General features: G+C 71.4%; 53 protein-coding genes, 2 pseudogenes and 1 riboswitch (1 of these 56 only partly in view). Of the genes and pseudogenes, 25 read left to right on the top strand and 30 right to left on the bottom strand.

Annotated elements, in window-relative coordinates; all coding sequences use genetic code 11:
- Positions 1–72: the start of a hypothetical protein gene (locus AB8A24_RS25195; protein ID WP_030727679.1), read on the bottom strand. It extends 108 nt beyond the left edge of the window; the window shows 72 of its 180 coding nt (coding positions 1–72); the start codon lies at positions 70–72; the stop codon falls past the left edge of the window.
- A gap of 228 nt (positions 73–300) precedes the next feature.
- Here AB8A24_RS25195 and AB8A24_RS25190 point away from each other — a divergent pair, with 228 nt between their 5' ends.
- Together AB8A24_RS25190 and AB8A24_RS25185 are read left to right on the top strand one after the other, a co-directional pair.
- The gene (locus AB8A24_RS25190) at positions 301–969 is read left to right on the top strand and encodes a hypothetical protein (RefSeq protein WP_369477728.1); all 669 of its coding nucleotides are present in this window, start codon (positions 301–303) and stop codon (positions 967–969) included.
- Positions 970–1,271: 302 nt separating this feature from the next.
- A complete protein-coding gene (locus tag AB8A24_RS25185; RefSeq protein ID WP_328965933.1) occupies positions 1,272–3,248 on the top strand; it encodes an AAA family ATPase in 1,977 nt (658 codons plus the stop codon).
- 174 nt (positions 3,249–3,422) lie between these two features.
- On the opposite strand, the gene AB8A24_RS25180 is transcribed toward AB8A24_RS25185, so the two are convergent.
- A complete protein-coding gene (locus AB8A24_RS25180) occupies positions 3,423–4,109 on the bottom strand; it encodes a copper homeostasis protein CutC (protein WP_328962787.1) in 687 nt (228 codons plus the stop codon).
- 139 nt (positions 4,110–4,248) lie between these two features.
- On the opposite strand from AB8A24_RS25180, the gene AB8A24_RS25175 reads away from it, so the two are divergent.
- The 3 genes from AB8A24_RS25175 to AB8A24_RS25165 all read left to right on the top strand — a co-directional run bounded on the left by AB8A24_RS25175 (position 4,249) and on the right by AB8A24_RS25165 (position 7,551).
- Positions 4,249–4,920 carry a hypothetical protein gene (locus AB8A24_RS25175; protein ID WP_328962786.1) on the top strand — a complete coding sequence of 224 codons (672 nt, stop codon included), beginning with the start codon at positions 4,249–4,251 and terminating at the stop codon, positions 4,918–4,920.
- 63 nt (positions 4,921–4,983) lie between these two features.
- Positions 4,984–6,204: a Cmx/CmrA family chloramphenicol efflux MFS transporter gene (locus AB8A24_RS25170; RefSeq protein ID WP_328965932.1), complete on the top strand. Its 1,221-nt coding sequence runs from the start codon at positions 4,984–4,986 to the stop codon at positions 6,202–6,204.
- A gap of 90 nt (positions 6,205–6,294) precedes the next feature.
- Positions 6,295–7,551 carry a serine hydrolase domain-containing protein gene (locus AB8A24_RS25165; RefSeq protein ID WP_369477727.1) on the top strand — a complete coding sequence of 419 codons (1,257 nt, stop codon included), beginning with the start codon at positions 6,295–6,297 and terminating at the stop codon, positions 7,549–7,551.
- On the opposite strand, the gene AB8A24_RS25160 is transcribed toward AB8A24_RS25165, so the two are convergent.
- From AB8A24_RS25160 to AB8A24_RS25150, 3 genes are all read right to left on the bottom strand, one after another.
- A complete protein-coding gene (locus tag AB8A24_RS25160; RefSeq protein ID WP_369477726.1) occupies positions 7,548–8,426 on the bottom strand; it encodes a helix-turn-helix domain-containing protein in 879 nt (292 codons plus the stop codon). The two genes, AB8A24_RS25165 and AB8A24_RS25160, sit on opposite strands and share 4 nt — an antisense overlap.
- A gap of 424 nt (positions 8,427–8,850) precedes the next feature.
- Positions 8,851–9,120, bottom strand: coding sequence for a DUF4031 domain-containing protein (locus AB8A24_RS25155; RefSeq protein WP_030387344.1), 270 nt, complete (start codon positions 9,118–9,120; stop codon positions 8,851–8,853).
- Between the two features lie 7 nt (positions 9,121–9,127).
- Positions 9,128–9,502, bottom strand: coding sequence for a hypothetical protein (locus AB8A24_RS25150; RefSeq protein ID WP_030727652.1), 375 nt, complete (start codon positions 9,500–9,502; stop codon positions 9,128–9,130).
- A 139-nt stretch (positions 9,503–9,641) separates the two neighbouring features.
- On the opposite strand from AB8A24_RS25150, the gene AB8A24_RS25145 reads away from it, so the two are divergent.
- From AB8A24_RS25145 to AB8A24_RS25135, 3 genes are all read left to right on the top strand, one after another.
- Positions 9,642–10,562 (top strand): MurR/RpiR family transcriptional regulator, encoded by a 921-nt coding sequence (locus AB8A24_RS25145; protein WP_328965931.1) that lies wholly within the window; start codon positions 9,642–9,644, stop codon positions 10,560–10,562.
- Between the two features lie 248 nt (positions 10,563–10,810).
- Positions 10,811–11,746, top strand: coding sequence for an N-acetylmuramic acid 6-phosphate etherase (gene murQ, locus AB8A24_RS25140; protein WP_369477725.1), 936 nt, complete (start codon positions 10,811–10,813; stop codon positions 11,744–11,746).
- Positions 11,747–11,789: 43 nt separating this feature from the next.
- Complete coding sequence (locus AB8A24_RS25135; protein ID WP_369477724.1) at positions 11,790–13,313, top strand: PTS transporter subunit EIIC; 1,524 nt, start codon at positions 11,790–11,792, stop codon at positions 13,311–13,313.
- 57 nt (positions 13,314–13,370) lie between these two features.
- On the opposite strand, the gene AB8A24_RS25130 is transcribed toward AB8A24_RS25135, so the two are convergent.
- From AB8A24_RS25130 to AB8A24_RS25120, 3 genes are all read right to left on the bottom strand, one after another.
- Complete coding sequence (locus tag AB8A24_RS25130) at positions 13,371–14,165, bottom strand: SMI1/KNR4 family protein (protein WP_369477723.1); 795 nt, start codon at positions 14,163–14,165, stop codon at positions 13,371–13,373.
- Positions 14,166–14,174: 9 nt separating this feature from the next.
- Complete coding sequence (locus AB8A24_RS25125; protein WP_328962781.1) at positions 14,175–16,415, bottom strand: site-specific integrase; 2,241 nt, start codon at positions 16,413–16,415, stop codon at positions 14,175–14,177.
- A gap of 253 nt (positions 16,416–16,668) precedes the next feature.
- Complete coding sequence (locus AB8A24_RS25120) at positions 16,669–17,871, bottom strand: site-specific integrase (RefSeq protein WP_328962780.1); 1,203 nt, start codon at positions 17,869–17,871, stop codon at positions 16,669–16,671.
- Between the two features lie 171 nt (positions 17,872–18,042).
- Between AB8A24_RS25120 and AB8A24_RS25115 the strand changes: the two genes are divergently transcribed.
- A complete protein-coding gene (locus AB8A24_RS25115) occupies positions 18,043–18,429 on the top strand; it encodes a hypothetical protein (RefSeq protein ID WP_369477722.1) in 387 nt (128 codons plus the stop codon).
- A gap of 24 nt (positions 18,430–18,453) precedes the next feature.
- Positions 18,454–19,044, top strand: coding sequence for a GNAT family N-acetyltransferase (locus AB8A24_RS25110; protein WP_369477721.1), 591 nt, complete (start codon positions 18,454–18,456; stop codon positions 19,042–19,044).
- 7 nt (positions 19,045–19,051) lie between these two features.
- On the opposite strand, the gene AB8A24_RS25105 is transcribed toward AB8A24_RS25110, so the two are convergent.
- Positions 19,052–20,560: a hypothetical protein gene (locus AB8A24_RS25105; protein ID WP_369477720.1), complete on the bottom strand. Its 1,509-nt coding sequence runs from the start codon at positions 20,558–20,560 to the stop codon at positions 19,052–19,054.
- Between the two features lie 137 nt (positions 20,561–20,697).
- On the opposite strand from AB8A24_RS25105, the gene AB8A24_RS25100 reads away from it, so the two are divergent.
- Positions 20,698–20,898: a hypothetical protein gene (locus AB8A24_RS25100; RefSeq protein ID WP_328962776.1), complete on the top strand. Its 201-nt coding sequence runs from the start codon at positions 20,698–20,700 to the stop codon at positions 20,896–20,898.
- Positions 20,899–20,905: 7 nt separating this feature from the next.
- Here the strand turns inward: AB8A24_RS25100 and AB8A24_RS25095 are convergent, their stop codons facing one another.
- The gene (locus AB8A24_RS25095) at positions 20,906–21,550 is read right to left on the bottom strand and encodes a hypothetical protein (RefSeq protein ID WP_328962775.1); all 645 of its coding nucleotides are present in this window, start codon (positions 21,548–21,550) and stop codon (positions 20,906–20,908) included.
- Positions 21,547–21,768: a hypothetical protein gene (locus AB8A24_RS25090; RefSeq protein ID WP_033223642.1), complete on the bottom strand. Its 222-nt coding sequence runs from the start codon at positions 21,766–21,768 to the stop codon at positions 21,547–21,549. The genes AB8A24_RS25095 and AB8A24_RS25090 overlap by 4 nt, the downstream gene beginning before the upstream one ends.
- 116 nt (positions 21,769–21,884) lie before the next feature.
- On the opposite strand from AB8A24_RS25090, the gene AB8A24_RS25085 reads away from it, so the two are divergent.
- Both AB8A24_RS25085 and AB8A24_RS25080 read left to right on the top strand, forming a co-directional pair.
- On the top strand, positions 21,885–22,721 hold the full coding sequence (locus AB8A24_RS25085; RefSeq protein WP_369477719.1) for a Scr1 family TA system antitoxin-like transcriptional regulator: 837 nt from the start codon (positions 21,885–21,887) through the stop codon (positions 22,719–22,721).
- Positions 22,705–22,902: a DUF397 domain-containing protein gene (locus AB8A24_RS25080; protein ID WP_328962773.1), complete on the top strand. Its 198-nt coding sequence runs from the start codon at positions 22,705–22,707 to the stop codon at positions 22,900–22,902. Before AB8A24_RS25085 ends, AB8A24_RS25080 begins: the two co-directional genes overlap by 17 nt.
- A gap of 4 nt (positions 22,903–22,906) precedes the next feature.
- Here the strand turns inward: AB8A24_RS25080 and AB8A24_RS25075 are convergent, their stop codons facing one another.
- A complete protein-coding gene (locus AB8A24_RS25075; protein WP_328962772.1) occupies positions 22,907–24,088 on the bottom strand; it encodes a S8 family peptidase in 1,182 nt (393 codons plus the stop codon).
- A gap of 280 nt (positions 24,089–24,368) precedes the next feature.
- The gene (locus AB8A24_RS25070; RefSeq protein WP_328962771.1) at positions 24,369–25,586 is read right to left on the bottom strand and encodes a S8 family peptidase; all 1,218 of its coding nucleotides are present in this window, start codon (positions 25,584–25,586) and stop codon (positions 24,369–24,371) included.
- Between the two features lie 366 nt (positions 25,587–25,952).
- Here AB8A24_RS25070 and AB8A24_RS25065 point away from each other — a divergent pair, with 366 nt between their 5' ends.
- Positions 25,953–26,330, top strand: a complete 378-nt coding sequence (locus AB8A24_RS25065) for a protease inhibitor I9 family protein (RefSeq protein ID WP_328962770.1) — start codon at positions 25,953–25,955, stop codon at positions 26,328–26,330.
- A gap of 154 nt (positions 26,331–26,484) precedes the next feature.
- On the opposite strand, the gene AB8A24_RS25060 is transcribed toward AB8A24_RS25065, so the two are convergent.
- The 7 genes from AB8A24_RS25060 to thrC all read right to left on the bottom strand — a co-directional run bounded on the left by AB8A24_RS25060 (position 26,485) and on the right by thrC (position 33,926).
- Entirely contained in the window at positions 26,485–27,915 is a 1,431-nt protein-coding gene (locus AB8A24_RS25060) for a PQQ-binding-like beta-propeller repeat protein (protein WP_369477718.1), read from the bottom strand.
- 38 nt (positions 27,916–27,953) lie between these two features.
- Positions 27,954–28,694, bottom strand: coding sequence for an SDR family oxidoreductase (locus AB8A24_RS25055; protein WP_328962768.1), 741 nt, complete (start codon positions 28,692–28,694; stop codon positions 27,954–27,956).
- 276 nt (positions 28,695–28,970) lie between these two features.
- Positions 28,971–29,582 (bottom strand): phosphoribosylanthranilate isomerase, encoded by a 612-nt coding sequence (locus tag AB8A24_RS25050; protein WP_369477717.1) that lies wholly within the window; start codon positions 29,580–29,582, stop codon positions 28,971–28,973.
- 174 nt (positions 29,583–29,756) lie between these two features.
- Positions 29,757–31,379 (bottom strand): chaperonin GroEL, encoded by a 1,623-nt coding sequence (gene groL / locus AB8A24_RS25045; RefSeq protein WP_033223630.1) that lies wholly within the window; start codon positions 31,377–31,379, stop codon positions 29,757–29,759.
- Positions 31,380–31,704: 325 nt separating this feature from the next.
- The gene (locus AB8A24_RS25040) at positions 31,705–31,911 is read right to left on the bottom strand and encodes a cold-shock protein (RefSeq protein WP_030009783.1); all 207 of its coding nucleotides are present in this window, start codon (positions 31,909–31,911) and stop codon (positions 31,705–31,707) included.
- Positions 31,912–32,334: 423 nt separating this feature from the next.
- Positions 32,335–32,613, bottom strand: coding sequence for a MoaD/ThiS family protein (locus tag AB8A24_RS25035; protein ID WP_030727568.1), 279 nt, complete (start codon positions 32,611–32,613; stop codon positions 32,335–32,337).
- Between the two features lie 38 nt (positions 32,614–32,651).
- A complete protein-coding gene (gene thrC, locus AB8A24_RS25030) occupies positions 32,652–33,926 on the bottom strand; it encodes a threonine synthase (protein WP_328962766.1) in 1,275 nt (424 codons plus the stop codon).
- A 17-nt stretch (positions 33,927–33,943) separates the two neighbouring features.
- Positions 33,944–34,101: riboswitch (SAM riboswitch) on the bottom strand.
- Positions 34,102–34,285: 184 nt separating this feature from the next.
- Here thrC and AB8A24_RS25025 point away from each other — a divergent pair.
- Both AB8A24_RS25025 and AB8A24_RS25020 read left to right on the top strand, forming a co-directional pair.
- The gene (locus AB8A24_RS25025) at positions 34,286–35,263 is read left to right on the top strand and encodes a glucosyl-3-phosphoglycerate synthase (RefSeq protein ID WP_328965930.1); all 978 of its coding nucleotides are present in this window, start codon (positions 34,286–34,288) and stop codon (positions 35,261–35,263) included.
- Positions 35,264–35,310: 47 nt separating this feature from the next.
- Positions 35,311–36,768 (top strand): trehalose-6-phosphate synthase, encoded by a 1,458-nt coding sequence (locus AB8A24_RS25020; protein ID WP_369477716.1) that lies wholly within the window; start codon positions 35,311–35,313, stop codon positions 36,766–36,768.
- A gap of 199 nt (positions 36,769–36,967) precedes the next feature.
- On the opposite strand, the gene otsB is transcribed toward AB8A24_RS25020, so the two are convergent.
- The 3 genes from otsB to AB8A24_RS25005 are packed head-to-tail and all read right to left on the bottom strand — an operon-like array spanning position 36,968 to position 39,438.
- Complete coding sequence (gene otsB / locus AB8A24_RS25015; RefSeq protein WP_369477715.1) at positions 36,968–37,816, bottom strand: trehalose-phosphatase; 849 nt, start codon at positions 37,814–37,816, stop codon at positions 36,968–36,970.
- A 39-nt stretch (positions 37,817–37,855) separates the two neighbouring features.
- Positions 37,856–38,092 (bottom strand): DUF3263 domain-containing protein, encoded by a 237-nt coding sequence (locus tag AB8A24_RS25010; RefSeq protein ID WP_266383807.1) that lies wholly within the window; start codon positions 38,090–38,092, stop codon positions 37,856–37,858.
- A 47-nt stretch (positions 38,093–38,139) separates the two neighbouring features.
- Complete coding sequence (locus tag AB8A24_RS25005; protein WP_328962762.1) at positions 38,140–39,438, bottom strand: extracellular solute-binding protein; 1,299 nt, start codon at positions 39,436–39,438, stop codon at positions 38,140–38,142.
- A gap of 176 nt (positions 39,439–39,614) precedes the next feature.
- On the opposite strand from AB8A24_RS25005, the gene AB8A24_RS25000 reads away from it, so the two are divergent.
- The 3 genes from AB8A24_RS25000 to AB8A24_RS24990 all read left to right on the top strand — a co-directional run bounded on the left by AB8A24_RS25000 (position 39,615) and on the right by AB8A24_RS24990 (position 42,731).
- Positions 39,615–40,547 carry an ROK family protein gene (locus tag AB8A24_RS25000; protein WP_328965929.1) on the top strand — a complete coding sequence of 311 codons (933 nt, stop codon included), beginning with the start codon at positions 39,615–39,617 and terminating at the stop codon, positions 40,545–40,547.
- A complete protein-coding gene (gene nagA / locus AB8A24_RS24995; RefSeq protein WP_328962761.1) occupies positions 40,547–41,698 on the top strand; it encodes an N-acetylglucosamine-6-phosphate deacetylase in 1,152 nt (383 codons plus the stop codon). Before AB8A24_RS25000 ends, nagA begins: the two co-directional genes overlap by 1 nt.
- A 112-nt stretch (positions 41,699–41,810) precedes the next feature.
- Positions 41,811–42,731, top strand: a complete 921-nt coding sequence (locus tag AB8A24_RS24990) for a 1-phosphofructokinase family hexose kinase (RefSeq protein ID WP_369477714.1) — start codon at positions 41,811–41,813, stop codon at positions 42,729–42,731.
- Positions 42,732–42,905: 174 nt separating this feature from the next.
- On the opposite strand, the gene AB8A24_RS24985 is transcribed toward AB8A24_RS24990, so the two are convergent.
- Both AB8A24_RS24985 and cdgB read right to left on the bottom strand, forming a co-directional pair.
- Positions 42,906–43,940: a CBM35 domain-containing protein gene (locus AB8A24_RS24985; RefSeq protein WP_328962759.1), complete on the bottom strand. Its 1,035-nt coding sequence runs from the start codon at positions 43,938–43,940 to the stop codon at positions 42,906–42,908.
- Between the two features lie 68 nt (positions 43,941–44,008).
- Positions 44,009–45,775 (bottom strand): diguanylate cyclase CdgB, encoded by a 1,767-nt coding sequence (gene cdgB / locus AB8A24_RS24980; RefSeq protein WP_266352295.1) that lies wholly within the window; start codon positions 45,773–45,775, stop codon positions 44,009–44,011.
- Positions 45,776–46,078: 303 nt separating this feature from the next.
- Here cdgB and AB8A24_RS24975 point away from each other — a divergent pair, with 303 nt between their 5' ends.
- Entirely contained in the window at positions 46,079–46,648 is a 570-nt protein-coding gene (locus AB8A24_RS24975) for a flavin reductase family protein (RefSeq protein ID WP_328962758.1), read from the top strand.
- 63 nt (positions 46,649–46,711) lie between these two features.
- Here the strand turns inward: AB8A24_RS24975 and arfB are convergent, their stop codons facing one another.
- Complete coding sequence (gene arfB / locus AB8A24_RS24970) at positions 46,712–47,137, bottom strand: alternative ribosome rescue aminoacyl-tRNA hydrolase ArfB (RefSeq protein WP_033223611.1); 426 nt, start codon at positions 47,135–47,137, stop codon at positions 46,712–46,714.
- Positions 47,138–47,325: 188 nt separating this feature from the next.
- Between arfB and AB8A24_RS24965 the strand changes: the two genes are divergently transcribed.
- Positions 47,326–47,901 (top strand): TerD family protein, encoded by a 576-nt coding sequence (locus AB8A24_RS24965; RefSeq protein ID WP_030009238.1) that lies wholly within the window; start codon positions 47,326–47,328, stop codon positions 47,899–47,901.
- Positions 47,902–47,997: 96 nt separating this feature from the next.
- The gene (locus AB8A24_RS24960) at positions 47,998–48,516 is read left to right on the top strand and encodes a GNAT family N-acetyltransferase (protein WP_369477713.1); all 519 of its coding nucleotides are present in this window, start codon (positions 47,998–48,000) and stop codon (positions 48,514–48,516) included.
- Positions 48,517–48,555: 39 nt separating this feature from the next.
- Here the strand turns inward: AB8A24_RS24960 and AB8A24_RS24955 are convergent, their stop codons facing one another.
- Positions 48,556–49,965: a M1 family metallopeptidase gene (locus tag AB8A24_RS24955; protein WP_328962756.1), complete on the bottom strand. Its 1,410-nt coding sequence runs from the start codon at positions 49,963–49,965 to the stop codon at positions 48,556–48,558.
- 32 nt (positions 49,966–49,997) lie between these two features.
- Positions 49,998–50,564, bottom strand: a complete 567-nt coding sequence (locus AB8A24_RS24950) for a heme-binding protein (protein ID WP_328962755.1) — start codon at positions 50,562–50,564, stop codon at positions 49,998–50,000.
- 365 nt (positions 50,565–50,929) lie between these two features.
- On the opposite strand from AB8A24_RS24950, the gene AB8A24_RS24945 reads away from it, so the two are divergent.
- Genes AB8A24_RS24945 through AB8A24_RS24935 form a run of 3 tightly spaced genes read left to right on the top strand, consistent with a single transcriptional unit; the run spans position 50,930 to position 53,279 of the window.
- Entirely contained in the window at positions 50,930–52,114 is a 1,185-nt protein-coding gene (locus AB8A24_RS24945) for a sensor histidine kinase (RefSeq protein ID WP_328962754.1), read from the top strand.
- Positions 52,111–52,731, top strand: coding sequence for a response regulator transcription factor (locus AB8A24_RS24940; RefSeq protein ID WP_328962753.1), 621 nt, complete (start codon positions 52,111–52,113; stop codon positions 52,729–52,731). Before AB8A24_RS24945 ends, AB8A24_RS24940 begins: the two co-directional genes overlap by 4 nt.
- Before the next feature lie 44 nt (positions 52,732–52,775).
- Positions 52,776–53,279, top strand: coding sequence for a hypothetical protein (locus tag AB8A24_RS24935; RefSeq protein ID WP_030727511.1), 504 nt, complete (start codon positions 52,776–52,778; stop codon positions 53,277–53,279).
- A 40-nt stretch (positions 53,280–53,319) separates the two neighbouring features.
- Here the strand turns inward: AB8A24_RS24935 and AB8A24_RS24930 are convergent.
- Positions 53,320–54,309, bottom strand: a pseudogene (locus tag AB8A24_RS24930) (glycoside hydrolase family 26 protein); the annotation flags it as partial.
- A 196-nt stretch (positions 54,310–54,505) separates the two neighbouring features.
- A pseudogene (locus AB8A24_RS24925) lies at positions 54,506–54,603 on the bottom strand (pentapeptide repeat-containing protein); the annotation flags it as partial.

Raw genomic sequence — 54,603 nt, 5'->3', positions numbered from 1 at the left:
GCGCGGAAGGGAGTCGGAGTCGGCGCCGCTAGGACGGCTGCCCTGGATCGAGGTGAAGGTTGCGGGGCTCATGGATCCATGGTGCGTTTTCGCGCCGTCCCGCACATCGCTCCCGGGAGGGAACCTCACGGCCCCCCGGGTCCTCCTCCCGTCGCATGCGCACCCCTAGGGGGGATACCGAGGTCTGACACTCCCCGGTACGACGCCCGGTACGACACCCGTCCGGATGCAGCGATGCCGGCCGGGACGGACCCTGGGAAGGTCCGCGGTGCCGGCGACCACGCCATGGGAGTGATCCGCATGACCCACCGTTCCCGGACCCAGCGCCTCGCGCTGCTCTCCGCATCGACAGCCCTGGTCACAGCCGGGCTGCTGCCGTCCACCGCCGCGTTCGCCGCCCCGGCATCCGCCGCGGCCGCCGGCGCCGTCACCGCCACTGCCACTGCCACCGCCACCGCCGCTGCCGCTGCCGCGCCCACGCCCACCCCGCCGCCCACGCAACCCTCCCAGGAGGCGGTGAAGACCACCGATCCCCCCAGCGGCATCTCGGCCGAACTCCCCGGAAAGGCGCAGGTCCGCTCCGGCTCCATCCCCATGGACGGCAAAGCCGTCGCCGCCCGCGTGTACGGGGTGGAGACCCCGGACGGAGCCACCGGCTTCGCCGTCTACGACATGCCGGGCGACCGCCTTCCGCTGGAGGACGCCCTCAAGGGCTTCGTGGACGCGTACGCCCTGATGGGCAACGGGACGCTGACCAGCGAAAACGTCCGCAAGACGACCGTGGACGGCCACCCGGCCCTCGACGCGACCCTCACCGGCGAGGACGGCGACGGGTCGACGGTCGGCTCCATCCGCTTCATCTCCGACGACGACCACCTCGTCATGGCCCTGACCTACGGTCCCGAGGAGAACGAGAAGGACCTGAACGCCAAGCACAAGCAGCTCCTCGACTCGCTCCAGGTCCCCTGATCCCCTGGCCCCGCCCCCGTTTATTCGTTCGCGCCGCACCGCCCCGGTGGCTAGAATCTCCGCTCTTGCCGCCTCCCGCCGCCTCATCGGGGAGAGCCGCCCTCCGGCCGGAAACCGGCGGGCCATCTGTTCCGCATCCAGCAGCTGGAGGCAGTTCCGTGCCCGCGCACGCCCCCGAGACCACGCACGACGACCCGAGCGCGAACCCGAGCGCGAACCCCACCGCGAACCCGGGCGCGCCCACCGACCCGCTGGGCCGCGAACGGGCCCACCTCACCGCCTCGCGTTCCGCGCTGCGCGCCATGCGCGAGGACGTCGAGGCCCTCGACATCCGCGACGTCACCGCGAACTGGGTCAACGCGATCGTCCTCCAGGCCCAGATCGACGACCGCATCAAAGCCCTCGCCGACCTCGCCCACACCCCGCTCTTCTTCGGGCGCCTCAACTACCTCCACGCACCCGGCGCGGAGCTCGCCGAGGGCGCGGAGGGCGAGCAGTTCTACATCGGCCGCCGTCACGTCCACGACGCCGACGGCGACCCGATGGTCATCGACTGGCGCGCCCCCGTCTCCCAGCCGTTCTACCGGGCCTCCAAGACCGACCCGCAGGACATCTCCCTGCGCCGCCGCTTCGGGTACACCGGCGGTGAGCTGACGGCGTACGAGGACGAGCACCTCTCCGACCCGGCCGAGGCGACCGCGGTCAGCAAGCTCCTCCAGCAGGAGATCGAGCGCCCGCGCGTCGGCCCGATGCGCGACATCGTCGCGACGATCCAGCCCGAGCAGGACGAGATCGTCCGCTCCGGCCTGTCCGGCTCCGTCTGCGTGCAGGGCGGCCCCGGCACCGGCAAGACCGCCGTCGGCCTGCACCGCGTCGCGTACCTCCTCTACGCGCACCGCGACCGCCTCGCCCGCACGGGCACGCTCGTCATCGGGCCGAACCGTTCCTTCCTCCACTACATCGAGCAGGTCCTGCCGGCCCTGGGCGAGCTGGAGGTCAAGCAGGCCACCGTCGACGACCTGGTCGCCCGCCCCGGCCTGGAGGTACGCGGCACGGACGTCGCCGAAACCGCCGTGGTCAAGGGCGACGCCCGGATGGCGGAGGTACTGGGCCGCGCCGTCCGCTCGCACGTCACCCGCCCCACCGAGCCGCTGATGGTGGTCCGCGGCTCGCGCCGCTGGCGGGTGCCCGCGTACGAGCTGGAGGAGATGGTCGAGGAACTGCAGAAGCGCGACATCCGCTACGGCGCGGCCCGCGAGGCCCTGCCGCAGCGCATCGCGCACGCGGTGCTCGTACGGATGGAGCAGGCGGGCGAGGCCCCGGACGACCGGGTGCAGGACGCGGTGGCCCGCAACGCGGCGGTCAAGGCGGCGGTCAAGGAGATCTGGCCGGCCGTCGAACCGGCGAAGCTGGTCCTGCGCCTGCTGTCCGACCCCGAGTTCCTCGCGCTGCACGCGGCGGACGTGCTCACCGAGGACGAGCAGAAGCTCCTGCTGTGGTCGAAGCCGTTCCGCAGCGTGAAGTCGGCGAAGTGGTCGGCGGCGGACCTGGTCCTGATCGACGAGGCGACCGACCTGGTGGAACGGACGCATTCGCTGGGCCATGTGGTCCTCGACGAGGCGCAGGACCTGTCGCCGATGCAGTACCGGGCGGTGGGCCGGCGCTGCACCACGGGCTCGGCGACGGTCCTCGGCGACCTCGCGCAGGGCACCACGCCGTGGGCCACGCGCAGCTGGGACGAGGCCCTGACGCACCTGGGCAAGCCGCAGGCGGTGCTGGAGGAACTGACGGCGGGCTTCCGCGTGCCGCGCGAGGTGATCGCCTACGCCTCCCGGCTGCTGCCGTCGATCTCTCCGGGCCTGGCCCCGGTCTCCTCCGTCCGCGAGACGCCGGGCTCGCTGCGGATCGCGGAGGTCCCGGACCTCATCGCGGCGGTGGTCGCCGCCTGCCGCGAGTCCTTGGCCCACGAGGGCTCGATCGGCCTGATCGCGGCGGACGCGCGGATCCCGGCGCTGGCCGAGGCCCTGCTGGCGGCGGACCTGCCGTACCTGTCGCCGGGCGAGGAGACCACCGCCGAGTCGCGGCTGACCCTGGTCCCGGCGTCGCTGGCGAAGGGTCTGGAGTACGACTACGTGGTCCTGGACGAGCCCGCGGCGATCGTGGACGGCGAGCCGGACGAACGGACGGGCCTGCGCCGCCTGTACGTCTGCCTCACCCGAGCCGTCTCGGGCCTCTCCGTGCTGCACGCGGCCGCCCTGCCCGCGCCGCTGCTGCCCTGACCTGCGGGTCCGCTCCTGGGGCTCCGCCCCGGACCCCGCGCCTCAAACGCCGGCGAGGCTGAATCTTTCCCCCTCGCCAGGGGGTACCTCCCAGCGGCAGCTGGGGGAGTTCGAGGCGCGGGGGTCCGGGGGCGGCGCCCCCGGCGGCGCGGCCGAAGTGACAGCCGGACCCCGTCAGGACAGGGCGGTGCGCCAGTCCGCCACCGCCGCCGCCGAGACCGGGCCGTCCCACCCGGAGGGACGGGCCGCGCCGCCGATGTGGAAGGCGTCGATCCCGCCCGCGCGCAGCACCGGCAGGTGCGCGAGCGTCAGCCCGCCGCCCACCAGGATCCGGGCCCCGTACCCCGGCTCACCACCCCGCGCCGCTTCCGCGAGCAGCACCGGCAGCCCGGCGTCCACGCCCGCCGCCGCGCCCGCCGTCAGGTACGTGTCGAGCCCCGGCAGCTCGGCCAGCGCCTTGCGCAGCTGGTCCCGGTCCGCCGCGCGGTCGATCGCCCGGTGGAAGGTCCACCGGCAGCCGTCCAGCTCCGCGACGACCGCCTCGACCGCCGCCAGGTCGGGGGCGCCCTCGGCGTCCAGGAAACCGAGGACGAACTCCTGCGCGCCCTCCGCCCGCAGTTCCCGTGCCACCCGGACCAGCTCGGACACGTCGCCGGCCGCGAACCCGTCCGTCCTGCGGAGCATCACGCGCAGCGGGATGTCGACCGCCGCCCTGATCGCCGCGAAGGTCTCGCGCGGCGGGGTGAGCCCGTCGGCGGCCATGTCGGTGACCAGTTCGAGTCGGTCCGCCCCACCGGCCTGGGCCGCGACCGCGTCCTCCACGTCGAGGGCGATCACCTCCAGGAGCGCACGGTTGCTCATTCGATCCCATCCTTCTTCGGCAAGCTCGGGAAAACTCGGAAACGCAGGAAGCGCAGGAAAATAGGTCTAGTCCAATATTCAGAATACGGGCCTCCACCCGCCCTTCACCAGCACAATCACGCCACCCCACAATGTGCCCATGGACACAGGCACCCAGAGCAGCGACACCCACCCGGACACCGCCGACCTGCGGGCCCGCTGGCAGGCGACCGTCACCGCCGCCGGTGCCCCCGCCGACCGTGATCCCGGGCCCTACGCCGACCGCCTGCTGGCCGCCTGGGCGGAGCCGCAGCGCCGGTACCACACCACCGCCCACCTGGCCGACGTACTCGCGCGGATCGACGTACTGGCCCCGCACGCCGCCGATCCGGCCGCCGTGCGGCTCGCCGCCTGGTTCCACGACGCCGTCTACCGCCCCGACCGGTCCGAGAACGAGGAGCGCAGCGCCGCCCTCGCCGAGCGCGCCCTCCCCGAGCTCGGCATCGACCCCGCCCGCACCGCCGAGGTGGCCCGCCTCGTCCGGCTCACCGTCACCCACGACCCCGCCCCCGGAGACACCGACGGCGAGGCGCTCTGCGACGCGGACCTGGCCGTCCTGGCCGGGGCTCCCGACGCCTACGCCGCCTACGTCGCCGCCGTCCGCGCCGAGTACGGCTTCGTCCCGGACGACGCCTTCCGCGCCGGCCGCGCCGCCGTCCTGCGCCAGCTGCTCGACCTGCCGCGGCTCTTCCGCACGCCCTACGGAGCCACGCACTGGGAGGCCCCGGCCCGCGCCAACCTCGCCGCCGAGCTCGCCGCTCTCGTCCCGTAGGGAATTCGTTCGCGTTCGCACGGGTTGGTGACAGTCATGCCCGCAGTCGCAGCACGCCCCCGCATGCCCGTCGCCGTCTACGTCCTCGGACTGTCCGTGTTCGCGCTCGGCACCAGTGAATTCATGCTCTCCGGGCTGCTGCCACCCATCGCCGAGGACATGGGCGTCACCATCCCGCAGGCGGGCCTGCTCATATCCGCCTTCGCGATCGGCATGGTCGTGGGCGCACCGCTGCTGGCCGTGGCCACCCTGAGGCTCCCCCGCCGCACCACCCTCGTCTCCCTCATCAGCCTCTTCGGCCTCGGGCAGGTCGCGGGCGCGCTGGCCCCCTCGTACGAGCTCCTCTTCGCCTCCCGCGTGATCTCCGCGTTCGCCTGCGCCGGCTTCTGGGCCGTGGGCGCGGCCGTCGCCATCGCCATGGTCGACAAGGACCAGCGGGCCCGTGCGATGGCCGTCATGATCGGCGGCCTGTCCATCGCGAACGTGCTCGGCGTCCCCGCCGGCGCCTTCCTCGGCGAGCACCTGGGCTGGCGCTCCGCCTTCTGGTCGGTCGCCGCCGCCTCCGCGATCGCCCTCGTCGGCATCCTGGCGCTGATCCCGAAGATCCCGCTGCCCGCCGAGAAGCCGTCGCTCGGGCGCGAGCTGCGCATCTACCGCGACCGCCAGGTCTGGCTCTCCATCGGCATCACCGCGCTGGCCGCGGGCGGCGTCTTCTGCGCCTTCAGCTACCTGTCACCGCTGCTCACGGACGTGGCCGGGCTGGACTCGCAGTGGGTCCCGTGGATCCTCGGCCTCTTCGGCATCGGCGCGCTGGCCGGCACCACCGTCGGCGGCCGGGTCGCCGACGCGCACCTGTTCGGCGTGATGATCTGGGGCATCACCGCCTCCACCGTCTTCCTCACCGCGCTCGCCCTGCTGGCCGGCGCCGCCGCCGCCGCGATCGCCCTCGCCTTCCTGCTCGGCTTCTCGGCCTTCTTCACCGCCCCGGCGCTCAACGCCCGCATGTTCAACGTGGCCGGCGCCGCCCCGACCCTGGCCGGCGCCACCACCACGGCCGCCTTCAACCTCGGCAACACCGGTGGTCCCTGGCTCGGCGGCACCGTCATCGACGCCGACCTGGGCTTCGCCGCCACCGCCTGGGCGGGCGCCGCCATGACCGTCACCGCGATCGCCCTCACCGTGCTCGCGCTGCGCCTGGACCGCCGTACGCCGCCGCGCACGACCCGCGTGGTCACCGGAGGCGGCGCCGCCGCGACCCTCGCCGAGGAGCCCGCACGCGCCTGATCACGTCCGACAACGGTCCCGGTCGCCGCCCCGGAGGCGGGTTCCTACGATGGGTAGGTCGGCTCGGGGAGCTGGGGAACGCTCGGGGACGTGCGTCAGAGGGGATCCTCCATGGGCCGGTACCGGACGCCCACCGTCCTGGCAGCCGCCTCGCTGCTGCTGACCGCGCTATGTGCGGGCCAGGCCCCCGCGGCCGCCCCGCCGGGCCGGGTCGACATCGATCCCGTGACCGCCGAGCAGCTCGACAACGCGATCACCGCGGCCATGCGCAAGGCCGACATCCCCGGAGTGGGCGTCGGCCTGTGGATCGACGGCGAGGATCCCTACGTGCGCGCCTTCGGCACCTCCGACAAGGCCACTGGCGTGCCCATCAAGACCGACATGCACACCCGCATCGGCAGCGTCACCAAGACCTTCACCATCACCGCCGTCCTCCAGCTCGTGGACGACGGGAAGGTACGGCTCGACGCGCCGATCTCGACGTACCTCGACGGCGTGCCCGGCGGCGGCAAGATCACCGTACGGCAGCTCGCCGACATGCGCAGCGGCCTCTTCAACTACACCGAGGACCCCCGCTGGCAGGCCACGTTCAAGGCCGATCCGCACCGGGCCTGGACCCCGCAGGAGCTGCTGGGCATCGCCTTCGCGCACCCCGCGAACTTCCCGCCGGGCGCGCGCTGGGAGTACTCCAACACCAACACCGTCCTGCTCGGCCTGCTCGTCGAGAAGGTCGACGGACAGCCCCTGCACACCTACCTGGAGCAGAACGTCTTCGAACCGGCCGGCCTGGACGCCACCTCGCTGCCGACCGGCGCGGAGATCGCCTCCCCGTACGTGCACGGCTACACGAACTTCACCCCGGACGGTGCGACCGTCGACGCCTCCACCTGGAACCCGTCCTGGGGCTGGGCGGCCGGCGCGATGATCTCCACCATGGACGACCTGCACGCCTGGGTCCCGACCCTGGTCAGCGGGAAGCTGCCCGACGGCGACCGGCTGCTGGAGCCGGCCACCCAGGCCCAGCGGCTGCGCATGCTGCCCACCGGGCACCCCGACGTGGGCTACGGGCTCGGTATCGCCGAGCTCGACGGGTGGATCGGGCACAACGGCGAGCTGCCCGGGTACGAGACCATCGCCGTCCGGCTCCCGCAGGCACGCGCCACCATGGTGATCGTGGTGAACTCCGACGTCGACGGGAAGTTCGGCAGCCTCAGCTCCCTCATCGCCAACACGGTCACCAAGATCGTGACCCCGAAGCACGTCTGGGGGCTCCCGGCGGCGGCCCAGCCCAACACCGTCCCGGAACCGTCGGCCCCGTCGACCCCGGCCCCGAAGCCGAGTTCCTAGGGGGTCCTGGGTCGGCAGCCGCCGCAGGTGCCCGGTTCCGGGCCGCGGAAGGCGCGGTCGCATGTCTCGCAGTTGTGGAGCGGGTGCCTGACGGCGTCCGAAGGTGCTTCCCGGGCGCGGAACGGCGGCACGGGCGGGAGCTGGGCGGCGAGCCGGTGGGCCAGGAGGGCGGCCGGGCGGTGCAGCGGCTCCGACGGCAGGTCGGCGGTCAGGGCGTGGTGTACGGCGCTCGGGGGTAGATCGCGCTCCAGCCAGGCCGCGACTCCGGGGGTGAGGTGTTCGACCTCCGCGGCGGAGAGCAGGAGGCGGGGATCGCCCCGGCGGAGGCCGGCGAGGACCTCGAAGGCGGACCGGAGCAGGTCGGGGGCGGGGTACGCGGGCTGCGGTACGGCGGGCAGGGCACGGCGCGGCGGCTCGCCCTCCCGGCGGGCGGGGCGCTCGGGCCTCGGTTTCGGCTCCGGCCCGTCCGTGGCGCCGGACCGGCCCGGCTGGTTGCAGGAGACCGTGCGGGTGACGACGCGGCCGCTGCTGGTGCGTTCGCAGGTGCGGCGCAGATAGCCGTGGGCCTCCAGTTCGCGCAGGGCGGCGGCGATCCGGGTCTTCCCCTCGGGGAACCGGGCGGCGAGGGTCCGGATGTCGATGAGGGAGCCGCCGGGAAGGGACTGGATGTGGACGGCCAGGCCGATGGCCAGCAGCGACAGCTCGGCGTGCTGGGCCAGGTGGTTGCCGATCACGGTGAAGCGGGTGGTGTGGCGGGCGTTGTCGTGGATGACACCGCCGGAGCGTGTGTGCGCACGGGTGCGCCGGGACGGGTGGTTTTCCCCGCCGTTACGGGACTGGGCGTGCGGGCGCGCGCTAATGTTCTGGGTATCCATCGGGAAGCCCTTACTTCCTCGGTGGTCAGGCCCTCGCATTGGGATTGGCGTCCCGGCGGGGGCCGACGTATGTCAGCGGTGATGTGGTGTGTCGCGCTGAGCGTAGATCAGGCAACCCGTCCCGAAGCCGGCCAAGTTGGTGTTTTTCACTCAAGCGAGTGAGCGTGCGCCATGGGCGGGAGGGGGTGGGGTTCGGTGTGGTCCTTTCCCTCCCGTGTCTTGAGTCCTGGGATCGTCCCCGCCACCGGAGGCCCGGCGCGCGGGCTCCGGTGCGCGAGCGATATTCGCAGGTCAGGGGCTTGACAGGTCGACGTGACAGGTCGAGTGCGGACCGTACGATCTTCCGCGGGACGAGCCGACGAGGAACAAGGCCGACGAGGAACGGGCCGCTCCCGGAGTCGACGCCAGGGGGCCGGTGAGGCCACTACGCCGCCGGTCGGCCCTTCGGGCGGCGCAGGCCCGCCGCGGTGAGGCGGCGGACGAGTTCCTTGCTGCCGATCTCCACCGCACCGGCGCCGACCGCGTCCGCGTACCGGTACGAGGGCACGTCGTAGTGGTCCCGCTCGAAGGCCCGCGGCGGACAGCCGATGCCCGCCGCGAAGGCGTGCAGCTCCTCGTACGAGACGTCGCTGACCAGGTGCGACCACATGCGGCCGTGGCCCGGCCAGGTCGGCGGGTCGATGTAGACGGTCACCGGCGGCTCACCGGAGGCCGAAGACCGGGCCCAGGCCGCCGATCGCGGCCACCTTCACGCCCGCCTCCGAGCACACCCAGTGCGGGTCGGGTCCCAGCTCCGGCTCCACGTCCAGCGCGTGCGGCTCGCCGTGGTTGCACACCGGGCACAGCGGCCAGCGTCCGTACTTCTCCAGCAGCGCGTCCTTCACGTCCTGAGCGACGAGTCCGGCAAGGTAGTCGACGCCCTCCGGCCACTGCTCCACCCACCAGCGGCGGTGCGTGACCGAGTCCTCGACGAGGGAGACGACATCGGCATCGGCGACCTCACCGGCGGCGAGATCGGCGAGAACGAGGGCACGGGCGACGTGCAGCGCCTGTTCCAGGGGGGTCGCGTGGTCCATGCGCCCATTGTGGACCCGGAAGCGGCCGGCGATGAAGGCCCTCTTTCCGAGGGCCCAATGGCGTATTGACCGGACCCCGCCATGAAAATAAATTTCAGGAGTGAGCCAGAACGCGAAGGAAACTGCCGAAAGCCCGACGATCGCCGCCGAAAGCGCCGGCCGAAGCCCCGCCGGAGGCCCGGCCCCGGCTCCCCCGCCGCACGCCCTCCAAGCCCGGATCCGCAGCCTCGGCCCCTCCATGACCCGCTCCGTACAGGCCGTCGCGGACGCCGTCGCCGCCGATCCGGCCGGCTGCGCCAAGCTCACCGTCTCCGCCCTCGCCGAGCACACCGGCACCAGCGAGGCCACGGTGGTCCGCACCGCCCGCCTGCTCGGCTACCCCGGCTACCGCGACCTGCGCCTCGCGCTCGCCGCCCTCGCCGCCCAGCAGGAATCCGGCACCGCCCCCGCCGTCACCGTCGACATAGCCGTCGACGACCCGCTCGCGGACGTCGTCGCCAAACTGGCCCACGAGGAGGCACAGACCCTCACCGACACCGCCGCCGCCCTCGACCTCACCCAGCTCGCCGCCGCCGTCACCGCGCTCGCCACCGCCCGCCGCATCGACATCTACGGCATCGGCGCCTCCGCCCTCGTCGGCCAGGACCTCGCCCAGAAGCTGCTGCGCATCGGCCTCATCGCCCACGCCCACAGCGACCCCCACCTGGCCGTCACCAACGCCGTCCAGCTCCGCCCCGGCGACGTCGCCGTCGCGATCACCCACTCCGGCACCACCGGCGACGTGATCGAACCGCTGCGCACCGCCTTCGAACGCGGCGCCACCACCCTCGCCCTCACCGGCCGCCCGAACAGCCCCGTCACCCGCCACGCCGACCTCGTACTGGCCACCTCCGCCGCCCGCGAGACCCAGCTGCGCCCGGCCGCCATGTCCAGCCGGACCAGCCAACTGCTCGTCGTCGACTGCCTCTTCGTCGGCGTCGCGCAACAGACCTACGAAACCGCCGCCCCCGCCCTGGCCGCCTCCTACGAAGCCCTCACCCACCGCCACACCGCCCGCTGACACCTCCAGCCAAGCCATATCCAGCCCCGCCGGCATTCGAGGCGCGGGGCCCGGGGCGGAGCCCCGCTCTTCCAGCCCCGCCGGCGTTCGAGGCGCGAGGTCCGGGGCGGAGCCCGCTCTTCCAGCCCCGCCGGCGTTCGAGGCGCGGGGCCCGGGGCGGAGCCCCGATCGTGAAGCCCAGCCCGCACACCACCCGCCGCACACCACCCACCACACGCCACCCACCACACCGCACGGGAGCCGGCCACATGACCGCCCACGCAGACCTCCGAGCCCAGCTGGACAACCTCACCACCGAGGCCTTCCGCCCGGAACTCGCCGGGATCGACCGCCTCCCCACCCTCGACATCGCCCGCACCATGAACGCCGAGGACGCCACCGTCCCGGCCGCCGTCGCCGCGCAGCTCCCGCACATCGCCGCCGCCGTCGACGCGATCGCCGAGCGGATGGCCCAGGGCGGCCGGCTGGTCTACGCGGGCGCCGGCACGGCCGGCCGGATGGGTGTCCTGGACGCCAGCGAGTGCCCGCCCACCTTCAACACCGACCCCGCCGACGTGGTCGGCCTGATCGCGGGCGGCCCGTCCGCCATGGTCAAGGCGGTCGAGGGCGCCGAGGACTCGAAGGAGTTGGCCGCCGAGGACCTCACCGCCCTGGAGATCGGGCCGCTCGACACGGTCGTCGGCATCTCCGCGTCCGGCCGCACCCCGTACGCGATCGGCGCCGTCGAGTTCGCCCGTACCCGCGGCGCGCTCACCGTCGGGCTCTCCTGCAACACCGGATCCGCCCTCGCCGCGGCCGCCGACCACGGCATCGAGGTCGTCGTCGGACCCGAACTCCTCACCGGATCCACCCGCCTGAAGGCCGGCACCGCCCAGAAGCTCGTCCTCAACCTCATCTCGACCATCACGATGATCCGCCTCGGGAAGACCTACGGGAACCTGATGGTCGACATGCGCTCCACGAACGAGAAGCTGCGCGCCCGCGCCCGCCGCATCGTGGCACTGGCCACCGGCGCACCCGACGAGGAGATCGAGGCCGCCCTCACCGCCACCGGCGGCGAGGTCAAGAACGCCGTCCTCGTCGTCCTCGGCGGAGTCGACGGCCCCACGGCCGCCGAACTGCTCGCCGCCTCCCGGGGCCACCTGCGCGCCGCCCTCGCACTCGCCCTCGCCCACACCCGCTGACCCCGACACCCGACACCCGACACCCCGAGCCAAGGCGATCCACATGACCACTGACAAGAACCGCGCCACCGCCGCCGCGATCCTTCCCCTGGTCGGCGGCCCGGACAACATCACCTCGATCGCGCACTGCATGACCCGCCTACGCATCTCGCTGCGCGACCGCTCACTGGTCCAGGACGAGGCCCTGCGCGCCCTCCCCGCCGTCCTCGGCGTGGTCGAGGACGGGACGAGCTACCAGATCGTGCTGGGCCCGGGTGCCGTCGCCCGCGTGACCCCGGAGTTCGAGGCACTCGTCGAGGAGGCCCGCGCCGCCGCACCGCCCGCACCCCCCGCCCCCACCACCGCGGACGACCTCGCCGCCCAGGGCGCGGCGCTGAAGGAGGCTCGGAAGGCCCGGAACGCCACCCCCTTCAAGCTGTTCCTGCGCCGGATCGCGAACATCTTCGTGCCGCTGATCCCGGCACTCATCGGCTGCGGCATCATCGCCGGGCTGAACGGCCTGCTGACGAATCTGGGCTGGGTGCCCGCCGTCGTCCCCGCCCTCGCCGCCATCGCGTCCGGCTTCATGTCCCTGATCGCGGTCTTCGTCGGATACAACACGGCCAAGGAGTTCGGCGGTACGCCGATCCTGGGCGGCGCGGTCGCCGCAATCATCGTCTTCCCGGGCGTCGCGAAGATCGACGCCTTCGGCCTGGAACTCAAGCCCGGTCAGGGCGGCGTCCTCGGCGCGCTCGCCGCCGCCCTCCTCGCCGTGTACGTGGAGAAATGGTGCCGCAGGTGGGTACCGGAGGCCCTGGACGTCCTGATCACCCCCACCCTCACCGTGCTGATCTCGGGCCTGGTCACCCTCTTCGGCCTGATGTACCTCGCCGGTGAGGCCTCCGCCGCCATCGGCACCTTCGCCAACTGGCTCCTCGCCAGTGGCGGCGCCTTCGCGGGCCTGGTCCTGGGCGGCCTCTTCCTCCCCCTCGTGATGCTCGGCCTGCACCAGGCCCTGATCCCCATCCACACCACCCTCATCGAGCAGGACGGCTACACCGTCCTGTTGCCCATCCTGGCCATGGCGGGTGCGGGCCAGGTCGGCGCGGCCATCGCCGTCTACTACCGCCTCCCGCGCAACGGTTCGCTCCGCGCCACCATCAGGTCCGCCCTCCCCGCCGGATTCCTGGGCATCGGCGAACCACTGATCTACGGCGTCTCCCTGCCCCTCGGCCGCCCCTTCGTGACCGCCTGCATCGGCGGCGCGGCCGGCGGCGCCTTCGTCGGCCTCTTCCACCAACTGGGCGTCGCCTTCGGCTCCACCGCCATCGGCCCCTCCGGCTGGGCCCTGTTCCCGCTGCTCGACGGCCGCTCCAGCGCGGGCATCACCCTCGCGATCTACGCGGGCGGCCTGCTCGTCGGCTACCTGGTGGGCTTCGCCGCCACCTACTTCTTCGGCTTCACCCGCCTTCTCTGCACTTCACTCAATCGGGAGGAGGGCGACGAGGAGCTGACGGCGGAAAGCACCGCCGACACCCCGAATACCGCCTCGCCTGCCACCGAGGAAGTAGCCGTACCTGTCCGCTGATGCCGAGCGGAGGCCGCCGGGCCGTCGTCCATGGCGATGACCTGGCGGCCGAACCTGTCAGAACGGCAGAACCAGGTCGTGCTGCTCCTCCGGTTCCGCTCTGCCGGCCGTGTCCGCCGGATCAGACCACTCACCGGGGATCGCCTGCAGTACCTCCAGCAGGTCGCCCTCTGTCCTGCCAACGACGACCAGATCCTGTCCCGAGTTTCCGGGCTCCAGACACAGCAACTTGCCCGCTGCGGAGAACCACCGGATCGGAGGTTCTCCAGGAGAGTGCCAGGCCGGGTACCCCGGCAGCCCGACCGGTTCGAATTGGTCTTCAACGCCGGAAAGGACCTCGGGTGTGGCCACGCAGTCTCGTCCGGTCGGGCCGTAGCGCCTACCCATCACCGTTTCGCTGAGGATCGTCTCCGCACAGGCGAGAGACAGGCTCGGCATGAACGGCTCCCACACCAGGTCGGGCAAGTAGTCCGAGAAGAAGACCACCGGTGGGTCATCGGCTGACAGCTGGTCAAGGGGAACACACCATCCCGCGCAACCCTGGTTCTCGCTTCGGAATACCAGCAGCTGTCCGGACGGATCGAGGAGCAGTTCGTCCGGAGGGAGCAAGGGGTTGTGGTGCGCAACGAGATCGCTGCGGCGACCGAAGAGCGCGTAGGCCTCGTGAAGAGCCACGGGAACCCGGCGCCCCAGTCGCTCCTCCGCACGGCACACTTCCGCCGGCACAAATCCGTCCCCCAGCGAGAGAGGAGTCGCCCAGGAGGCCGCGAATTCCTTGGCGAACTCCCACACTTGGGCCCGCTCACCCGAGGCTCCCGCAAGAGCCTGTGCCACATCGAACCTGTCGGCCATCTGGCGACCCTACGCCTCATCCTCAGGCCGCTCACGACGGGGCCGAGGAAGGCCCAGCTCCACCACCGGACGGTGAGTGAGTCGAGCAGCCTCAGCCTGTTTCGTGCGCAAGAACGTCAGCGTCAGATCGATGCCGTCGATCTCGCCGAGCCACTGCTCCTCCTCGGCCTTCTTGCGGCGGCGGAGAAGGTCCTTCTCCAGCTCCGCGAGCCTCGGCAGCATCTTGGGATTGATCTGGAGCATGGGGCAGCGGATGCAGGCGTGCTCGTGCTGGCAGGGGGTTCCGTAGGGGCGAGCGCAGTTGCCCAGCTCGACCTTGCGCTTGTCGAAGTGCTCCTCGAACTCGTCCCACTCTTGTGGTGTGACCTCGCCGTATTCCACCTCGGGCCGCAGAGATCGCCGGTGGTTGAGGAAGGCCTGGTAGTGGCCGACGACGTCCTCGGCGAACACGGCGACGTATCCCTGGGTCGTCTGCAGGTTCAGGTGTCCGAGCAGGGCGGCTCCGATGTGGATCGGCAAGCCTCCGTTGACGACCTCCGTGGCGAACAGCCGACGGAAGTCATGCGGGGTGAACTTCAAGCCCTCGAAGGCCGGGTTGGTCTCGGCCAGCTCTTTGCAGCTGCGGCCGAGCATGTTCAGCACCGTTGCGCCAGAGATGACGCCCGTCGCGGTCCCGAGGTGTCGCTGCATGAGGAAAGGCATCGGTTCCGACCACGTCCGTTCGTGCGGGTCGTACCGGGTCACCAGGGGGACGGTCCTGCCTTTTCGCGTATGACGGCGAAGGATCTGCGCGACAGCGTGGAACAACTCGGCCGACATCGGAATCACTCGCTCGCGCTCGCTCTTCGACGGCGCGACCACCAACAGGGCGATGACCTCGCCGTTGGGCCGTTGGTACTGGCGGATGCTCAGGTGCGTGAGCTCGCAGAGTTCCTCGACCCGGACACCACTGTGCCGCAGTACCTCGACCGCCGCCCACTCCCAGAAAGCGGATTCCTCGGCAACGGTCACGTTGATCCGCTCGCCCGATTCTTCGTCCGTGATCCGCACCGCCGGCTCCACCTCCGCCGCAGCCATACGCCGGTCGTACTGGGAGTTCCGCCGCCGGTAACGGCGTCCTTGGTGGACGAACTCCTCACCGAGCGCGACCGGACGAGCAGCAGCCAGCAGGCCTGCGTAGAACTCGTGGCGTGCTTCGACGTGGGCCACCAGTGCGGGCAGGAGTGGCTGCCGGACACGGACCCGGTCCGCCATTCGCCGGTTGATCTCCCGCCTTCTCTTTCCGAACCCCTTCAGATCCTGCGGACGGATGGGGCACGGAACGACCCACTGGGCCCACCGCTCCGGCTCTTCTACAGCCCAGCTGTGAAGGTCTACGTAGAGTCCGCGGACGGCAAGGAGGATGGATTCCGGGTCCAGACGCTTCCGAAGCTCCTGGCCCCCACCAGCGGTGCACGTCTGGAGCTCGGCTCGCCACTGGTCGTAGAGGTCCTGGCCGAGGACCAGGTCAGGGTGGCCTGGGCTCAGCTCCTCGATCTTGGCCCAGAAATGCTTGGCCAGATTCCGGGCAAGGCCCTCGATGGTGATGTAGTCCGTCTCCGCCCTCCTGCGGGTCAAGTAGTCGATCAATAGCTGCCGGACCGCGAGGCTTCGGATCGCATAGCGGTCCACCAGTTCCTCGATCGTCCGCTGGCCTCTGTAGACGAACGTCCTGAGGGTCGGTGGCGTCTCAGCCGGGAAGTGACCCATGGCGTGGAGCACCTGCCAGGCGCCGAGAGCGGCGAAACGGTTGTAGTTCTTGTTGGCTCCGTGGGTCAGTCCGAGACGCTTCGACTCCAGCGAGTAGTGCAGCAGCGCCGCGGGCGTCAGGTGTTCAAGTGCGATGCCCTGAGTGGTCAGTGCGCAGGTGAGATCGAACTTCGCACGCGCCTTGTGGACGTGTCCCATCGTGGGGTGTCCGTCAACGACCTCGAAGAACCGGTCCAGGAGGGGGTCGTTATGGATCTCCCGGAAGGGCTCGGCATACCGGGTGAACTTGTTGGCGCGGAAGCCGGACAACGACGGCTGGACCACCCGGAGACAGAAGGCCATCTTGGCGGCCGTGATCAGGTCGAAGCCGTCGTACTTGGACCCCTCACGCGCGAGGATATTGACCGAGAGCGCGTTCTCGTCGTCGAAGCCGCTGGCCTCCCAGCGCTGCTGCCAGGTCTCCCCTGGCAGCGTCTCCAAGTGTGCGAGCAGCATGCTCATCCCGCGCCGCCGCTTGTTCGCGTGGGAACGGTCCGAACGCCCCTTGAGCGCTCCCGTCGCGATCTCCCGGACGTCCTCCAGAGTCGCCCGGGAGAGATCCCCGAACGGCGTCGGCGGGACCTCCGGCCTCGACGCTGGTGCGGCCTTCACCGACGCGGTGGAGAAACGGCTCCTCGGCGCCTCCGGTCGTGCATCTTCCCTGTGGGCGGCGACGCGGCGATTCCGCGCTGTGTAGGTATCGGGAGTGTGGCGGTCAGGCACCGAACACCGCCTTGAAGTCGTCCTCGTCGTAGCCCGGTGCAATGCTGCGCACGACCTTGGGCCGGTTGTAGTGCTCCTGCAGGGCATCAAAGAGGTCCTCGACGCGGGCGTTGAGGTAGCGGCCCGTGGTCGCCAGGTCCGCATGCCGGAGGATCGCCCGGACCTCGGTCAGGGTCAGGTTCGGGTCGTTCGCCATACGACTGGCTGCCGTGTGGCGAAGATCGTGCAGCGTCCAGTTCGTACCGAGCTTCGCGTTGGCCCGCTGGATGACCCGGCGCATCGCCCAGTAGCTCAGCGGCTTGTCGGGGCCGCGCCGCGTCCGCAGCACGGGCTCGTGGGCCGCGGGCAGGCCGATGGAGTCGAGGTAGGCCGCGAGCACGATGAGGGCCTGCGGGCTGGCCGGTACGGGGTCCCGTTCCTTGGTCCCTTTGGAGATCACGTGGAAGATCTGCCGTGACCAGTCGATATCGGCCGGGGTGACCCCCAGAAGCTCTTCGGCTCGGGCACCGCTGGAGACGTAGAGCAGGACAGCGGCCCTGTCCCGGTCATGCGTCATCGCTTCGAAGAACTCGTCCCACAGAACGTCGGGAATCGCCCTTGGGTCGCTCTTCGACACTCGCTGCCGTAGCCGGGCCCGCCGGAATGGCTGCGCCGGCTCGGTGGAGTTTCGGTGTGCCAGCGCCCTTCGTTGTGCGAGCGACTCCGGGACGGGGTTGGTCAGCGGGCCACGTCCGTAGTGACGGTGGAAGGCGTAGAAGCTGCTGACCACGGTCAATGCGTGGTTGATCGTGCTCGGCGCATAGCCGGCCTGGAGGTACCGCTTACCCGTGCGGGGGTTCACCGACCCTGGACGTGGCGAGTCAGGACTGCTGCGGCGGCGCTGCGGGTTGGGTGCCGTACGGAGCCACCCCACGAGGGCGGCGGCCTCCGCCTCGGACGCCTTGTCCCACGGCAGATCGAGGAACCACAGCAGCCGGAACCAGCGCAGCAGGTCATGCGCGTAGCTGCGGCCGGTCAGCGGGCTGTTGTCGCTGAGCGCCAGGTCACGGAGGTACGAGAGCGCTGGCTCGACCACGTCCCCGGACGCGGTGAGGACGGCGTACGGCGGATGCTGGGTCTCCAGCTTGGCCACCGACCCGAGGCGAGGCACATCGGCCCGGCCTTCGATCAGGTCGTGGTGCAGGTTCGGTTTCACGCGGGCTCTCCTTGAGCGGGGACACATCGCCCTGCCCAACGAGCCGGAGAAGGTGCAGTTAACACACCAGATGCTGGCCGACCTCGACACCGACCCGGGCCCGGACCCCACGACCGCCACCGATGCACCCCCGAAGGAACGGGTCCCCGCCTAGCCCGCGATGCTGTGCGGATGCTGCTCCCCGCCGAAGCCGCCGCCGCGACGACCCGCATCGACGTCGTACGCATCACCGCCGGTCCCGAGCGGCACGGCGACCCGATGACCGGGCCCGTCGTGGGGCACTGGGAGGGTCCCGCCGTCACGGAGATGCTCACGGCCGTACGGAAGATCCCCGCCGCCGACCTCACCCTGTGCGGGTTCGCCCCCGGCTGGGGCCTGCGCGCGTACGCCGACCCGGCCGGGCCGCCGCTGTACGAAGCGGCGTTCTGCTACGGCTGCGACATGGCTTGGCTCTGGGGCCCCCGGGTCCCGGAGCCGCTGCACCGCCAGACCTTCGCCTCGGACTCGCCCTACGCGCTGTTCCTGCGCATGCGCATGCGCGCCGCGGGTCCGTCCTGATACGGGCGCGGGCATCATGCAGAGATGATCAACTCCATACCTCCCGTGGTCCCCGCCGGCCGGATGCGCGCCCTGCCGCAGCCGGAGTTCGAGTTGCCGGGCGGCATGCTGCTGCGCCCCTGGGCGGCGTACGACGTCCCCGCGCTCGTCGAGTCCTGCCTCGACCCGGACATCCGGCACTGGAACCGGCCCGCCCTGCTGTCCCCGGCCGAAGCCGAGGAGCGGATCGCCCGCTGGCACGCCCGCTGGCAGGACGAGGAGGCCGCGATCTGGGCCGTCGCCCCCGCCGCCGGAGGCCCGGCCGTCGGGCTCATCGGCATCGGCGACCTCGACCTCGCGGGCGGCAGCGGCGAGATCCTGTACTGGCTACTGCCCGCCGGGCGCGGACACGGGGTCATGGTGCCGGCCACGGAACGCGTCAGCCGCTGGGCCTTCGAGGACCTCGGACTGCACCGGATACGGATCACCCACTCCGTGGCGAACCCGGCCTCCTGCGCCATCGCGACCAAGGCCGGATTCCCCCTGGAGGGCACCATGCGCGGCGCCCTCCTGCACGCGGACGGCTGGCACGACGAACACCTCCACGCCCGCCTGCGCACCGATCCCCCGGTGTGAGAGGGGGTCACCGGGCCTGGGGCCGAGGCTGGATCGGGGGCAGGAACGGGGTCCGAGTCGGAGTGGGGGTAGAAGTCGGGCTCACGGTCGAGGGCGAGGGCGGGGTCGCGCCCTTCTCGGTGGCGCTGGCCTTTTCCAGGAGCTCTGCGTAGGGCGTCTCCGCCGTGGAGCCGCGCACCTGCGTGAGGCCGTACCGTTCAGCGGCTTCTTCGTTCGCTATGGGGTGCAGGGGGTCGTAGGAGATCCGTCTATTCGGTGGCGACACGTCCACAATGACGTGCGGATTCTTGCCGCCCAATCTCCACAGGGTGATGCGCTGTGGGCCGCGGGTCACGTTCAGGACTTCGCTGCTGTTCGAGATAGGGGTCCGGTATCTGTACTCCGCATTGGCCGGATCCCCCGGCTGGCAGTCCTCCTTGAGCGTCTTCCCCACCGTCCGGGAGCGCTCGTAGTCCGCGGTCATCTTCATCCTGTCTTTCCTGATCACGTACACCTCGGTCCGGGCCCTGACCGCTTCATACTTGTGAGGAACAGCACCGTCTATCTCAATGACCGCATCCTGGACGGCCTCTTCCCCTGGATTGAGTACGCGGCCGACCGGCGAGACGAACTCGCCATCGTAAATCAACTCGGCTGCGGCAGGCTTGTCGGGCTTTTTACCCGCAGGCAGACGGTCAGACTTGTTATTCGCAGGCACACCATGGACCCAGTAGATGCTGCCGAGGACGTAGACGGGCACCTGGCCGGCGTTCTTCACGAACAGACGGACCGTCACATACGCCCGCCCCGACCCTTTTTCCATGTTCGACTCCTTGAACTCCGCCCCACTCTGGATCAACGGCGTCGTCACAAAGGGAACATAGATCTGCGAATATGCAAGGTTGGCGGAGGCGATGAGGGTGGAAATTATCAACCCGATCGCGACTTTCCTGGGAACGCGGAGCCCCTTCCACGCCCCGCATTTGAGAAGTCCGTACAGGGCCACCGAGGACCAGACACCGAGGGCTATCCCGACCTCGGTGTAACCGGTGAACCGCTCGCCGATCTGTAGGAGGAGCAGGGCGATGCTACAGAGGAGGGAGATCACGACACCGACCAGAACGACCACTCCCGAGAAGCGCCACCGCCGCTTGGTCCAGTAGTCGATGGCGGCCAGGGCGGCCAATACCTCCACCACGGCCACGGCGAGGATGGTGAGTCCCGCGATCCGTCCGGCGTACGTGAGGGCATCGCCGCTGTCCGACATTCCGATCAGGAAGAGCGGATATGCCGTCGCGAGGAGGCCGACGACCATGAAGAAGCAAATGGTTCGCCGCACCCACGCCACGTCCGGCCAGACGGTGTGGTCTCCGCCGAGCCAGTGGATCTCGTGCCCCGGTTCCACACCGGCACGATCCAGGATTTTTCGGAGTTCCTTGAGGGACCCGGCCCTGCCGACGCGCCTGCCGCCCACCGAAACCGGCCGCAAGCCGAGGTCTTCAGGCGCCCCCACGGTTACCTCGGGCGTGTTCGCCATAACACCAGCCTGCCGCTCGACCGCGAGCGGCGCCCCTCGTGCGCCCCCTTGTGCGCCCCCGCCAGGGTGCACCCGACCCGGCGCAGAGGGAGGCTGGTGTTGACGTGTTGGTATTGCTCGACCCCCGGAGGAGTCCCATGCGTACCCGAATTCTCGCGGTCACCGCCGCCCTCGTACTGGCCGCCTTCGGCGCCACGGTCCCCGTTGCACAGGGCGCCGTACCGACTGTCCCCGGACCGACGTGCGAGTCCCACCACGGAATGGTGGAGTACGACTCTGCCACTGGCGTCTATAACTGCGTAGGCGGCTATTACGACGGCGAACGCATCACCAGCTGAACACGGCTCAGCCCGCGGCAGTACGCAAGAACCGCACCAGGTCGTCGACCTCGTAGCCGAGCTTCGGCCCGCGCTCGGCGGCCATCAGCAGCAGCTGGCCCACGATCTCCGCACCCCAGCCGTCCGTACCGTCCTGCGACCACTCCCACAGCTTCTCGATACCGAGGTCGGACATGAGCAGCCCGTGCTCCGTCCGGACCTCCCGGCAGGTCTCGGCGACGGCATCCAGCAGCCGCGCGCCCGGTCGTTCGCAGCGCAGCCCGAAGTACCCGCCGACGTACTCGACCACGCACCCCTGCGGCGGCCGCGCCTCGATGCGCTCGTAGCTCGGTGACTCCCCCACCGGGCAATGGATCAGTGTGAACCGGTGCCAACCCGGCGGCGGGGGTGGCTTGGGGCGCCATGCGGTCAGCCCGAAGGCCTCCTGTACCAGCGAGGTCGCCTCGTCCGCCGTGCCGGCCGTCCGCGCCTCCCGCCGGTCCCCGTCGTCCCCGACGGCCGTCCAGGCCCCGCCGCCCTCGTCGCTCTGCACGCGCACGGACAGTCCCATGCCGCCACGCCTCCACGCGCCACAGGCAAGGGCCGTCTCCAGGCCGCGCAGCTTCCAGCCGAGCTCGAAGGCGAAGTTCACCGCCTCCACGGCCTCGCTCACGAGCCCCCCGCCCGCTCGTGCAGGACGGCGGCCAGCCGGAGCGCGGTGTCCAGGTTGCAGCGGCCCAGGTCGACCAGCGGCAGGCCGTAGGTACCGGCGGCCGAGACCCGCTCCACGTCGAGCGAGGGGAACAGCACCCCGACCCCGGCGAGCGATTCCCGTAGCTGCTGGACGGCCTCCTCGGCCGCCTGCATGCGCTCCTGTGGGGAGAGCACCATGACATGTCACCTTTCTACTCTGAGTATCCAACTTCTTCACACAGAGTGGCGACGCGCTCACTAGCCTTTCAAGTGCGGACCCCGCAACAACCGCACATGTTGCTCAGGGAGTTGCCATGGCACGGAAGAACCTCGATCCCTCCTCCTCACCCCGCGCCCTCCTGGGCGCGGAGCTGCGCGTAGCGCGCGAACGCGCGGGCATGAGCCAGGCCGAGCTCGGCGAACGGCTCTTCGTGAGCGGGTCGTTCATCGGCCAGCTCGAAGCGGGCACGCGTCGTATGCACCTGGAGTTCGCCAAGCAGATCGACGAGATCCTCTCCACCGGCGGCTTCTTCGCCCGCAACTGCGGGGCACTGGCCAAGTCGAAGTACCCGAACCACTTCGCGGAAGCTGCTGAGGCAGAAGCGGAAGCGAAGACGATCCGGGAGTACGCACCCCTGGCGCTACCCGGGATGCTCCAGACGAAGGCATACGCCCGGGCTGTATTCATCGCCTACCAGCCAACAGCCACTGAGGAGGTCATCTCCGAACTGGTACAGAACCGGTTGGACCGCGCAGACGTCCTCAGCGATCCAACAACCCCGTTGTTCTGGTGTGTACTCGACGAATCGGCCCTTCGACGAGTCGTCGGCAGCCGAGCAGTGATGGCCGAAGTCCTGCGTCACATCGCAGCCCTGATCCGTACACGCCGGATCTTCGTGCAGGTCCTGCCGTTCAGCGCCGGCGCCCACTCGTCCATGGGCGGCACCCTGAAGCTGATGACCTTCGAGGACGCTCCCCCACTCGCGTACGTCCAGGGCAACGCCATAGGGGTGCTTCTGGACGATCCGGCAACCGTGGCACGGCATTCGCTGACCTACGATCTCCTCACGGCCGGCGCGCTGTCACCCAGCGAATCGCTGGCTTTGATCGAGTCCGTGGCGGAGGATTACGAACATGACCAGCACGCCTGAGTACGAACTGTCAGCGGCCATTTGGCACAAGTCCAGCTACAGCGACGGCACTGGCGGCGACTGCCTGGAAGTGGCCGACGGCCACCCCGACCTCGTCCCAGTACGGGACTCCAAGCAGCCCGAAGGCCCGCACGTGGTGTTCCACGCACGGGCCTGGGCGACCTTCGTCGCGGCGCTCTGAGCGATCAGAGACCGTCGGTGAACAGCAGCTTGTTCGGGCCGTCGTCGCTGAGGTTCTGGACGATGTCCTTCGTGGACACCTCGTCCAGGAAGTCCGTCACCTCCGCCGGCAGCGCGTTCGGGTGCTCCGACTTGTAGAGCGCGGCCACGCCCGTGACGTGCGGCGCGGCCATGGACGTACCGTCCAGGGCCACGCTGCCGCCGCCCAGACGCGCGGAGATGATCTCCTTGCCGGGGGCGTAGAGGTCCAGGCAGGTGCCCCAGTTCGAGAAGTCGGTCTCCTCGTCGAAGCGGTTCGTCGCGCCTACCGTCACCACGCGCGCGGCGGACGCGGGCGAGACGCGGCAGGCGTCGACGTTGTCGTTGCCCGCCGCGATGACCGGCAGCACGCCCCGGTCGGACACGGCGGTCGCGGCCGCGTTGACCGCTTCGAGCCGGCCGCCGCCCAGGGAGGCGTTCAGGACGGCGGGCTGCCGGATGTTGTTGGCCACCCAGTCGAAGCCGGCGATGATGCCCGCCCAGGAACCGCGGTTGTCACACCCGAGGACCCGGACGCTGACCAGGCTCACCTTGCGCGCCACACCGAAGGTCTCCCCGCCGACCGTGCCCGCGACGTGCGTGCCGTGGCCGTTGCAGTCCTGGCCGTTGCGGCCGTCACCGATCGCGTCGAAGCCCCGGACCGCCCGGCCGCCGAACTCCGGGTGGGTGAAGTCGATGCCGCTGTCGAGGATGTACGCCGTCACGCCCTGGCCGCTGCGGTTGGCGCTGAAGTCGTTGTCCAGCGGCAGGAAACGCTGGTCGATGCGGTCCAGGCCCCAGGAGTGGGAGGGCGACTTGGTCCCGATCCCCTTCGCGGGGGTCGGCGGCCCGGTCACCGTCGCGTCCTCCGTCACTGACATCACACCGTGCGCCCCGCGGACGGACTTCAGCTGCTCGGCCGTGAGGGACGCCGCGAAGCCGTTGATCGTCCTGGTGTAGGTGAACTTCGCCGCCAGGCCCAGTCGCTTCGCGAACGCCGCCGGGGCGACGTTCTTGTCGAGGGTGACGATGTAGCTGCCCGGGATGGCGTCCGCAGACGTGAGGAGCGGCGCCGGGGTCGGCTCCGGGGTGTCGGCGGAAGCCGCGCCGGCCGCGACGGGGGTCAGTGCGAGGAGGGCGGCGGCGGTCAGGGCTGCGAGCTGACGCATGAAGGGAACTCCCTGAAGTGCGTGGTACGTCGGCGTGGGGGAGCCGCCCCCGCGGTCCGGAATCCTCCGCGGGCGCGGCCCTCACCTCCATCGGGTCCGACCCGGAGAGGACTTGAGCCGCCCGCCGCCGCCTGGCGGATATCCCGGGGCGGCGACGGGAGGGCTTCCGCATACGGTGCAGAAAGGGTCATTTCGGGCTTTCGTCGGGGGCCTCGCCCCGATCGGGCAGCCTCGGAATTTTCACTCGTACGAGGACCTGACCACCCGTATCCGGATCGGGTCAGAGACCGCCGGTGTTGAGCAGCTGGTTGGGGGAGCTCTTGCTGACCTTGGACAGGACGTCCTTGGTGGTCTCCTCCTCGATGAACTCGGCGATCGCCCCCGGCGTCTCGGTCGGGTGCTCCTGCAAGTACAGCGCGGCCACGCCGGTGACGTGCGGGGCGGCCATGGACGTACCGCTCTCGGTCCTGCTGCCGCCGCCGAGCTTCGCCGAGACGATCTCCTCGCCGGGTGCGTAGAGCTCGACGCACGTACCCCAGTTGGAGAAGCTCGTCTCCTCCTCGTAGCGGTTGCTCGCCGCCACGGTCACCACCCGATCCGCGGACGCGGGCGAGACCTGGCAGGCGTCCTTCGCGTCGTTGCCCGCCGCGAGGACCGGCAGGACGCCCGCGTCGCTGAGCGCGGTGGCAGCGTCGTTGAGGGCCTTGGACAGCGAGCCGCCCAGCGAGCCGTTCAGCACAGCCGGCTTCTTGGCGTTCTTGGCCACCCAGTCCAGCCCCGCGATCATCCCCGCGTAGCTGCCCTGGCCGTCGCAGCCGAGGACCCGGACGCCGACGAGGCTCACCTTGGTCGCCACCCCGTACGTCTTGCCGCCGACGGTGCCCGCGACGTGCGTGCCGTGGCCGTTGCAGTCCAGGCCCTGCTGGGTGGCGGCGTCGGGCATCGCGTCGTAGCCGAACGTGGCGCGCGAGCCGAACTCGGTGTGCGTGTAGTCGATACCGGTGTCGAGGATGTAGGCGGTCACCCCGGCGCCGTTGCCGTTGACGGTGAAGGAGCCGTCGCCCTTGCCGTTGTCCTTGTCCCAGTCCGTCTTCTGGTCGATCCGGTCCAGCCCCCAGGACGAGGCCACACCAAGGGTGGAGGCACCGTCGTCACGGGACCGGGACGACGGGGCGGACACCTTCGTGTCCTCCTCCACGGACTTCACGCCGAGCGCGTTGCGGACGATCGTCAACTGCAGCGGGGTCAACGGGACGGCGAACCCGTTCAGCGCCGTCCCGTAGGTGAAGGTCGGCTTCACGCCCAGCGTCTTGGCCAGCTTCACCGCGTCGACGCCCTTGTCGAGGGTCACGATGTACTGGCCGGGCACGGCGTTCGCCGAGGCGACCAGGGGCGCCGGGGTCGGCTCCGGGGCGGCGGCCGACGAGGACGCCGTACCGGCTGCGACCGGGGCGAGGGCGACGAGTGCGGCGGTGGCCACACGTGCGACAAAGCGCATGGAAGGAACTCCCTGACGTGCTCGGAAAGTCGGCATGGGTGAGCCGCCCCCGCGGCACCACGTGCTCCTGCGGGGGCGGCCCGACGTTCCATCGGTCCCACCTCTCGGCGGGTTGAATCCTCACCCCCGGCCGGCCGGTCGTCCGCCGTCCCCGCGGGCACACCCGACGCGCACACTGCAGAAAGGATCATCCGCCTGTGCCGTCAGGTCCGTTCCCCGGCCCGTACGCCCCGTGGCGCCCGGAACAAGATCACCCGTACGGTCCGCCGCCACCTCAGGGGGGCGCACGGCCGGTGCGCCGCCCATGCTCCCGCCACACCCCCGGACCTCGTTGACCTGCACCGCAGCCCGTGGTGGCCTCGCCCCATGCGCAACCGTCTGAGCCGAGCCCTGCCCCTGGCCGTGGCCGTACTGGCCGCCGTCGCCGCCCTGCCGGCATGCGCGGCCACCGCCGCCGTGCCGGAGCCCGTACCGCACACCGCTCCCGCCGCCGATCACGCCACGTACATCGTCACCGTCCGGGAGAACAGCGACCCGACCGAAGTGGCGGACCGGGTCGGCGCCACCCCCCTGCACGTCTATCGCACCGTCCTGCACGGCTTCGCGGCACGGCTGAGCCCCGAGCAGGTCGCGGCCCTGCGCGCGATGCCGGACGTCGAGTCCGTGGAAGAGGACGGCTCGGCGAGTGGCGACAACGCCCCCGGCCACGACGAACACTGGGGGTGGGGGTTCGGAGGCAGGTGAACGAGGGTCGGATCGCGCCGGATCCCGGTGACGGGTTGCGAAGCCGATCCTGACCGTCGGCTCCGGCTGCCACGAGGTCCCGGAGGGCAGGGCGCCGCCCAGGAGCTCCTCGCCCGCTTCCGCGCGGCCGGGTCCTGACCCCGGCCGGCCGCCGTCACCAGCCGAAGACCGGGTCGATGTCGAAGGTCGGCGGGAGCAGGCCCTTGCGGTCCAGGTTGACGAAGACGTACGAGCCGGGCGGGCCGGGGTAGAAGGTGAACCGCTCGCCCAGCGGCAGGTCGCGCAGGACCGTGGGCTGCGCCCGGCGCCTGCCGTCGGCCAGGCCGTGGTGGGAGAGGTACGTCCGCCAACGGTCGGCGGTCACCACGCCGACCTCGTCCGGGCCGGTCGGGGCCAGCCCGCGCACGACCTCGTCGCCGACGCCCGCGTGCCAGACGCGACGGCCGTCGGTGAGGGAGTAGGCGGACACGCCGTTCTTCTTGCCCTCCTTCACCGGGGTGATCATCAGGTCGCCGGTCAGCACCGGGGACGGCTCGGAGAGCAGGTCCCCGGCCGGACCCGAGGCCGGTACGAAGCCGCGCAGCCGGCCCCCGGCGTCGAACAGCAGCACCGCGTCCATGCCGCGTTCGGCCGTCTCCGTGACGCGTACGACGGGCGGGACGGCGGACAGCACCCGCACCTCGCGCAGCCGACTCGCCGTGGGCAGCGCGGTCTGCCAGGCGCGGGTTCCCGTACGGGAGTCGACGGCCGTGATCCGGGCCGAGTCGCCGCACTCCTCCACGTACAGGGCGTGTTGATCCGAGCCGTCCACGGCCTTCACCGTGCAGTCGGCGGGTATCGGGACCCGCCAGCGCTCCGTGCCGCTGCGCAGGTCGAGGCCGGTCACCGCGTCGCGGTCGGCCACGACGGCGCTCGCGCCGGCCGCGGCCACCAGCGCCCGGCCGGCGTCCCGGGTCCACTCGACATGGCCGTCGGCCAGGTCCACGGCGACGACCTGCGAGCCGCACGCCCCCGGGCTCTCCCCGTAGGTGAGGAGGCCGATGCCCGACGGGGTCGTCCGGCTGAGCGCGCAGAGCGGCGTACGCTCCGGGGCGGGCAGCCGCCAGCCCTTGCGGCCCTCCCCGTTGTAGGCGACGAGGCCGTCGGTCCGGGCCCGTACGAGCATTCCGCGCGCGGGCGCCCAGACGCCGACCGGAGCGGCCGCCGGATGCACGGCCTCCTGCCATCCGGACAGGTCCATGTGCGGGCCGCGCGCGTACTCGAAGCCCAGCCAGCCGGGGACCGCCGCGGCCAGCCCCACGCAGACGGCGATCACCCGGACGTGCACCGGGGCGCGGCCGTGGCCGCGTTTCCTCGGCGTCCGCCACAGCAGCCACGCGGCGGCGGCGCACAGCGGGGCGAGGAGCGCGAGGGCGCCCGTGCCGCGCGGGCAGCTGTCGATCCCGCACACGCGGCCGGGGCCGTCGGTGAACACCAGCTTCGCCAGAAGGATCAGGTACAGCGCCGCCACCGCGGCGAACGCGGCGGCCGCGGTGAATGCGAGGTGGCCCAAGAGTCGTGCGGGCCGCGGTCGTTCCATGTCCATGATCCCCTCCGACCGCAGCCTAACCGGGGGCTCGGAACTCAGAGCGCGGAGCCTCCGGTGGCGTCGACCACACGCCCGGTCACCCAGCGAGCGGCGTCGGAGGCGAGGAAACCGACGACGTCCGCGATGTCCTCGGGGCGGCCGACGCGGCCGAGCGCGGAGAGGGAGGCGGCGTGCGCCTCGGCCTCGGCGTTGCCGCGCAGCCAGCCGGCGTTGACGTCGGTGTCGACGATGCCGGGGGCGACCGAGTTCACGGTGATGCCGCGGGCGCCGAGGGCCTTGGCGAGGTTCAGCGTCAGGGTGTCGAGCGCGCCCTTGGTGGCCCCGTAGGCGAGGATCTCGGGCATCGCGATGCGGGCGGCGCCGCTGGAGATGTTGATGATCCGGCCCCCGTCGCGCAGCCGCCCGAGTGCCTCCTGCACCACGAAGAACGGCGCCCGCACGTTCACCGCGAAGACGCGGTCGAAGTCCTCCTCGGTGATCTCGCCGAGTGGAATGGGCAGTCCGATACCCGCGTTGTTGACGATGATGTCGACCCCGTCCAGCCCCAGCTCGTCGTACGCCGCCCAGAGCGCGGCGGCGGAGCCGGGGCTGCCGAGCTCCGCCCGCAGGGTGAAGGCCCGGCCGCCGTCCTCGGCGATCCGCCGGGCGCTCTCGAGGGCGGCCGCCTCGTCGCTCGCGTACGTGAGCACCACCGTGACGCCGTCGGCGGCGAGCCGCTCGGCGATGGCCCGGCCGATGCCCCGGCTGCCGCCCGTGACCAGCGCTGTCCTGCTCATGAAGTCCCCCGTGAGATTCCGTAACGATCACTACAGAATTAACCTAACACGGTGCGCCGGTCCGTCAAGCCCCGAATGTTCGCGCCGTGACGTGGGTACCCGCGCGAGGCGCAATGGAGTCCAGCCCACTCCCCCGACACACCGCAGAGGACCGTCCCCATGACCTTCACGAGGACCCGTCGCCTGGCCTTCGCCCTCGTCGCCCTGCTGGCCGGCCGCCCGACTCCCGTCCGCGTCGGCGACTGACCCCTGCCGCAGGGGGCCGTGTTCCGCCGGTCAGCGCGCTCGGGCGGCCTCGATGAAGGCTTGGATCAGCTCCGGCGACTTCACGCCGCGCTCCCGCTCCACCCCGCTGGACACGTCCGCGCCCCAGGCCCCGGTGGCCGCGAGCGCCGCCCGCACATTGCCCGGGTTCAGTCCGCCGGCGAGCAGCCACCGCCCCTCGGGTGCGGTGAAGTCCGCCGCGCCCCAGTTCCACGGCTTGCCGGAGCCCGGGTCGGGCGCGTCCAGCAGCAGCAGGTCCTCGCCGTACTCGCCGCAGCGCTTCACGTGCTCGGCGGTGGCCCGCAGCAAGGTCCGGCCGTCGGCGCGCAGCGCCTCGAAGTCCTCGGGGCCCTCCTCGCCGTGCAGCTGCACCCCGCGCACCCCGCTCTCCTCGGTGAACCGGCGCACCTCCGCGACCGCCTGCCGCCGGAACACCCCGACGGTCAGCACCCCGTCCGGCACCCGCGCGGCGAGCTCCCGCGCGGTGGCCGCGTCGACGGTCCGCGGACTCCCGGGCGCGAAGACGAACCCGACGGCATCGGCCCCGGCGGCCACGGCCACGTCGACGTCGTGCGCGGTCCGCAGCCCGCAGATCTTGATGAACACGCCCGCCGCATCGGTCATGCGACCAGTCAACCAAACCCGCCGCCCCCACGGGTGGCACGTCCCACAGGCCGGTCACGGCGCCCCGGCGCCGCCTGGGGCCTCGTCCCGGAAACGCCCGAGGGCGGCACCCCTTCCGGGGTGCCGCCCTCGTTCGAGAACAGCCGATCAACCAGTGGCCGGAGCCGGGGTCGATCAGAAGTCCATGTCACCACCCGGCATGCCGCCGCCCGCGGGGGCACCGGCCTTCTCGGGCTTGTCGGCGATGACGGCCTCGGTCGTCAGGAACAGCGCGGCGATCGACGCGGCGTTCTGCAGCGCGGAGCGCGTGACCTTCGCCGGGTCGATGATGCCCTCGGCGATCATGTCGACGTACTCGCCGGTCGCGGCGTTCAGGCCGTGACCGATCGGGAGGTTGCGCACCTTCTCGACGACGACGCCACCCTCGAGACCACCGTTGACGGCGATCTGCTTGAGCGGGGCCTCCAGCGCGAGCTTCACGGCGTTGGCGCCGGTCGCCTCGTCACCCTCGAGCTCCAGCTTCTCGAAGACCGCGGAGGCCTGCAGCAGGGCCACGCCACCACCGGCGACGATGCCCTCCTCGACGGCCGCCTTCGCGTTGCGAACGGCGTCCTCGATGCGGTGCTTGCGCTCCTTGAGCTCGACCTCGGTCGCGGCACCGGCCTTGATGACGGCCACGCCGCCGGCCAGCTTCGCGAGGCGCTCCTGGAGCTTCTCGCGGTCGTAGTCCGAGTCGGAGTTCTCGATCTCGGCGCGGATCTGGTTCACGCGACCGGCGACCTGGTCGCTGTCACCGGCACCGTCGACGATGGTGGTCTCGTCCTTGGTGATGACGACCTTGCGGGCGCGGCCGAGCAGGTCGAGACCGGCGTTCTCCAGCTTGAGGCCGACCTCCTCGGAGATGACCGTGCCGCCCGTGAGGATGGCGATGTCACCGAGCATGGCCTTGCGGCGGTCACCGAAGCCCGGGGCCTTGACGGCGACGGACTTGAAGGTGCCACGGATCTTGTTGACGACGAGGGTGGAGAGCGCCTCGCCCTCGACGTCCTCGGCGATGATCAGCAGCGGCTTGCCGGACTGCATGACCTTCTCCAGGAGCGGCAGCAGGTCCTTGACCGAGCCGATCTTGGAGTTGACGATCAGGATGTACGGGTCGTCGAGGGACGACTCCATGCGCTCCATGTCGGTGGCGAAGTACGCCGAGATGTAGCCCTTGTCGAAGCGCATACCCTCGGTGAGCTCCAGCTCCAGACCGAAGGTCTGGGACTCCTCGACGGTGATGACGCCTTCCTTGCCGACCTTGTCCATGGCCTCGGCGATGAGCTCGCCGATCTGGGTGTCGGCGGCGGAGATGGAGGCCGTCGAAGCGATCTGCTCCTTGGTCTCGACATCCTTGGCCTGCGCCAGCAGGGCGGCGGAGACGGCCTCGACGGCCTTCTCGATACCGCGCTTGAGGGCCATCGGGTTCGCACCCGCGGCCACGTTGCGCAGACCCTCGCGGACGAGCGCCTGGGCGAGAACGGTGGCGGTGGTCGTACCGTCGCCGGCGACGTCGTCCGTCTTCTTGGCGACTTCCTTGACCAGCTCGGCGCCGATCTTCTCGTACGGGTCCTCGAGCTCGATCTCCTTGGCGATGGAGACACCATCGTTGGTGATCGTGGGGGCGCCCCACTTCTTCTCAAGGACGACGTTGCGACCCTTGGGGCCAAGGGTGACCTTGACGGCGTCGGCGAGCTGGTTCATCCCACGCTCGAGGCCGCGGCGGGCCTCCTCGTCGAACGCAATGATCTTGGCCATCTGAAGTGGTCCTCCCGGACAGCGGTGGATTGCTCCGGACCGCGCCCGCGCCCGCGACGGACGGCCTGCGTGCCCGGCGGTTCCTTCCCACCGGACCCTGCGGGCCTCACCGACCCGGTCCTCGTTTCAGTAGCACTCTCACCAGGAGAGTGCTAACGCCAATGATTAGCACTCGACCCCCCCGAGTGCAAGCGGCTTGGGGCAAGACCCCGCCACTACCGGGCCTACGCACGAGGGGCCCCCATCCCGTGTCCAGGATGTGGGCCCCTCGTGGTGTTCCAGGTCTTCGCCGAAGACTGTGCGTCGGTGGTCGATCGCTCCAGGACTAGCCGAGTGCGAGCTTGACCATGTCCGCCTGCGGACCCTTCTGGCCCTGCGAGATCTCGAACTCGACCCGCTGACCCTCTTCAAGGGTGCGGTACCCGTCCATCTGGATGGCGCTGTAGTGGACGAACACATCCGCACCACCGTCGACCGCGATGAAGCCGTAGCCCTTCTCCGCGTTGAACCACTTGACGGTGCCCTGAGCCATGCCTAACTCCCCTATTACTGGCCCTTGCGCAGGAACGCACTTCACGATCCCGGGTCAGAACTTGCGTCGGAACGCGTCGACCGAGGCTGAATGTATCTGCGCGGATGCTGTCTGCAACAGGTCAATCCGATGAGAATTCTGGACACAGAGAAACATTGAAATAGAGTGAAAATTTGCCATACTCCCGGGCAACTCGGGCCTGACATATCTCGCCAAAGCCCCATACCGCACTCGCATGTTGGCCCGATGTCGACCCTCACGCGGCCCGTTCATATGCGGCGGGCAAGAACAGCGGAGGGGACTTCCCCAACCCTACCGTGCCCAATCAAGCAGAATTGCCCCCTCCGCTTTTAGCGGAGGGGGCAATTTCGGTTTGCGCGTGTCACCTGGGAGACGACCAGGAGGAACCGGGGGATCCCGGGATCAGCAACCGCCGGCGACGGCCGGGATGATCGAGACGCCGGCGCCGTCGGGCGTCGCCGCCTGCAGCCCGCCCTCGAAGCGCACGTCGTCGTCGTTGACGTAGACGTTCACGAAGCGGCGCAGCTTGCCCTGGTCGTCCAGGACGCGCGCGGCGATTCCCGGGTGGCTCTTCTCCAGGGACTCGATGACCTCGGCGAGGGTCGCACCCTCGGCCGGGACCTCGGCGACGCCGCCGGTGTAGGTGCGCAGGATGGTGGGGATGCGGACGTTGACGCTCATGGCGCTACTGCCTTTCCGGTAGGGCGGAGGAGAAAGGGTCAGACCAGGCCGGCGGCGCGGAACGCGTCCAGGCTCGGGCGGATGGTGGCGGTCTGTCCGCTGTCCGCGGCCACCGCCTCCAGGGTCTTGAGGCCGTCACCGGTGTTGAGGACGACGGTGGTCAGCGTCGGGTCGAGCTGCCCGTTGTCGACGAGCTTCTTCGTCACGCCGACGGTCACGCCGCCCGCGGTCTCGGCGAAGATGCCCTCGGTCTGGGCGAGGATCTTGATGGCCTCGACGACCTGCTCGTCGTTGACGTCCTCGACGAAGCCGCCGGTGCGCCGGGCGATGTCCAGGACGTACGGGCCGTCCGCCGGGTTGCCGATCGCGAGGGACTTGGCGATGGTGTTCGGCTTCTGCGGGCGGACCACGTCGTGACCGGCCTTGAAGGCGGTGGACACCGGGGAGCAGCCCTCGGCCTGGGCGCCGAAGATCTTGTACGGCTTGTCCTCGACGAGGCCGAGCTTGATGAGCTCCTGCAGACCCTTGTCGATCTTCGTCAGCTGCGAGCCGGACGCGATCGGGATGACGATCTGGTCGGGCAGCTGCCAGCCGAGCTGCTCGCAGATCTCGTACGCGAGCGTCTTGGAGCCCTCGCCGTAGTACGGGCGCAGGTTGACGTTGACGAAGCCCCAGCCCTCGCCCAGCGGGTCACCGATGAGCTCGGAGCAGAAGCGGTTGACGTCGTCGTAGTTGCCCTCGATGCCGACCAGATCGCCGCCGTACACACCGGCCATGACGACCTTGCCCTGCTCCAGGTCGTGCGGGATGAACACGCAGGAGCGGAAGCCGGCCCGGGCGGCCGCGGCGCCGACGGCGCCGGCCAGGTTGCCGGTCGAGGAGCAGGACAGGGTGGTGAAGCCGAAGGCACGGGCGGCCTCGACGGCGATCGCCACGACGCGGTCCTTGAAGGAGTGCGTCGGGTTGCCGGAGTCGTCCTTGACGTAGAGCTTGCCGGTGATGCCCAGCTCCTTGGCCAGGTTGGCCGCGTCCACGAGCTTGGTGAAGCCGGGGTTCAGGCTGGGCTTGGACGCCACGTCCGCGGGGACGGGCAGCAGCGGCGCGTAACGCCAGATGTTGTTCGGGCCGGCCTCGATCGCGGCGCGCAGGGCCTCGGGGTCACCGGTCGGAAGGTCGTAGGCGACTTCCAGCGGTCCGAAGCACTCGGCGCACGCGAAGATGGGGCCGAGCTCGAAGCGGGTACCGCACTCGCGACAGGAAAGGCCGGTGGCAGGTCCGAGATCAACAGAGGTGGCGACAGTCTGTGCAGCCATGATGGCGAGGCCCTTTCTCCTCATCTTCCCCATGGCGCACTTCGCCATGAGACGGAATTGGCACCTTCCCTAGCCGGGGACCTCGCTGACGTCGCTGAATGCGCGATCGCGAGAACCGACTGGAGGGTTGCCGGGGCTTCAACGGGCCGTGTCCCTCTGCCCCTCTGGATGAGCGGTATGGCACCGGGCGACACGCTCTATGGCGCGCCCGGGCGTTTGTCACGAGGACCCCCGGCATGCGGTGGTCCTTCGCGTTGTTCAAGACTGTAACCGAAGGCTCGGGCGGTTGAGACAGCCGTCCGAACCGCGAGATGGATCACATAAGGGCGAATATCGCCGACACGCAGGGAGTGCTGAGGGTGCTGGAAGAGGTGGAGCGCTGGCTGGCCGACCGCTCCTGGTCCGCCGCCGACCGACCGCTCGACCAGCTGCTCGACCGGAAACGGGCGGCCGGGACCACGGTCAGCGTCGTGCTGCCCGCGCTGGACGAGGAGGCGACCGTCGGCGCGATCGTCGAGGTCGTGCGGCGTGAGCTGATCGAGGGACTGCCGGTCCCCCTGGTCGACGAGCTGGTCGTCGTCGACTCGGGCTCCTCCGACCGCACCGCGGAGGTCGCGGCGAAGGCCGGCGCCCGGGTGGTGCACCGCGACGACATCCTGCCCCGCGTCCCGGCGCTGCCCGGCAAGGGCGAGGTGCTGTGGCGCTCGCTGCTGGCCACCGACGGGGACATCGTCTGCTTCGTCGACGCCGACCTGCGGGACTTCTCCGCCTCCTTCGTCTCCGGGATCGTCGGACCCCTGCTGACCGACCCCGACGTGCACTTCGTCAAGGCGATGTACGACCGCCCGCTCGGTACGGAATTCGACGGGCTCGCCACCGGCAAGACCCCCGGCCAGGGCGGCCGGGTCACCGAGCTGGTCGCCCGCCCCCTCCTCAACCTCCACTGGCCCCAGCTGGCCGGCTTCGTCCAGCCGCTGGGCGGCGAGTACGCCGTACGCCGCTCCCTGCTGGAACGGCTGCCGTTCCCCGTCGGGTACGGCGTCGAGCTGGGCCTGCTGGTCGACGCGCTGCACACGGTCGGGCTGGACGCGCTGGCCCAGGTGGACGTGGGCGTACGGCTCCACCGCCACCAGGACGGGCAGGCGCTGGGCCGGATGGCCGCGGCGATCTACCGCACCGCCCAGGTGCGACTCTCGCGCGGGCACCTCGTACGGCCGGAGCTCACGCAGTTCGAGCGCGGGCCGGAGGGCTTCGTACCGCGGACGTACCCGGTGGACACCGAGGAACGGCCGCCGATGGCGGGCATCGAGGAGTACGCACTGCGGCGCGTGGCGTGAGGGAACGTACGGTTTGAGCGGGCTCGGGCCGGGCTAGGTTTGGCGGCATGGCTTCCCAGGTGCTCGTCGCAGCGAACCGTGGCCCCCTCTCCTACGCCCTCGACGACGGGGGGCACCACCCAGCGGTAGCTGGGGGAGGAACGCTCAGCGCCCGGCGCGGCGGGGGCGGTCTCGTCTCCGGACTCTCAGCGGCCCTCGCCGAGCGGCCAGGGGCCCTGTGGATCTGCGCGGCACTGTCGGACGCCGACCGGGAGGCGGTCCGCCGGGGCGTGGCCGAACCGGGCGTCCGGATGTTGGACATCGATCCCACGATGTATGACGACGCGTACAACGGCATCGCCAACTCTGTGCTGTGGTTCACGCACCACCACCTGTACGACGTCCCGCGCGAGCCGGTCTTCGACGCGGAGTTCCGCAGGCAGTGGGAGTCCTACGAGCGCTACAACCAGGCCTTCGCCGAGGCCCTGGCCGAGGAGGCCGCGGAGGGCGCGCAGGTGCTGGTGCAGGACTACCACCTGGCACTGGTGCCAGGGCTGCTGCGGGTGATCCGTCCCGACCTGCGGATCGCGCACTTCACGCACACCCCGTGGGCCGCGCCGGGCTATCTCGCCATGCTGCCGGACCCGGTCCGCGAGACCCTGCTGTGGGGCATGCTCGGCGCGGACGTGCTCGGCTTCCACACCGAGGCGTGGGCGGCCGAGTTCCTGGGGTCGGCGCGGCTCGACGACGCGTGGGGGCGGTCCGAGGTGCGCGAGGGCTCGGTGGTGGAGCACCACCGCTACTCGGCGTGGCCCACCCGCACCACGCGGGTGCGGGCGTACCCGCTGGGCGTGGACGGGGACGAACTGCGGGCGCTGGCGCACCGGCCGGAGGTGAACGCCAAGCTGGCGGAGCTGCGGGCGGAGGTGGACGGCCTGCGGACGATCGTCCGCGTGGACCGCACCGAGCTGTCGAAGAACATCCTGCGCGGCCTGCTGGCCTACCGGGAGCTCCTGACCACGCGCCCGCAGTGGCGGGGCCGGGTGGTCCACCTGGCGTCGGCGTACCCCTCGCGGCAGGACCTGGCGGTGTACCGGGACTACACGGCGGCGGTGGCGGAGCTGGCGGCGGAGATCAACGCGGAGTTCGGGACGGAGGAGTGGCAGCCGGTGCTGGTGTCGGTGAAGGACGACTTCGAACGGTCCTTGGCCGCGTACCGGCTGGCGGACGTGGCGCTGGTGAATCCGGTGCGGGACGGGATGAACCTGGTGGCGAAGGAGATCCCGGTGGTGTCGGAGGCGGGGTGCGTGCTGGTGCTGTCCACGGGGGCGGGGGCGTACGAGGAGCTCCGCCAGGACGCGCTGACGGTGAACCCGTACGACGTGACGCAGACGGCGGAGGCGTTGCACGAGGCGCTGGCGATGCCGGTGCCGGAGCGCGCGGAACGCTGCAAGCGCCTCGCGGCGGCGGCGACGTCCCTCCCCCCGGCGGCCTGGTTCAGCGCCCAGCTCTCGGCCCTGGCCTGAGCCCTCCCTGCGGCGCCGCTGCTGGGGCTCCGCCCCAGACCCCGCTCCTCAAACGCCGGAGGGGCTGAAATACCCAGGCCCCGCAAATCCAGCCTCGCCGGCGATTGAGGCGCGGGGATCCGGGCCGGAGCCCCGCAAATCCAGCCTCGCCGGCGTTTGAGGCGCGGGGGTCCGGGGGCGGCGCCCCCGCAGCGGACGGTCAGGTACGGATGGCCTCGGCCAGGGCGGCCAGGAAGGCGGCGACCGGGCCCGGGCCGGGGAGGACCAGGTCGGCCCGGGCGGCGAGCTCGGGGACCTCCGCGGAGCCACTGCACACCAGCAGCCCCGGCAGGCCGTCCGTACGGCCCTTCTCCACCGCCGCGAACGCCGCCAGGTCACCCAGGTCGTCGCCCGCGTACAGCACCGCCTCCGCGTCCCGCTCCGCCAGGAACTCGGTCAGCGCGACGCCCTTGTCCATGCCCGGCGGCCGAAGCTCCAGCACCGCCCGCCCCGGCTCGACCATCAGCCCGTGCCGCGCCGCGAGGGCCGCCAGCGGCTCCCGCAGCGCCGCGAAGGCCGCCGCCGGATCCTCCGCCCGCCGGGTGTGCACGGCCAGCGCCCGGCCCTTCTCCTCGATCCATGTGCCGCGCCAGGCCCCGATCGAGTCCAGGAACCCCGGCAGCTCCGCCCGGACCGCCGCCACCCCGGGGTGCTCGGCGGGCGCGTGGACGATGCCGCTGACGGCGTCCCACCGTTCGGCTCCGTAGTGGCCGAGGACGACCAGGTGCTGCAGGCCGGGGACCCCGGCGAAGCCCCCGTAGCGGACGGCGACGCCCGCCGGCCGGCCGGTGATCACGGCCACCGAGTCGACCTCGGGAGCGAGTGCGGACAGGGCCGGGACGGCTCCGGGGTGGGCTCGGGCCTGGTCCGGGTCCGGGACGATGTCGGCGAGGGTGCCGTCGAAGTCCAGGGCGACCACGGACCGGCGAGGTATGCGGAGGAGGGCTTCGAGTCCCTCGCGTCCGGCAGCGGTGACGGGCATCGGCAGGTCGTGCGGATGGCTCCCCATACGCACGACCCTAACGGGCCGGCCGTGGGACGGCTACGGCTATCGCCGGGCTCGCCGGCCCTCGCGGATCCTGCGCAGCCGGTTGACCGTGCCCGGGGCGTGGGCCAGCGCCCGCGGGTCGTCCATGAGCGCGTTGAGCAGCTGGTAGTAGCGGACGGGGGTCATCCCCAGCCCTTCGCGTATGGCCCGTTCCTTGGCTCCGGGCCCGGGCCAGGTACGTCCCTCGTACGCGAGCACCGCGGCCTCCGTGGCCGTCAACTGCCCCTCGTCCGTCATACGGCCAGATTAACGCCGTGCTCTGACAGCCTGCCCGCCGCCACCGGTCAGCGCGGGTCGGACGCGCGGGCGGCCGTGGCGATCTGCTCCAGGACCTTCGCGGGCTGTCCGCCGGGCTGGACGGTCTTGCCGATGTTCTGCTTGATGTCCTCGCTGACGCCCGCCCAGGACTTCTTGCCGACCGGGTACAGCCGGGAGCTGGGCAGTGCCGCGAGGAAGGGCTTCAGCTGCACCGACGAGCCCCCGGTGGCGGCCTGCTTGGCCTGGTAGCCGCTGGTGGTGGCGGGCAGCAGGTCGTACTTCTCGGTGAAGGCCGTCACGTTCTTCGGCTGGTACAGGAAGTCCAGGAACTTGCCGGACTGCTGGCGGTGGCCGTTCTTGAAGGCCATGACCCAGTCGGCGACGCCCATCGCGGGCTGGTCGCTGCCGTCGGAGGTGGGCAGCGGCACCATGCCGAACTTCACGCCCTTGGCCGCGGCCTGCTTGAGCAGCGTCGGGTGCCCGTTGAGCATGCCGACCTCGCCCTTGGTGAAGCCGTCGAAGGCGACCTGCCGGTCCAGCTTGCCGGGCTCCACGGGTCCGGTCAGTCCCTGGCCGACCATCTTGTCCCGCAGGAACTCCAGCGCCTTGACGTTGGGGGCGGAGTCGATCGCGTAGGACTCCTCGTTGTCGGTGTAGCCGCCACCGCCCGCGAGCATCCACATCATCGTCTCGGCCTGCGCCTCCTCGCGGCCCAGCGGGACCGCGAAGGGGGTGGGCACGTTCGCGGCCTTGAGCTTCTTGGCGGCGGCTTCGAGGTCCGCCCAGCTCTTCGGCTGCCAGCCCTTGGCGTCCTTGCCGATCACGCCGGCGTCGGCGAGCAGCTTCTCGTTGTAGAAGAGCAGCCGGGTGCTGGAGACGAAGGGCATGCCGTACTGGACCTGCTTGACCTTGCCGGCGTCGGCGAGCGGGCCGAGGAAGTCGGCCTCGGTCTTCACGGAGAGCAGCTCTTCCGCCGAGTACAGCTTGCCGGCGGCCGCGTAGTCGGAGTAGGCGCCGATCTGGGCTATGTCGGGGGCCTTGCCGGCCTTGACCATCTCGGCGACCTTGGCGTCGACCTCGGACCAGGAGTAGACGCTGACCTCGACCTTGGTGCCGGGGTTGGCCTTCTCGAAGCCCGCGGCGAGGTCCTTCCAGTAGGCCTCGGAGGAGTTCTGCGGATTGTCCCCGTAGTCGGCCGCCACGACCCGGAGGGTCACCTCGTTGTCTCCGGTGAGTCCGCCGATGGCTCCGCAGCCCGTCAGCGTCACGGCAGTCAGGCACAGCGCGGCGCCGGAAGCGGCCAGGCTCAGGTAACGGCCCTTCACAGTTCTCCATCCACCCCTTCTTGTACGTACGATCCACGTAAGGTCTACACCACTTTGGCGGCTCGTCCACATCGGGCTCCCGGCTGGGGTCCCGAATTTGTATGGCCGCTCAACAATCTCCCCCATTGGACTAGACCTTTCCCCGCCGAGCACGCGAGACTGTCTCTGTGAAATCCGTGAAACACGTCATCGCCCTCGATGTGGGCGGCACCGGGATGAAGGCCGCCCTCGTCGCCGACGACGGCACCCTGCTCCACGAGGCGCGCCGGGCCACCGGCCGCGAGCGTGGCCCCGACGCCGTCGTCGAGACGATCCAGGACTTCGCCGCCGAACTGCTCGACACCGGCCGGGAACGCTTCGGACGGCCCGCCTCGGCCGCCGGCGTCGCCGTCCCGGGCATCGTCGACGCCGAGAACGGCATCGCCGTCTACGCGGCGAACCTGGGCTGGCGCGACGTACCGATGCGCGCCCTGCTCAGCAGCCGCCTCGGCGGCATCCCCGTGGCCCTCGGCCACGACGTGCGCACGGGCGGACTCGCCGAGGGCCGCATCGGCGCGGGCCGGGGCGCCGACCGCTTCCTGTTCGTCCCGCTCGGCACCGGCATCGCCGGAGCCATCGGCATCGCCGGCCGCATCGAGGCCGGCGCCCACGGCTACGCGGGCGAGATCGGGCACATCGTGGTCCGCCCGGGCGGTCCCGCATGCGGCTGCGGCCAGCGCGGCTGCCTGGAGACACTCGCCTCCGCCGCGGCCGTCAGCCGCGCCTGGGCGGCCGCCTCCGGCGACCCGGACGCCGACGCCGCCGACTGCGCCAAGGCTGTCGCCTCCGGGGACCCGCGCGCCCAGGAGGTCTGGCTGGCCGCCGTCGGTGCCCTCGCCGACGGACTGGTCACCGCCATCACCCTGCTGGACCCGCGCACGCTGATCATCGGTGGCGGGCTCGCGGAGGCCGGGGAAACCTTGTTCACACCGCTACGGACGGCCGTGGAGGAGCGCGTGACGTTCCAGCGGCTCCCCCACATCGTGCCGGCGGCCCTCGGGGACACCGCCGGATGCCTGGGCGCAGGGCTGCTCGCCTGGGACCTACTCGCCACGGAGGTACCGGCCTGATGTCCGGAAGCGCACACAGCACTGTTCTTTCGGGCGCCAGGGTGGTGCTGCCCACCGGAACGGTGGCGGGCGGAAGGGTCATCGTCGACGGCGACCGGATCGCCGGCAGCGCCCACGAGGGCGCGCGGACCGTCGACCTGTCCGGGCACTGGGTCGTCCCCGGCTTCGTCGACATCCACAACCACGGTGGCGGCGGCGCCTCGTTCACCTCCGGCACCGCCGAGGACGTCCTCAAGGGTGTCCGCACCCACCGCGAGCACGGCACCACCACCCTGGTCGCCTCCACCGTCACCGGGGACCTGGACGAACTGGCCCGCCGCGCCGCCCTGCTCGCCGAGCTGACGCAAGCGGGTGAGATCGCCGGCATCCACTTCGAGGGGCCGTTCATCAACCCCTGCCGCAAGGGCGCGCACAAGGAGGACCTGCTGCGCGACCCCGACCCGGCCGAGGTCCGCAAGCTGATCGACGCCGCGCACGGCGCCGCCCGCATGTTCACCCTCGCCACCGAACTGCCGGGCGGCCTGGACTCCGTACGGCTGCTCGCCGAGCACGGGGTCATCGCGGCGATCGGCCACACGGACGCCACGTACGAGCAGACACGCGCCGCCATCGACGCGGGCGCGACCGTGGCCACCCACCTCTTCAACGCGATGCCGCCCCTCGCCCACCGCGAACCCGGCCCGATCGCCGCGCTGCTGGAGGACGAGCGGATCACCGTCGAGCTCATCAACGACGGCACCCACCTGCACCCGGCGGCCCTGGAACTGGCCTTCCACCACGCGGGCGCGCACCGCGTCGCACTGATCACCGACGCGATGGACGCGGCCGGTTTCGGTGACGGGACCTACCACCTCGGCCCGCTGGAGGTCGAGGTCAAGAACGGCGTGGCACGACTGGTGGAGGGCGGCTCCATCGCCGGCTCGACGCTGACCCTGGACACCGCCTTCAAGCGCTCGGTGACCCTCGACAAGCTGCCCGTAGAGTCCGTGGTCCAGGCGATCTCCGCCAACCCGGCCAAGCTGATCGGCCTGTACGACGAGATCGGCTCGCTGGAGCCCGGCAAGTACGCGGACCTCGTCGTGCTGGACGCCGCGTTCGACGTGAAGGGCGTCATGCGGCGCGGCGAATGGATCGTCAACCCGCCCTCCTGACCGCCGATCTGACGGCCGAGCGGTCACATCCAGGGAAAACGGCCGGCCCGAGGACTGGGCCGACCGCCTTGTGTTTGGCATGATCCCGGCAGCATCAGACCCGGGAGTGCCCATGATCCTTACCGTGACGCTCAACACCGCGCTCGACGTCACGTACCAAGTGCCGCGCCTGCTCCCGCACGCCTCGCACCGGGTCTCCGCCGTCACCGAACGCGCCGGCGGCAAGGGGATCAACGTCGCCCACGTCCTGGCCGCCCTCGGCCACGAGGTCACGGCGACCGGCTTCGCCGGCGGCCCGGTCGGCTCTGTCGTACGGGGGCTGCTCGCGCGCTCCCCGGGAGTGGTCGACGCCCTGGTGCCCTGCTCCGGCAACACCCGGCGCACGGTCGCGGTGGCCGACGCGGCCTCCGGCGACACCACGCAGTTCAACGAGCCGGGCCCGCTGATCACCGCCGCGGAGTGGTCGCGGTTCCTCGCCCACTACGAGGACCTGGTGCGCGGCGCCCGCGCCGTCGCCCTGTGCGGCAGCCTCCCGCCCGGCGTGCCGGTGGGCGCGTACGCGCTGCTCGTACGGTCGGCCCGGGCGGCCGGGGTGCCCGTCCTGCTGGACACCAGCGGCGAGGCCCTGCGCCGCGGGGTCGCCGCCCGTCCGGAGATCATCAAGCCGAACGCCGTCGAACTGGCCGAACTCACCGGATCCCGCGACCCGCTCCCCGCCACCCGCGACGCCCGCCGCCGGGGCGCCCACGCGGTGGTCACCTCGCTCGGCCCGGACGGCCTGCTGGCGGCCACCGCCGAGGGCTCGTGGCAGGCGGCCCCGCCGCGCCGGCTGTCCGGCAACCCCACCGGAGCCGGGGACTCCGCGGTCGCCGGCCTGCTGTCCGCGCTCGCGGAGGGCCTGGACTGGCCGGAACGCCTCACCCGCGCGGTCGCCCTCTCGGCGGCCACGGTCCTCGCCCCGACGGCGGGAGCGTTCGACCCGGGCGTCTACGAGGAACTGCGGCGCGCCGTACGCGTCACCGCCGGCGTTTGACGGCGGCCGACAGCTGCGAGACCGCTCCGCGGATGTGACCGAGGATCCGTCAAAGCGCTGTGCGGACCGCACTCGTGACGCCTCTTCCGCGGCGTGAGGCCTCAACGGAATCAGGCTCTGCCGCATGCGCGGCAGAGCCTGATTCGTTCCGAGGAGGGGCGTCCGTCCCCGCCGTCAGCGCCTGACGTGCCCCCCGGCCAGCTCCAGCTGGTCGAAGACCACGTCGCACTGGTTGCCGGGCTCGCACGAGATCTTCATCGCGTTCGAGCCCTTCTTGAGGGTGATCCACGCGAAGGTGCGCGTCCAGCCCTTGTCCCAGGCACCGTCCGCCGCCTTGGCGAAGTTGTCCAGGTTCAGCGACTGGTTCGGGCTCTGACCGTTGACCGTGAGGGTCGCCTTGCCGGGCTTGCCGGGAACGCCGTAGTTGACGAACAGCGTGTACTCGCCCGCCTCCGGCACGTCCACCGTCCAGGTGAGCGCCGCACCGGGCTGGTTGAACCCGGCGACGTACTGGCCGCCCGAGCTCTTCGAACCGGGCACCGTGCTCTCCAGCCGCGCACCACCGGTCAGCACCATGCCCGCACCGGCCGCCTCGCCCTTCGGCAGCGGGGCCTGCGAGGGCTTCGGGCTGCTCGGGGCCTGACTGGCCGGGTTCTGGGGGGCCGCCGACTGCTGGCCATCGTTCGCGGTGGGCTGTCCCTTGCCCTTGTCCTTGTCGCCGAACTGCAGGGCCGCGACGATGCCGATCACGACCACCGCGACCACGGCGACGGCCGCGATCAGCAGACCGCGCCGGCTGGAGCCGCCGCCACCGCCACGACCACCGCCGTGGCCGCCCGGCTGCGCGACCGTCTGCGTCTGCTGCGCCGGAACGGCGTAACCGCCCGCCTGAAGGGCTTCCGGGGCCTGGTACTGGGCCTGGTAGCCAGGAGCCTGCTGCGCGGGGCCCTGCTGGTGCGGGACGGGACCGCGCTGGCCTCCGTTCCTGCGCTCGCCGACCGTACGCACCTGGTGGTGCGAGGTGCGGGGGACGCCGGGCTGAGGTCCGGGGTGACCACCGACCGACGAGCCCGGGTACCCATATCCACCGCCCGATGCGGGCGGGGTGGCTCCGGCCGCCTGGCCATCCTCGTAGAGATAGCCGAACGGATCGTCGTCCTCGGGCTTGTTCGCCCCACCGTGCGGGCCGTTGTTCGCGGGCGTCGTCATCGCAGGTCACTCCTTTCGACCCACGGGAGCCTACCCCGAACACGTGCGCCCACGAGCGGCAGACCGGATCATCCCGCCCGGCGATGGGCCTTCGACCGGGACCTCTTCTCGATGTACATCCGCTGGTCGGCGGAGCGCAGCACCTCGTCGGCCGACATCCCGCAGCTGGCCCAGCCGATGCCGAAACTGGCCCCGACCCGCACCGCACGGCCGTCCACCCGGATCGGCGGGATGATCGCGTTGCGCAGCCGGACCGCGAGGTCGGCGGCGTCGGCGGCACCCAGGCCGTCGGCCAGGACGACGAATTCGTCACCACCCAGCCGGGCGACGGTGTCACCGTCCCTGACGCCGGTCGTCAGCCGCCGGGCGACCTCGATCAGGACCGCGTCGCCGGTGTGGTGCCCGAACCGGTCGTTGATCGACTTGAAGCCGTCCAGGTCGCAGAAGAGGACCGCGAGCCCCTTCGTCCCGTCGTCGATGTCGGTCGCGGGCGCCACCGTGTGTACGTGGTGGTCGTACGGACCGTCCGAGGGGGCGGGCGGTGCCCCGGGGAATTCGAAGGGGTCGGCCCCGGGGTACCGGTCGGGGCCGTCGACTTGAAACCCGTGCTCACCGGCACCACCCGCCTCCGCCCCCACCGGGTGCCCGTCGTGTCCGGCGTGTGCCGCGTGGCCCCCGTGCGCCGCGTGGCCGTCGTATCCGTCCCGCCCTTCGAAGGCCGCGTCCAGCGCCTCGATGGCACTGGCCCGTACGGACTGTGGCCTACGGCACAGCCGGGCCCCGAGCCGGGCCCGCAGTTCGGCGCTGTTGGGCAGGCCGGTCAGCGAGTCGTGGCTGGCCCGATGGGCGAGCTGGAGCTCGTGCCGCTTGCGCTCCTCGATGTCCTCGACGTGCGTGAGCAGGAACCGGGGTCCGTCGGCGGCGTCGGCGACGACGGAGTTGCGCAGCGAGACCCATACATACGTGCCGTCGCGGCGGCCCAGGCGCAGCTCGGCCCGGCCGCCCTCGGCGGAGGTGCGCAGCAGGGTGCCGATGTCCTCGGGGTGGACCAGGTCGGAGAAGGAGTAGCGGCGCAGGACGGAGGCGGGCCGGCCGAGCAGCCGGCACAGCGCGTCGTTGGTCCGCAGCAGCCGGCCGTGCTGGTCCCCGCCCATCTCGGCGATGGCCATGCCGCTGGGCGCGTACTCGAAGGCCTGGCGGAACGACTCTTCACTGGCCCGCAGCGCCTGTTGCTCGCGCTCCAGCCGGACGAGGGCGCGCTGCATGTTCGCCCGGAGCCTGGCATTGCTGATCGCAATCGCCGCCTGGAAGGCGTACATCTGGAGCGCTTCGCGGCCCCAGGCGCCGGGCCGGCGGCCGTTGCGCGGTCTGTCCACCGAAATGACACCCAGAAGTTCCCCGCCGGACGCATACATGGGGGCGTAGAGCCGGTCCTCGGGGTGCCACTCGTCCTCGAACCGCGGATCGGGGCCGTCGGTGTGCCACTGGGGGACGTCGTCCTCCATGAGGACCCAGCCCTCGGTGTGCGGGATGAACCTGAGCCCGTCCCAGTTCTCACCCATCGTCAGGCGGCGTTCCCAGGAGGCACGGGAGCCGACGCGGCCGGTGATGAGGGCCTCCGCGGCGGGGTCGCCGGCGAAGGCGGCGACGACGAGATCACCGTCCGGGCGAACGAGGTTGACACAGGCGAGTTCGTAGCCGAGGCCCACGACGATGCCGTCCACGACGGTCTGCAGAGTGTCCGCCAGGCTCCGGGCCGTGTTGAGCTCGGCCACCACCCGGTGCAGCTGCCGCAGGGTCGCAAGACGGACGTACGGCTCCGACTCGGTCTCCATTGCTCGCTCTCCCCGAGACCTCGACAGCAACTCCAGGTTTGTCATCGGCGTTTCGTTGCGGTGTCCCGTCCACTGAATCACAGTGAGCTGTGCGGCAGGTACACAGGGTCAACAAATCTTGCCCTCTGTGACTCAAGTCACATCAGGTGAATATCGGTGCGCCGTGGGGTCGTGCACGACTGGGAGCGCTCCCTCACATTCCCGAGAGCAAACGATACGCCCGGGCCTAGGCCAAGGGGCGGGGACGCGACTCGGACCAAGGCCCGATGTACGACGCGGAAGGGCGAGATTAGCGTTCTCAACGTGCTGAAGACGACCCCCGTACCCACCGCGCCCCAAGGAACCCCCCATGCTGAGGGAGTGAGCAATGACGAGTTCCGGGCCGCGATGGCCCGGCTGGCGGCGGGCGTATGCCTGATCACCGCGCACGAGCCCCCGCTGACGGCGGACGGCCCACGCGGCGAGGACGTCGGCATGACGGCGACCGCCTTCCTCTCCGTGTCCCTGGACCCGCCGCTGGTCCTGGTGAGCCTGCGCGAGGGCTCCCGGATGGACGACCTGCTGGCGGAACAGCCCCTGTGGGCGGTGTCGGTCCTCGCCGACCACCAACTCCAGGTCGCGGGCCGCTTCGCGATGAAGGGCCGGATCAGCGACCGGCTGCTCTTCGCCGACCTGCCCCACGTACGCGGCGAGGCCTCCGGCGCACCCCTGCTGAGCGGCGCCCTGGCCACCCTGGAATGCCGTACGGAGAACCGCGTCGAGGCGGGCGACCACACCCTGGTCGTCGGCCGGGTCCTGACGGCCGGCCTGCCGTCCCCGGACGGGCAGCCGCTCACGTACTTCCGCGGACGCTACAGGCACCTGGGCTCGTAGGGCCCGTGGGGCTGCCAGGGCTGCCGGGGCGGGTAGGACACGTAAGACGGGCACGGGCGGAGGCTACCAGTCCCGGCCCGTACGGCCCCGCTTGGTCTCGGCCCGCGCCTTCTTCTCCCGCAGCCGGCGCTCGTTGATCCCGCGCGGGATCTTCGTCGCCCGGCGCTGCTTCGGCGGCGGCGCCGTCGCCTCGGCCAGCAGGGAGGCCAGCCGGACCAGCGCCATCTCCCGGTTGCGCAGCTGCGAGCGGTGCTCGGAGGCCCGTACGGTCACGACCCCGTCCACCAGCTTCCCCGCGAGCCGCTCCAGCGCCCGCTCCTTCCACACCTCGGGCAGCGCCTTGGTGGCCGCCAGGTCGAACAGCAGCTCCGCGCGCGAGTCCGAGGTGTTCACGTGCTGACCGCCGGGCCCCGAGGATCGCGAGAACCGCCAGGCGAGCTCTCCCTCGGGGAGCACGACCGAACCGCGGATGACATAGGGACCAGGCATGCCCCTATGATCCGCCCCCGCCCCGGCCGCCGTCACCCGTATTTACCGCCCCGCGCACACGGCCCGCGGAGATTCGCCGTCACGGACAATTCACGACGGGAACCCGACCGGCCTCTCGTCGCGTTATAGGAGGCAGCGGTAGTTTGACCGCCTGTACGTGCATGTTGGATGAGGAAAGGGACATTCCCATGGCTGTCAGCCTGTCCAAGGGCGGCAACGTCTCGCTCTCGAAGGAGGCCCCGGGCCTCGCTGCCGTCACGGTCGGCCTCGGCTGGGACGTCCGTACGACGACCGGTGTCGACTTCGACCTCGACGCCTCGGCGATCGCGGTCAACCCGACGGGCAAGGTCGTCTCCGACGGCCACTTCGTCTTCTTCAACAACAAGTCCACCCCGGACCAGACCATCGTCCACACCGGTGACAACCGCACCGGCGAGGGCGCGGGCGACGACGAGGCCATCAACGTCAACCTCGCCGGCCTGCCGGCCGACGTGGACAAGATCGTCTTCCCGGTCTCCATCTACGACGCCGAGGCCCGCAGCCAGAACTTCGGCCAGGTCCGCAACGCGTACATCCGCGTCGTGAACCAGGCCGGCGGCGCCGAGATCGCCCGCTACGACCTCTCCGAGGACGCGGCCACCGAGACCGCCATGGTCTTCGGCGAGCTCTACCGCAACGGCGCCGAGTGGAAGTTCCGCGCGGTCGGCCAGGGTTACGCCTCCGGCCTCACGGGCATCGCGCAGGACTTCGGCGTCAACGTCTGAGTCCCCAGGACCGCGAGGTCCGGCAGCCGCCGGACACCAGCGCAGGTGAAGCCCCCTCCCGGCCGTCCGGGGAGGGGGTTTCGCTACCGTTCACAGGTGATCCTGCAACCGCTCGTCCCCGTCGACGGCGCCCTTCCCGGCCCGGTACTCACCGAGATCGCCGCCCTCTACTCGACGAACCACGCGTTCTTCGAACTCAGCGGAGACTTCCCCGACCCGAACCGCATCACGGTCGAACAGGTCGCCGAAGCACTCGCCGGTGAACTCGCCCACGACAGCGCCGAGGTGCTCCTCGCCCGGTCCGCCGGCCGCCTCGTCGGGCTGGCCGCCACGCTCGCGCAGGCACCCGCCGACGACGACCCGGACCCGTGGATCGGCCTGCTGCTCATCGACGCCACCGCGCACCGCGAGGGATACGGCCGCGCCGTGGCCACCCTGATCGAGGACCGCTTCCGCGCCGTCGGACGCACGGGCGTACGGATCGCCGTACTCGACGACAACCCCGAGGCCCTCGCCTTCTGGCAGTCCCAGGGGTACGTCCCCCTGCGCCGGGCCGAGGACCGCGAGAGGGGCCGCGCCTGCACCGTGCTGCGCAAGCCGCTCGAAGCCCCGTAGCGGGTCCGCGTGGCGGGGTCCCCGCCGCGGACCCCGCCCCTACGCGGGGCGAGCCCTCCCGTACAGCCACACGTCCCAGACCTTCTTCAGGTCCCGCCCCGTCTTCTCCTCGGCGTAGGCGGTGAAGTCGGCCGTGCTCGCGTTCTTGTGCCGGTGGTCCTCGGCCCAGCCGCGCACCAGGGCGAAGAACTTCTCGTCGCCCACCTCCTGCCGGATCCGGTGCAGGACCATCGCGCCGCGGTAGTACACCGGATCCGCGGAGATGTCCTGGGCTCCGGGCGGGTCGGCGGGCGGGAACGCGGCCCAGTCGACGTCGGCGTCCTGGTCGACGTCCGTATCACCGGTCCGGAAGGCTTCGAAGTGCTCCTGCGCCGTGGGCCCGCCGTGGTCCTCGGCCCACAGCCACTCGGCGTAGGTCGCGAAACCCTCGTTGAGCCACATGTCCTTCCAGGACTTCGGCGACACCGAATCGCCGAACCACTGGTGCGCGAGCTCGTGCACGACGAGCTCCTCGCTCGGCGCGCCGGGGTAGACGGGCCGGCCCTGGGTCTCCAGCGCGTAGCCGAGGGTCCCGGCGGGCACCACGATCGCACCCGCCGAGGCGAAGGGATACGGGCCGAACCGGCCGCTGCCCCACTCCACCATCTCCGACAGCCGCCCGAGCGGACCGCCACCCGCCGCATCCTCCCCGGGCGCCACCGCGCTGTAGAGGCCGACCCCCGAGGGCGTCCGCCCGGTTGTCACCTTGTACCGCCCGATGGCCGCGGTCGCCAGATAGCTCGCCATCGGCTCCGGGCTGTGCCAGGCGAACACGGTCCGCCCGTCCGTGCCCTCGACGCGGGAACGCAGCTCGCCGTTCGACACCGCCTCGTAGCCGCGCGGAACGGTGATGGTGATGTCGTACGCGGCCTTGTCACTGGGGTGGTGGTTGCCGGGGAACCAGGTCATCGAACCGAGCGGCTCACCGACGGCGACCGCGCCGTCCTCCGTGGTGATCCAGCCCTCCTTGGAGCCGTCCGGATCCGCGAGGGGCTTCGGCTTCCCGCTGTAGTCGACCTCCGTACGGAAGACCTCGCCCTTCTCCAGGTCCTCGGCGGGCCGCACCGTCAGCTCGTTGCCGGTCCGGTTGTACCGGGCCCCCTCGCCCTGGACGGTCACGCCCTCGACGTTCAGGCCGCTGAAGTCCAGGTTGAAGGAGCTGAGCGCCTGCTCGGCGCGGGCGGTGATCACGGCCGTACCGTGCAGCTGCCCGTCGGCGGGGTCGTAGTCCAGGTCCAGCGCGTAGTGGTCGACCTGGTAGCCGCCGTTCCCGGCCCGGGGGAAGTACGGATCACGCAGCCCCGACGCACCCGGCCGCCCCTGCACCGTGTCCCCCGTACACCCCGTGGTGAGGGCGAGCAGGGCGGCGACGGCGGGGGCGGCGAGGCGGGAGAGAGCGCGGAGTTCCACGCACCCGATCCTAGGCGGCCGGGCTCCGCGGGCTACTTGCCGAGCGCGTCCACGCCCGCCTTGGCGAACTTCTCGTCCAGGTCACCGCTCGGGGCACCGGCCACACCGACACCGGCGACGGGCGCGCCGTTCGCCTGGACCGGGGTGCCACCGCCGAGGAAGAGGGTGCCGGGAATGTCCTTCAGGTTCGGGGTCTGGGCGAGGCGGCCCACGAGCACCGAGGTCGGCGCGTTCCAGGACACGGCGGTGAAGGCCTTGCGCTGCGCCGACTCGTAGGACTGCGGACCCGCGCCGTCGCCGCGCAGGGTGACGATGGTGTTGCCGTTGCGGTCGACGACGGCGACCGTCACCTTCTGGTTCTCGGACTCGGCGGCCTTCAGCGCGGCCTGGGCGGCGCGGGTCGCGGCGTCGACGGTGAGGTGCGTCGTCGTGGTGAAGTTCTTGTCGGCCGGCCCGTCCTTCTTCGAGGAGACCGAGGCGACGGACGCCGCGGCGACGTCGGAGGCGGGGGTCGCGGCGGCGCTCACGGCACCGAAGGCTCCGGCGCCCAGGGCGACGGCGAGGGCGGTACCGGTGAGAACGCGGGTGCGGGTGTTCATCTCTGCTCCTGAGAACGGTGGCACGGTGGCACGGGGTCGGCATCGGGTCGGTCCGGGCCGGTCGGACCGGCTCCTTCACTGCTCCAAGCCTCGGCCCGAAACCCCCCGCCCCCCGTCCCCGTACCGGCTCGCCCCACCCACCGCACCGGCTGACCCAGGGGTCATCCGATCGGTCGATGCGGATCGCCTCCGGCGCGGTATTGGCTGGTCACGCCCCGCCGGCGCCTCCCAGGCCGGTCGGCACCACCCGGCGCCGCCGGCACCATCCAGCCCCGCCGACGTTCGAGGCACGGGGTCCGGGGCGGCGCCCCGGCAGCGGCGCCGCGGGCGACAATGAACGCGAACCCGCACATCAGGAGCAACCGGTGAGCCACCCCGCCCCGCCGCGCGACGACACCCGCACGCTGACCACCGTCGCCCACACCGCGTTCTTCCTGCTCCTCGGCGCCTCCGTGGTCCGCTTCCTGCTCCGCCACCCCGGCGAACCCCGCACCCCGTGGATCATCGCCCTCAGCGTCACCCTGGCCCTGCTCTACGTACTCGGCCCCGCCCTCGGCGCCGCCCCCACCGCCCGGCGGCTCCTGTGGCTCGGCCTGGTCGTCACCACCTGGATGGTCCTGGTCGTCCTCGCGCCGAGCTTCGCCTGGTGCGCCGTACCGCTGTTCTTCACCGCCCTGCGCACCCTCCCGCCGCGCGCCGCCGTCGTCCTCGTGGCCCTCCTCACCACCTTCGTGGTGATCGCCCAGCTCCAACTGGCCAAGGCCTTCGACCCCAACCTCCTCCTGGCCCCGCCCGCCGTCGCCGCCCTCGCCACCGCCGTCTTCGTCCACATGGAGCGCCAGGCCCAGGCCCAGCGCACCCTCATCGACGACCTGATCCGCACCCGCCGCGAGCTGGCCGCCACCGAACGCCGCGAAGGCACCCTCGCCGAACGGCAGCGGCTGTCCATGGAGATCCACGACACCCTCGCCCAGAACCTGTCCAGCCAGCAGATGCTGCTCCAGGCCGCGGACCGCACCTGGGACACCGACCCGACCACCGCCCGCGCGCACGTCCGTACCGCCACCGGCATCGCCGCACACGGCCTCGCCGAAGCCCGCCGGCTCGTCCACGACCTGGCCCCGTCCGAACTCGCCGACGGCGCCGGCCTCGCCGAAGCCCTGCGCTCCCTCGACGCCGGCCCGGACATCGAGGTCCGCTTCCACCTCGAAGGCACCCCCGCCCCGCTCCCCGACCGCGTCCAGTCCGCCCTGCTGCGCATAGCCCAGGGCGCGCTGGCCAACGTCCGCGAGCACTCCGGCGCCCGTACGGCCGCACTCACCCTGAGCTTCCTGGGCGACCAGGTCGTCCTGGACATCGCCGACGACGGCCACGGCTTCACCGAGCCCGGCACCGGCAACGGCACCCGTACCGGTGCCGCCGAGCGCGGGCACGGCCTCCCGGCCATGCGGGCCCGCGTCCGCCAGCTCGGCGGCACCCTGACGATCGAATCCACGCCGGGCGAGGGCACCGTCCTCTCCGCGGCCATCCCCCTGGAGCCGGCCCCATGACCACGATCCTCCTCTGCGACGACCACGTGGTGGTCCGCGCCGGACTCCTGGCCCTGCTCGGCAGCGAGCCCGACATCGAGGTCCTCGGCGAGGCGGGCAGCGGCGAGGAAGCCGTCGCCCTCGCCGCGAAACTCCACCCCGACGTGGTCCTGATGGACCTCCAGCTGGGCGAGGGCATCGACGGCGTCGAAGCCACCCGGCGCATCACGGCCCTCGCCCGGCCCCCGCACGTCCTGGTCCTCACCACCTACGACACCGACGCGGACATCACCCGCGCGATCGGCGCGGGCGCCACCGGCTACCTCCTCAAGGCCGAACGCCCGGAGGAGCTCTTCGCCGCCATCCACTCCGCGGCCCAGGGCCGCACCACCCTGTCCGCGCCGGTGGCCAGCCGGGTCATGGCCCACATGCGCGGCACCCGCCCCACCCTCACCGACCGCGAACTCGACATCCTCGGCCAGCTGGCCCGGGGCCTGGGCAACCGCGACATCGCCCGCGCCCTGTTCATCAGCGAGGCCACCGTCAAGACCCACCTGGGCCGCATCTACGACAAGCTCGGCGTCGACACCCGCGCGGGCGCCGTCTCCGTCGCCAAGGAACAGCGCCTCCTGCCCTGACACCGGAGGTGAACGGCCCCGACACCCGTGACACCATCAGCTACGTGCTCGACATCGGCTACTCCCTCTCCCGGCGTTTCCCGGACCCCCCGCAGACCGACTACCGCTCCGCGGACGTCCACACCCTGCGGCACGACCTGTTCTGCGGGGACGTGTACCTCGCCGACACCACCGCGGACCGGGAAGTGTCCACAGCCTGGGGATGGGTGCCCGTACTGGACTTCGCCTGGGCGCTGTGCGACATCGTCGAACAGCTCGACAAGGACCCCCGCGGCAACCGCTCCGCGAACCGGCAGTACGCCGAGCTCGACTTCACCGAGTCCACGGACCGGATGCTCTTCGAGCGCCGCTTCGGGTGGGTCGACGTCGAGGCCGACTGGATGCCGGCCGAGGAAGCCCCGCTGACCTTCAGCCACCGCCTGCTGCGCCGCGAGGCCCGCGACTTCCTGCACGACCTCATCGCGGACCTGATCGACATGCACGACGGCCTCGCCGACAACCCGGCCATCTGGACCCTCCAGGCCCGCTTCCCCCGCGTCCCGGCGTAGCCGGCCCGACCGGGGTCCGGCCGGGGTCCGATCACCCGACGGACAGGGACTCCCGGAACACCTGCGCGGAGCGCGGATTCTGGCCGCACTGCCACACGCCGTGCGGGCAGTAGTCGGTGATGCTGTGGTAGAGCGGCTCGTGCTCGGCGAACCAGGCCAGCATGCCCTGTACGTAGGCGGGGTTGTCTCCGTGCCGGAACAGCCCCCACTCGGGGTACGAGATCCGCTTGCCGTGGGCCCGCGCGAAATCGACGTGCTGCTGGAGTCCGTAGGGCTGGGTGACCTGCTCGTCGAAGGTACGGCCGGGCTCCTGGTCGTAGGAGTCCATGCCGATGACGTCGACCACGTCGTCACCCGGGTAGCAGCTGGTCCAGGCGATCGCGTCACCGCCACGATTGGGGGCGAAGTCGAACCGGAACCGCTGCCCCTCCACCGAGCGCATGGCAGCCACGACGCGCCGCCAGTACGTCTTCCAGTTCTCGGGGTCGGGCCGGCAACGGTGGGTGTAGTCGAAGCCGTTCATCTCCCAGCCGAGCACGATCACCGTGTCCGGGACCCCGAGCTCGACCAGGCGCTCGGCCAGCCGCCGGAAGTGGTGGTCGTTGGCACCCCGCGCGCCGGAGCGGATCAGCTCGGCGACCTGGCCGTCGGGGACGCCCGCCTCGTTGCGCTCCTGCATGGGCACGTTCAGCACGAACAGCCGATCGTCCTTCTCCAGGCGCCACCGTGCCCAGCTGCGCAGGGAATCGGGTGCCCCCTCGATGTTCTCCCAGGTGTCTCCGGGCAGGTAGGTGTGCCCGGCGCGCAGCTCGGTACCGCCGAGCCAGTTCGACAGCTCCCGCATCCGCTCGACGCCGGGCGAGCCGTAGTGGAGATAGGCGCCCACGGCGACGTCGGGGACCTCGGTCCCCGCGCCACCCCCGGCACCCTCCTGCGGCGACCGCCCACCGAGGGCGCTCCCCGTGATGAGCAGGCCGACGGCGACCGTACTCGCGCAGGCCCCCGCCAGCCAGCGGCCCAGACGGGACATGACACCTCCACAGGGCTCGTGCACCGATGTGTCTGCCAGCGACGTTAGGCACCCCATCCGACGGCCCGCCCGCCCGGACACCCACCTACTCGGCCATTCGCCGCAACCGCCCCACTCCCGGCCCCCTCCGGCCCCGCCGGCGTGTGACGCGCGGGGCCCCCGGGCGGCGCCCCCGGTGGCGCTGCCCCCGGCGGGGCTACGCCACCACCCGCACCCCCAGCTGCGCCGCCAGCGCCGGAGCCAGGTCGAACAGCTGCGCCGGGCTGATCACCGCCCCGGCCAGCGCCTCCACCC

Origin of the sequence: Streptomyces sp. BF23-19, assembly GCF_041106355.1 — a bacterium.
Classification (GTDB): domain Bacteria; phylum Actinomycetota; class Actinomycetes; order Streptomycetales; family Streptomycetaceae; genus Streptomyces; species Streptomyces virginiae_A.
Note: the sequence above shows the minus strand (reverse complement) of the source record. Positions and strands in the feature narration are given on the sequence as shown.

Excerpts from the sequence above, each read along its gene's own strand:
- AB8A24_RS25190 (WP_369477728.1), top strand. The coding sequence starts at position 301 with ATGACCCACCGTTCCCGGACCCAGCGCCTCGCGCTGCTCTCCGCATCG.
- AB8A24_RS25185 (WP_328965933.1), top strand. The coding sequence starts at position 1,272 with ATGCGCGAGGACGTCGAGGCCCTCGACATCCGCGACGTCACCGCGAAC.
- AB8A24_RS25180 (WP_328962787.1), bottom strand. The coding sequence starts at position 4,109 with ATGAGCAACCGTGCGCTCCTGGAGGTGATCGCCCTCGACGTGGAGGAC.
- AB8A24_RS25175 (WP_328962786.1), top strand. The coding sequence starts at position 4,249 with ATGGACACAGGCACCCAGAGCAGCGACACCCACCCGGACACCGCCGAC.
- AB8A24_RS25170 (WP_328965932.1), top strand. The coding sequence starts at position 4,984 with ATGCCCGTCGCCGTCTACGTCCTCGGACTGTCCGTGTTCGCGCTCGGC.
- AB8A24_RS25160 (WP_369477726.1), bottom strand. The coding sequence starts at position 8,426 with ATGGATACCCAGAACATTAGCGCGCGCCCGCACGCCCAGTCCCGTAAC.
- AB8A24_RS25150 (WP_030727652.1), bottom strand. The coding sequence starts at position 9,502 with ATGGACCACGCGACCCCCCTGGAACAGGCGCTGCACGTCGCCCGTGCC.
- murQ (WP_369477725.1), top strand. The coding sequence starts at position 10,811 with ATGACCGCCCACGCAGACCTCCGAGCCCAGCTGGACAACCTCACCACC.
- AB8A24_RS25135 (WP_369477724.1), top strand. The coding sequence starts at position 11,790 with ATGACCACTGACAAGAACCGCGCCACCGCCGCCGCGATCCTTCCCCTG.
- AB8A24_RS25130 (WP_369477723.1), bottom strand. The coding sequence starts at position 14,165 with ATGGCCGACAGGTTCGATGTGGCACAGGCTCTTGCGGGAGCCTCGGGT.
- AB8A24_RS25125 (WP_328962781.1), bottom strand. The coding sequence starts at position 16,415 with ATGAGCATGCTGCTCGCACACTTGGAGACGCTGCCAGGGGAGACCTGG.
- AB8A24_RS25115 (WP_369477722.1), top strand. The coding sequence starts at position 18,043 with ATGCTGCTCCCCGCCGAAGCCGCCGCCGCGACGACCCGCATCGACGTC.
- AB8A24_RS25110 (WP_369477721.1), top strand. The coding sequence starts at position 18,454 with ATGATCAACTCCATACCTCCCGTGGTCCCCGCCGGCCGGATGCGCGCC.
- AB8A24_RS25105 (WP_369477720.1), bottom strand. The coding sequence starts at position 20,560 with ATGGCGAACACGCCCGAGGTAACCGTGGGGGCGCCTGAAGACCTCGGC.
- AB8A24_RS25100 (WP_328962776.1), top strand. The coding sequence starts at position 20,698 with ATGCGTACCCGAATTCTCGCGGTCACCGCCGCCCTCGTACTGGCCGCC.
- AB8A24_RS25090 (WP_033223642.1), bottom strand. The coding sequence starts at position 21,768 with ATGGTGCTCTCCCCACAGGAGCGCATGCAGGCGGCCGAGGAGGCCGTC.
- AB8A24_RS25085 (WP_369477719.1), top strand. The coding sequence starts at position 21,885 with ATGGCACGGAAGAACCTCGATCCCTCCTCCTCACCCCGCGCCCTCCTG.
- AB8A24_RS25080 (WP_328962773.1), top strand. The coding sequence starts at position 22,705 with ATGACCAGCACGCCTGAGTACGAACTGTCAGCGGCCATTTGGCACAAG.
- AB8A24_RS25075 (WP_328962772.1), bottom strand. The coding sequence starts at position 24,088 with ATGCGTCAGCTCGCAGCCCTGACCGCCGCCGCCCTCCTCGCACTGACC.
- AB8A24_RS25070 (WP_328962771.1), bottom strand. The coding sequence starts at position 25,586 with ATGCGCTTTGTCGCACGTGTGGCCACCGCCGCACTCGTCGCCCTCGCC.
- AB8A24_RS25065 (WP_328962770.1), top strand. The coding sequence starts at position 25,953 with ATGCGCAACCGTCTGAGCCGAGCCCTGCCCCTGGCCGTGGCCGTACTG.
- AB8A24_RS25060 (WP_369477718.1), bottom strand. The coding sequence starts at position 27,915 with ATGGACATGGAACGACCGCGGCCCGCACGACTCTTGGGCCACCTCGCA.
- AB8A24_RS25055 (WP_328962768.1), bottom strand. The coding sequence starts at position 28,694 with ATGAGCAGGACAGCGCTGGTCACGGGCGGCAGCCGGGGCATCGGCCGG.
- AB8A24_RS25050 (WP_369477717.1), bottom strand. The coding sequence starts at position 29,582 with ATGACCGATGCGGCGGGCGTGTTCATCAAGATCTGCGGGCTGCGGACC.
- groL (WP_033223630.1), bottom strand. The coding sequence starts at position 31,379 with ATGGCCAAGATCATTGCGTTCGACGAGGAGGCCCGCCGCGGCCTCGAG.
- AB8A24_RS25040 (WP_030009783.1), bottom strand. The coding sequence starts at position 31,911 with ATGGCTCAGGGCACCGTCAAGTGGTTCAACGCGGAGAAGGGCTACGGC.
- AB8A24_RS25035 (WP_030727568.1), bottom strand. The coding sequence starts at position 32,613 with ATGAGCGTCAACGTCCGCATCCCCACCATCCTGCGCACCTACACCGGC.
- thrC (WP_328962766.1), bottom strand. The coding sequence starts at position 33,926 with ATGGCTGCACAGACTGTCGCCACCTCTGTTGATCTCGGACCTGCCACC.
- AB8A24_RS25020 (WP_369477716.1), top strand. The coding sequence starts at position 35,311 with ATGGCTTCCCAGGTGCTCGTCGCAGCGAACCGTGGCCCCCTCTCCTAC.
- otsB (WP_369477715.1), bottom strand. The coding sequence starts at position 37,816 with ATGGGGAGCCATCCGCACGACCTGCCGATGCCCGTCACCGCTGCCGGA.
- AB8A24_RS25010 (WP_266383807.1), bottom strand. The coding sequence starts at position 38,092 with ATGACGGACGAGGGGCAGTTGACGGCCACGGAGGCCGCGGTGCTCGCG.
- nagA (WP_328962761.1), top strand. The coding sequence starts at position 40,547 with ATGTCCGGAAGCGCACACAGCACTGTTCTTTCGGGCGCCAGGGTGGTG.
- AB8A24_RS24990 (WP_369477714.1), top strand. The coding sequence starts at position 41,811 with ATGATCCTTACCGTGACGCTCAACACCGCGCTCGACGTCACGTACCAA.
- AB8A24_RS24985 (WP_328962759.1), bottom strand. The coding sequence starts at position 43,940 with ATGACGACGCCCGCGAACAACGGCCCGCACGGTGGGGCGAACAAGCCC.
- cdgB (WP_266352295.1), bottom strand. The coding sequence starts at position 45,775 with ATGGAGACCGAGTCGGAGCCGTACGTCCGTCTTGCGACCCTGCGGCAG.
- arfB (WP_033223611.1), bottom strand. The coding sequence starts at position 47,137 with ATGCCTGGTCCCTATGTCATCCGCGGTTCGGTCGTGCTCCCCGAGGGA.
- AB8A24_RS24965 (WP_030009238.1), top strand. The coding sequence starts at position 47,326 with ATGGCTGTCAGCCTGTCCAAGGGCGGCAACGTCTCGCTCTCGAAGGAG.
- AB8A24_RS24950 (WP_328962755.1), bottom strand. The coding sequence starts at position 50,564 with ATGAACACCCGCACCCGCGTTCTCACCGGTACCGCCCTCGCCGTCGCC.
- AB8A24_RS24940 (WP_328962753.1), top strand. The coding sequence starts at position 52,111 with ATGACCACGATCCTCCTCTGCGACGACCACGTGGTGGTCCGCGCCGGA.